General features: G+C 35.9%; 57 protein-coding genes and 5 pseudogenes (1 of these 62 running past the window's edge). 30 read left to right on the top strand and 32 right to left on the bottom strand.

Annotated features, from left to right (window positions below; all coding sequences use genetic code 11):
- Positions 1 to 875, top strand: the 3' portion of a protein-coding gene (locus ACXADT_RS22040) for a peptidoglycan-binding domain-containing protein (protein ID WP_474834885.1). Its footprint begins 412 nt before the window's first position; 875 of the gene's 1,287 nt are visible here — the last part of the coding sequence; its start codon lies off the left edge, out of view; the stop codon is at positions 873 to 875.
- 103 nt (positions 876 to 978) lie between these two features.
- A complete protein-coding gene (locus ACXADT_RS22035; protein WP_474834886.1) occupies positions 979 to 1,164 on the top strand; it encodes a hypothetical protein in 186 nt (61 codons plus the stop codon).
- A gap of 588 nt (positions 1,165 to 1,752) precedes the next feature.
- Here the strand turns inward: ACXADT_RS22035 and ACXADT_RS22030 are convergent.
- Positions 1,753 to 2,493 carry a hypothetical protein gene (locus ACXADT_RS22030; protein ID WP_474834888.1) on the bottom strand — a complete coding sequence of 247 codons (741 nt, stop codon included), beginning with the start codon at positions 2,491 to 2,493 and terminating at the stop codon, positions 1,753 to 1,755.
- A 212-nt stretch (positions 2,494 to 2,705) separates the two neighbouring features.
- Between ACXADT_RS22030 and ACXADT_RS22025 the strand changes: the two genes are divergently transcribed.
- From ACXADT_RS22025 to ACXADT_RS22010, 4 genes are all read left to right on the top strand, one after another.
- Positions 2,706 to 3,068: a hypothetical protein gene (locus ACXADT_RS22025; RefSeq protein WP_474834890.1), complete on the top strand. Its 363-nt coding sequence runs from the start codon at positions 2,706 to 2,708 to the stop codon at positions 3,066 to 3,068.
- 874 nt (positions 3,069 to 3,942) lie between these two features.
- Positions 3,943 to 4,260: a hypothetical protein gene (locus ACXADT_RS22020; protein ID WP_474834892.1), complete on the top strand. Its 318-nt coding sequence runs from the start codon at positions 3,943 to 3,945 to the stop codon at positions 4,258 to 4,260.
- Positions 4,253 to 5,029, top strand: coding sequence for a thermonuclease family protein (locus ACXADT_RS22015; protein WP_474834893.1), 777 nt, complete (start codon positions 4,253 to 4,255; stop codon positions 5,027 to 5,029). Before ACXADT_RS22020 ends, ACXADT_RS22015 begins: the two co-directional genes overlap by 8 nt.
- Positions 5,030 to 5,327: 298 nt before the next feature.
- A complete protein-coding gene (locus ACXADT_RS22010) occupies positions 5,328 to 5,528 on the top strand; it encodes a Spo0E family sporulation regulatory protein-aspartic acid phosphatase (protein ID WP_474834896.1) in 201 nt (66 codons plus the stop codon).
- On the opposite strand, the gene ACXADT_RS22005 is transcribed toward ACXADT_RS22010, so the two are convergent.
- Entirely contained in the window at positions 5,507 to 5,938 is a 432-nt protein-coding gene (locus ACXADT_RS22005) for a helix-turn-helix domain-containing protein (protein WP_474834898.1), read from the bottom strand. The genes ACXADT_RS22010 and ACXADT_RS22005 overlap by 22 nt on opposite strands.
- A 324-nt stretch (positions 5,939 to 6,262) precedes the next feature.
- Here ACXADT_RS22005 and ACXADT_RS22000 point away from each other — a divergent pair, with 324 nt between their 5' ends.
- The 7 genes from ACXADT_RS22000 to ACXADT_RS21970 all read left to right on the top strand — a co-directional run bounded on the left by ACXADT_RS22000 (position 6,263) and on the right by ACXADT_RS21970 (position 11,465).
- Positions 6,263 to 6,472 (top strand): hypothetical protein, encoded by a 210-nt coding sequence (locus ACXADT_RS22000; RefSeq protein ID WP_474834900.1) that lies wholly within the window; start codon positions 6,263 to 6,265, stop codon positions 6,470 to 6,472.
- Positions 6,465 to 6,875 carry a hypothetical protein gene (locus ACXADT_RS21995; RefSeq protein ID WP_474834902.1) on the top strand — a complete coding sequence of 137 codons (411 nt, stop codon included), beginning with the start codon at positions 6,465 to 6,467 and terminating at the stop codon, positions 6,873 to 6,875. The genes ACXADT_RS22000 and ACXADT_RS21995 overlap by 8 nt, the downstream gene beginning before the upstream one ends.
- Positions 6,875 to 7,447 (top strand): hypothetical protein, encoded by a 573-nt coding sequence (locus tag ACXADT_RS21990; RefSeq protein WP_474834904.1) that lies wholly within the window; start codon positions 6,875 to 6,877, stop codon positions 7,445 to 7,447. The genes ACXADT_RS21995 and ACXADT_RS21990 overlap by 1 nt, the downstream gene beginning before the upstream one ends.
- Before the next feature lie 1,961 nt (positions 7,448 to 9,408).
- Entirely contained in the window at positions 9,409 to 9,678 is a 270-nt protein-coding gene (locus ACXADT_RS21985) for a hypothetical protein (protein ID WP_474834906.1), read from the top strand.
- Positions 9,665 to 10,054 carry a hypothetical protein gene (locus ACXADT_RS21980; protein WP_474834908.1) on the top strand — a complete coding sequence of 130 codons (390 nt, stop codon included), beginning with the start codon at positions 9,665 to 9,667 and terminating at the stop codon, positions 10,052 to 10,054. The genes ACXADT_RS21985 and ACXADT_RS21980 overlap by 14 nt, the downstream gene beginning before the upstream one ends.
- A 79-nt stretch (positions 10,055 to 10,133) precedes the next feature.
- A complete protein-coding gene (locus tag ACXADT_RS21975) occupies positions 10,134 to 10,916 on the top strand; it encodes a hypothetical protein (protein WP_474834910.1) in 783 nt (260 codons plus the stop codon).
- Between the two features lie 48 nt (positions 10,917 to 10,964).
- On the top strand, positions 10,965 to 11,465 hold the full coding sequence (locus ACXADT_RS21970; RefSeq protein WP_474834912.1) for a hypothetical protein: 501 nt from the start codon (positions 10,965 to 10,967) through the stop codon (positions 11,463 to 11,465).
- A 36-nt stretch (positions 11,466 to 11,501) separates the two neighbouring features.
- Here the strand turns inward: ACXADT_RS21970 and ACXADT_RS21965 are convergent, their stop codons facing one another.
- Complete coding sequence (locus ACXADT_RS21965; protein WP_474834914.1) at positions 11,502 to 11,918, bottom strand: DUF2538 family protein; 417 nt, start codon at positions 11,916 to 11,918, stop codon at positions 11,502 to 11,504.
- Between the two features lie 363 nt (positions 11,919 to 12,281).
- Here ACXADT_RS21965 and ACXADT_RS21960 point away from each other — a divergent pair, with 363 nt between their 5' ends.
- The 9 genes from ACXADT_RS21960 (at position 12,282) to ACXADT_RS21920 (ending at position 24,962) form a co-directional block, all read left to right on the top strand.
- Positions 12,282 to 12,941 carry a hypothetical protein gene (locus ACXADT_RS21960; RefSeq protein ID WP_474834916.1) on the top strand — a complete coding sequence of 220 codons (660 nt, stop codon included), beginning with the start codon at positions 12,282 to 12,284 and terminating at the stop codon, positions 12,939 to 12,941.
- A 157-nt stretch (positions 12,942 to 13,098) separates the two neighbouring features.
- Positions 13,099 to 13,281 (top strand): hypothetical protein, encoded by a 183-nt coding sequence (locus ACXADT_RS21955; protein WP_474834918.1) that lies wholly within the window; start codon positions 13,099 to 13,101, stop codon positions 13,279 to 13,281.
- A gap of 301 nt (positions 13,282 to 13,582) precedes the next feature.
- A complete protein-coding gene (locus ACXADT_RS21950) occupies positions 13,583 to 14,050 on the top strand; it encodes a hypothetical protein (RefSeq protein WP_474834920.1) in 468 nt (155 codons plus the stop codon).
- Between the two features lie 302 nt (positions 14,051 to 14,352).
- Complete coding sequence (locus tag ACXADT_RS21945) at positions 14,353 to 16,815, top strand: cell wall-binding repeat-containing protein (RefSeq protein ID WP_474834922.1); 2,463 nt, start codon at positions 14,353 to 14,355, stop codon at positions 16,813 to 16,815.
- 231 nt (positions 16,816 to 17,046) lie between these two features.
- Positions 17,047 to 22,182 carry a hypothetical protein gene (locus tag ACXADT_RS21940; RefSeq protein ID WP_474834924.1) on the top strand — a complete coding sequence of 1,712 codons (5,136 nt, stop codon included), beginning with the start codon at positions 17,047 to 17,049 and terminating at the stop codon, positions 22,180 to 22,182.
- A 463-nt stretch (positions 22,183 to 22,645) separates the two neighbouring features.
- A complete protein-coding gene (locus tag ACXADT_RS21935; RefSeq protein ID WP_474834926.1) occupies positions 22,646 to 22,870 on the top strand; it encodes a YolD-like family protein in 225 nt (74 codons plus the stop codon).
- A 19-nt stretch (positions 22,871 to 22,889) separates the two neighbouring features.
- Positions 22,890 to 23,171, top strand: a complete 282-nt coding sequence (locus ACXADT_RS21930) for a hypothetical protein (RefSeq protein ID WP_474834928.1) — start codon at positions 22,890 to 22,892, stop codon at positions 23,169 to 23,171.
- Between the two features lie 469 nt (positions 23,172 to 23,640).
- On the top strand, positions 23,641 to 24,807 hold the full coding sequence (locus ACXADT_RS21925; RefSeq protein ID WP_474834930.1) for a hypothetical protein: 1,167 nt from the start codon (positions 23,641 to 23,643) through the stop codon (positions 24,805 to 24,807).
- The gene (locus tag ACXADT_RS21920; RefSeq protein ID WP_474834932.1) at positions 24,804 to 24,962 is read left to right on the top strand and encodes a hypothetical protein; all 159 of its coding nucleotides are present in this window, start codon (positions 24,804 to 24,806) and stop codon (positions 24,960 to 24,962) included. The genes ACXADT_RS21925 and ACXADT_RS21920 overlap by 4 nt, the downstream gene beginning before the upstream one ends.
- A gap of 12 nt (positions 24,963 to 24,974) precedes the next feature.
- On the opposite strand, the gene ACXADT_RS21915 is transcribed toward ACXADT_RS21920, so the two are convergent.
- Positions 24,975 to 25,130, bottom strand: coding sequence for a hypothetical protein (locus ACXADT_RS21915; protein ID WP_474834933.1), 156 nt, complete (start codon positions 25,128 to 25,130; stop codon positions 24,975 to 24,977).
- A 274-nt stretch (positions 25,131 to 25,404) separates the two neighbouring features.
- On the opposite strand from ACXADT_RS21915, the gene ACXADT_RS21910 reads away from it, so the two are divergent.
- Both ACXADT_RS21910 and ACXADT_RS21905 read left to right on the top strand, forming a co-directional pair.
- Positions 25,405 to 26,289: a tyrosine-type recombinase/integrase gene (locus tag ACXADT_RS21910; RefSeq protein ID WP_474834935.1), complete on the top strand. Its 885-nt coding sequence runs from the start codon at positions 25,405 to 25,407 to the stop codon at positions 26,287 to 26,289.
- On the top strand, positions 26,282 to 26,581 hold the full coding sequence (locus tag ACXADT_RS21905) for a hypothetical protein (RefSeq protein WP_474834937.1): 300 nt from the start codon (positions 26,282 to 26,284) through the stop codon (positions 26,579 to 26,581). The genes ACXADT_RS21910 and ACXADT_RS21905 overlap by 8 nt, the downstream gene beginning before the upstream one ends.
- Positions 26,582 to 27,323: 742 nt before the next feature.
- Here ACXADT_RS21905 and xerS read toward each other — a convergent pair.
- The 17 genes and pseudogenes from xerS to ACXADT_RS21820 form a co-directional block, all read right to left on the bottom strand.
- The gene (xerS, locus tag ACXADT_RS21900) at positions 27,324 to 28,466 is read right to left on the bottom strand and encodes a tyrosine recombinase XerS (protein WP_474834939.1); all 1,143 of its coding nucleotides are present in this window, start codon (positions 28,464 to 28,466) and stop codon (positions 27,324 to 27,326) included.
- A gap of 97 nt (positions 28,467 to 28,563) precedes the next feature.
- Complete coding sequence (gene hepT, locus ACXADT_RS21895; protein ID WP_474834941.1) at positions 28,564 to 28,968, bottom strand: type VII toxin-antitoxin system HepT family RNase toxin; 405 nt, start codon at positions 28,966 to 28,968, stop codon at positions 28,564 to 28,566.
- Positions 28,958 to 29,365, bottom strand: a complete 408-nt coding sequence (mntA, locus tag ACXADT_RS21890) for a type VII toxin-antitoxin system MntA family adenylyltransferase antitoxin (RefSeq protein ID WP_474834943.1) — start codon at positions 29,363 to 29,365, stop codon at positions 28,958 to 28,960. Before mntA ends, hepT begins: the two co-directional genes overlap by 11 nt.
- A 97-nt stretch (positions 29,366 to 29,462) precedes the next feature.
- The gene (locus ACXADT_RS21885; protein WP_474834945.1) at positions 29,463 to 29,711 is read right to left on the bottom strand and encodes a hypothetical protein; all 249 of its coding nucleotides are present in this window, start codon (positions 29,709 to 29,711) and stop codon (positions 29,463 to 29,465) included.
- Positions 29,712 to 29,971: 260 nt separating this feature from the next.
- Positions 29,972 to 30,256 (bottom strand): annotated as a pseudogene (locus ACXADT_RS21880) (P-type ATPase actuator domain-containing protein); the annotation flags it as partial.
- A gap of 258 nt (positions 30,257 to 30,514) precedes the next feature.
- The gene (locus tag ACXADT_RS21875) at positions 30,515 to 30,829 is read right to left on the bottom strand and encodes a hypothetical protein (RefSeq protein ID WP_474834947.1); all 315 of its coding nucleotides are present in this window, start codon (positions 30,827 to 30,829) and stop codon (positions 30,515 to 30,517) included.
- 546 nt (positions 30,830 to 31,375) lie between these two features.
- On the bottom strand, positions 31,376 to 31,678 hold the full coding sequence (qoxD, locus tag ACXADT_RS21870; protein WP_474834949.1) for a cytochrome aa3 quinol oxidase subunit IV: 303 nt from the start codon (positions 31,676 to 31,678) through the stop codon (positions 31,376 to 31,378).
- Complete coding sequence (gene qoxC, locus ACXADT_RS21865; protein WP_474834951.1) at positions 31,678 to 32,292, bottom strand: cytochrome aa3 quinol oxidase subunit III; 615 nt, start codon at positions 32,290 to 32,292, stop codon at positions 31,678 to 31,680. Before qoxC ends, qoxD begins: the two co-directional genes overlap by 1 nt.
- A 3-nt stretch (positions 32,293 to 32,295) precedes the next feature.
- Complete coding sequence (qoxB, locus tag ACXADT_RS21860) at positions 32,296 to 34,251, bottom strand: cytochrome aa3 quinol oxidase subunit I (RefSeq protein WP_474834953.1); 1,956 nt, start codon at positions 34,249 to 34,251, stop codon at positions 32,296 to 32,298.
- Between the two features lie 17 nt (positions 34,252 to 34,268).
- Positions 34,269 to 35,213, bottom strand: coding sequence for a cytochrome aa3 quinol oxidase subunit II (gene qoxA, locus ACXADT_RS21855; RefSeq protein WP_474834955.1), 945 nt, complete (start codon positions 35,211 to 35,213; stop codon positions 34,269 to 34,271).
- A gap of 862 nt (positions 35,214 to 36,075) precedes the next feature.
- Positions 36,076 to 36,664: pseudogene (locus tag ACXADT_RS21850) on the bottom strand (nucleoside recognition domain-containing protein); the annotation flags it as partial.
- 561 nt (positions 36,665 to 37,225) lie between these two features.
- Positions 37,226 to 37,669 (bottom strand): Fur family transcriptional regulator, encoded by a 444-nt coding sequence (locus tag ACXADT_RS21845; RefSeq protein ID WP_474834957.1) that lies wholly within the window; start codon positions 37,667 to 37,669, stop codon positions 37,226 to 37,228.
- Between the two features lie 232 nt (positions 37,670 to 37,901).
- A complete protein-coding gene (locus ACXADT_RS21840) occupies positions 37,902 to 38,306 on the bottom strand; it encodes an NUDIX hydrolase (RefSeq protein WP_474834959.1) in 405 nt (134 codons plus the stop codon).
- A gap of 82 nt (positions 38,307 to 38,388) precedes the next feature.
- Positions 38,389 to 39,267 (bottom strand): cation diffusion facilitator family transporter, encoded by an 879-nt coding sequence (locus tag ACXADT_RS21835; protein ID WP_474834961.1) that lies wholly within the window; start codon positions 39,265 to 39,267, stop codon positions 38,389 to 38,391.
- Between the two features lie 192 nt (positions 39,268 to 39,459).
- Positions 39,460 to 39,609, bottom strand: coding sequence for a hypothetical protein (locus tag ACXADT_RS21830; RefSeq protein WP_474834963.1), 150 nt, complete (start codon positions 39,607 to 39,609; stop codon positions 39,460 to 39,462).
- Between the two features lie 254 nt (positions 39,610 to 39,863).
- Positions 39,864 to 40,190 (bottom strand): ArsR/SmtB family transcription factor, encoded by a 327-nt coding sequence (locus ACXADT_RS21825; RefSeq protein ID WP_474834965.1) that lies wholly within the window; start codon positions 40,188 to 40,190, stop codon positions 39,864 to 39,866.
- Between the two features lie 411 nt (positions 40,191 to 40,601).
- The gene (locus ACXADT_RS21820) at positions 40,602 to 41,840 is read right to left on the bottom strand and encodes a murein hydrolase activator EnvC family protein (RefSeq protein ID WP_474834967.1); all 1,239 of its coding nucleotides are present in this window, start codon (positions 41,838 to 41,840) and stop codon (positions 40,602 to 40,604) included.
- Positions 41,841 to 42,185: 345 nt separating this feature from the next.
- Here ACXADT_RS21820 and ACXADT_RS21815 point away from each other — a divergent pair, with 345 nt between their 5' ends.
- On the top strand, positions 42,186 to 43,229 hold the full coding sequence (locus ACXADT_RS21815; protein WP_474834969.1) for a flavin-containing monooxygenase: 1,044 nt from the start codon (positions 42,186 to 42,188) through the stop codon (positions 43,227 to 43,229).
- Here ACXADT_RS21815 and ACXADT_RS21810 read toward each other — a convergent pair.
- From ACXADT_RS21810 to ACXADT_RS21795, 4 genes and pseudogenes are all read right to left on the bottom strand, one after another.
- Positions 43,226 to 43,336, bottom strand: a pseudogene (locus tag ACXADT_RS21810) (capping complex subunit for YIEGIA); the annotation flags it as partial. The gene ACXADT_RS21815 and the pseudogene ACXADT_RS21810 sit on opposite strands and share 4 nt — an antisense overlap.
- Positions 43,337 to 43,432: 96 nt before the next feature.
- Positions 43,433 to 43,540: a hypothetical protein gene (locus ACXADT_RS21805; protein WP_474835902.1), complete on the bottom strand. Its 108-nt coding sequence runs from the start codon at positions 43,538 to 43,540 to the stop codon at positions 43,433 to 43,435.
- A gap of 70 nt (positions 43,541 to 43,610) precedes the next feature.
- Positions 43,611 to 43,784 (bottom strand): hypothetical protein, encoded by a 174-nt coding sequence (locus ACXADT_RS21800; RefSeq protein ID WP_474834971.1) that lies wholly within the window; start codon positions 43,782 to 43,784, stop codon positions 43,611 to 43,613.
- 114 nt (positions 43,785 to 43,898) lie between these two features.
- Positions 43,899 to 44,123 carry a YIEGIA domain-containing protein gene (locus ACXADT_RS21795; protein ID WP_474834973.1) on the bottom strand — a complete coding sequence of 75 codons (225 nt, stop codon included), beginning with the start codon at positions 44,121 to 44,123 and terminating at the stop codon, positions 43,899 to 43,901.
- Between the two features lie 312 nt (positions 44,124 to 44,435).
- On the opposite strand from ACXADT_RS21795, the pseudogene ACXADT_RS21790 reads away from it, so the two are divergent.
- The 3 genes and pseudogenes from ACXADT_RS21790 to ACXADT_RS21780 all read left to right on the top strand — a co-directional run bounded on the left by ACXADT_RS21790 (position 44,436) and on the right by ACXADT_RS21780 (position 48,875).
- Positions 44,436 to 44,780, top strand: a pseudogene (locus tag ACXADT_RS21790) (ArsR/SmtB family transcription factor).
- Between the two features lie 25 nt (positions 44,781 to 44,805).
- Positions 44,806 to 46,941: a heavy metal translocating P-type ATPase gene (locus ACXADT_RS21785; RefSeq protein WP_474834975.1), complete on the top strand. Its 2,136-nt coding sequence runs from the start codon at positions 44,806 to 44,808 to the stop codon at positions 46,939 to 46,941.
- An 86-nt stretch (positions 46,942 to 47,027) separates the two neighbouring features.
- Positions 47,028 to 48,875 carry an LTA synthase family protein gene (locus ACXADT_RS21780; protein ID WP_474834977.1) on the top strand — a complete coding sequence of 616 codons (1,848 nt, stop codon included), beginning with the start codon at positions 47,028 to 47,030 and terminating at the stop codon, positions 48,873 to 48,875.
- A 187-nt stretch (positions 48,876 to 49,062) separates the two neighbouring features.
- On the opposite strand, the gene ACXADT_RS21775 is transcribed toward ACXADT_RS21780, so the two are convergent.
- From ACXADT_RS21775 to ACXADT_RS21760, 4 genes and pseudogenes are all read right to left on the bottom strand, one after another.
- Complete coding sequence (locus tag ACXADT_RS21775) at positions 49,063 to 50,178, bottom strand: copper resistance D family protein (RefSeq protein WP_474834979.1); 1,116 nt, start codon at positions 50,176 to 50,178, stop codon at positions 49,063 to 49,065.
- A gap of 23 nt (positions 50,179 to 50,201) precedes the next feature.
- A complete protein-coding gene (locus tag ACXADT_RS21770; protein WP_474834981.1) occupies positions 50,202 to 50,783 on the bottom strand; it encodes a copper resistance CopC family protein in 582 nt (193 codons plus the stop codon).
- Between the two features lie 222 nt (positions 50,784 to 51,005).
- A pseudogene (locus tag ACXADT_RS21765) lies at positions 51,006 to 51,260 on the bottom strand (DNA/RNA non-specific endonuclease); the annotation flags it as partial.
- Between the two features lie 45 nt (positions 51,261 to 51,305).
- The gene (locus tag ACXADT_RS21760) at positions 51,306 to 51,521 is read right to left on the bottom strand and encodes a YHYH domain-containing protein (protein WP_474834983.1); all 216 of its coding nucleotides are present in this window, start codon (positions 51,519 to 51,521) and stop codon (positions 51,306 to 51,308) included.
- Positions 51,522 to 51,920: 399 nt separating this feature from the next.
- Between ACXADT_RS21760 and ACXADT_RS21755 the strand changes: the two genes are divergently transcribed.
- Entirely contained in the window at positions 51,921 to 53,144 is a 1,224-nt protein-coding gene (locus tag ACXADT_RS21755; RefSeq protein WP_474834985.1) for a hypothetical protein, read from the top strand.
- Between the two features lie 5 nt (positions 53,145 to 53,149).
- Positions 53,150 to 53,710, top strand: a complete 561-nt coding sequence (locus tag ACXADT_RS21750) for a hypothetical protein (protein WP_474834987.1) — start codon at positions 53,150 to 53,152, stop codon at positions 53,708 to 53,710.
- Between the two features lie 4 nt (positions 53,711 to 53,714).
- Here ACXADT_RS21750 and ACXADT_RS21745 read toward each other — a convergent pair whose 3' ends face one another.
- The 3 genes from ACXADT_RS21745 to ACXADT_RS21735 form a co-directional block, all read right to left on the bottom strand.
- The gene (locus ACXADT_RS21745) at positions 53,715 to 54,335 is read right to left on the bottom strand and encodes a hypothetical protein (RefSeq protein WP_474834989.1); all 621 of its coding nucleotides are present in this window, start codon (positions 54,333 to 54,335) and stop codon (positions 53,715 to 53,717) included.
- 52 nt (positions 54,336 to 54,387) lie between these two features.
- Positions 54,388 to 55,140: a M23 family metallopeptidase gene (locus ACXADT_RS21740; protein WP_474834991.1), complete on the bottom strand. Its 753-nt coding sequence runs from the start codon at positions 55,138 to 55,140 to the stop codon at positions 54,388 to 54,390.
- A 106-nt stretch (positions 55,141 to 55,246) separates the two neighbouring features.
- Positions 55,247 to 57,070: a reverse transcriptase/maturase family protein gene (locus tag ACXADT_RS21735; RefSeq protein ID WP_474831686.1), complete on the bottom strand. Its 1,824-nt coding sequence runs from the start codon at positions 57,068 to 57,070 to the stop codon at positions 55,247 to 55,249.
- Positions 57,071 to 57,671: the final 601 nt, after the last annotated feature.

Below are 57,671 nucleotides of genomic sequence, written 5' to 3'. Positions count from 1 at the left end.
TTAAGAAGATGGATGAACTCTATGAAACAATCATCGTGCAATCAGGAGATGAAGGTGCTCTTGTGCGTCGTATTCAAGAACAACTGAATGAGCAGGATAGTGTAGCTATCTCGATCACCGTAGACGGTGGTTATGGACCCGCAACCATTTCGGCGGTGAAAAAGTTCCAAAACGCAAACGAACAAAAAGTAGATGGGATTGCGGGTCCCGTAACGATGAATGCGCTTGATTTGGAAGCATTACATCCTCTTTCCGGAGATGACTTGGTATCGTTTCTTGAATCAAAAGGGTTCACTGACCAGAGCGTGAGTGAATCGGAAGCTGCTGCGTTTGTCAACGCGCTAGAAAATAGTGCTGGTTACTCAAGTGCAATCTCAGAAAGCAACAAGAGTATCGACAATCCTATTGTTCTTGGTGTTGTTGGTCAGAACAAAGAATTAGCGACCGTAATGGGAGCGCTCGAAAGTAACGAGTATAAAGTGATCTTTAGCACGCTTGATCTAAACACAAAAGAAGTATATTCCATCGGGACATTCGAGCTAGAAGGGGAATCCTACAATGATCGAATTACAGTGAATGTTTATGATGGTGACGGTAATCAAGTTAACCATGTAGAAGATACGTATATTGAATTTATCAATGAAGAAGTCCTTCTCCAACTTACGTTCGCCGAAGGGTTGGAAGAGTCGCGACAAATTCAGGCGATGGATATTGATTTGACTTCGTGTGGTGTATATTCCAGTTTTGCGGCTGGACTTACCAACTACGGCGTGACTCAGACCGCAGCGCTATTAGCAGGAGGGACAGCGCCCGTCTTGGTAACGGTTGCCGGTGGTGTGTTATTGGGGTTAGTATTTTATGAAATCTACTGCTGATGTTCTCTATGATTGATTAAAAAAGGGGCTAATGGCTCCTTTTTCTTTTTTCATGATTCGTACGCCTCCTGATAGGGGAAAAAATCCATAGGGAGGGATTACGATGAACAAAAGACTATTGCTAAAAGCATTGCTTGTTGCGGTTTATGCGTACATTTTAACTTGGATTCTTGAGTTTCTCTTCGATGGCAGCCTTAGTCCTACTTTTAAGTTTTCTATATCTATTTCACTTGCATTTTTTGCATATATACAAATGTATAACAAAGACAAAGACAAGAATAATAGTTGAATCGTAAGCATTATACGAACGGATATGGATTAACAAAAAAAACCGACTCGGTTAAGAGTCGGTTTTTGCGTTACGTAAACACCGGTTGCAGTTCTTAGAATGATTCTTCAATGACGCCTTTTCGAATGAGAGACTTTCTGATTTTGTTCGACTTTGAATTGTTTATCTCAAGCTGCTCTTTGAGCTTAGAGAGTGAAACACCCTCCTTTAAGCCGTCGATGAGGGCAATCTCCCTATCCGTCAGCGGAATGAGTAAGCTCGGAGGCTCGTCGTTTTTCTGAACCTCAAGCTCGATGTATCCGGAAGAAAGGGATTTTTGGAACATCTTTAGGATTTGGATAAACTTCCAGAGCCCTCGTTCGGCTCAGGAGGCGGAACAGGAAACTATATGAACGGATAGGTTTTGAGAAAGAAAGAGAGCAAAAAGACCAATTATTTAGGAACGGTAAATGGCACGGAATTATTTTGATGGCCGTATTTCAACAGAGCTATATTGGCTGATCTTTTGTAATTGGGAGCTTATCTGTTAAAAGATAGACTCCCTCGTTTTTATACAGGACTGTCTAACTCTATTAAATCAATTATTTACTAGTCATTTACAAGTTCTAGTTCAAATAAATCTCTATTCCTACCTCCGGAATTATCCTCTAGGTGGTATATAGAACCGGTTATACTCAACCATAGATTTCCACCTTGAGAATAAAGTTTGAAAAAGAGGTCTGTTGTTTTACCAGACTGATGGTTGACTGTAAAATCTCCCCATACATCAAAATGACAATAGAATCTTGAAGCCTCTTTTTTTTGATCTAGATAAATATATCCTTTGCTATCACGCGTAAAATAAGAATAACCATCGTAATTACATTTTGTCATTCTAATATAATACTGCCCAGGATGGTCTTTAGATTCTTCGAAAACAACAGGGGTGCCAGGATGGGTATCAGTTTGTAACTTAACATAATCCCACTTGGAATGACTTTCATAGGTTAGGGATCGTTTTGTATGTACGAGGTTAACTAGGTATTTCTTATCCTTTTCAATTTCAGTAATAGGCATAGTGTTTACACTCCTTAATTTAGATCGTAGTGTTAAATTATCAGTTGAAAGGGTAGTTGTATTACTTTCTTTTATGGTTGGACTGACATTGTCTAAAGCCTCTGAATCAGAACTTGTATTTGTTGGTAAGTTTAAGAAATAATCTACTACTGATTGTTGCTCTAATACTACTTGAGAAACCATCAGTGTTGATGATGATTTTGGTATTGAGTCTATTTCTGTTTTTTTCGTGTGCCAATTAAATACTTCTATTTGTTTAGTAGTGCTATCCACTTATGCCCCCTTTTGAAAGTAATTTCAAGAATATAATAGCATTTAATTACTGTATTTTGTCATTATTTCAATAAACAGGAAAAACGGTCCGGTCCAATAGTCTTTTATTTATGCAAAGTGATTACCATTATCAAGAGTACGCTATTACTACCGAAGAAGAAACTAAACGATTAATCTTCTTTAATTCTTATATTTAGTGATCTACTATTAAAATGAAGACAGTTGAGGAGGGAAATTTCATTAAGAATAATCATATAAGAGAAAATGGTAAACTCCTTCAAACCAATAAAAAGTTTTCGCAACTGAAAAACACTCAAAAGGAATGGATATCGCTAGAATTGAATAAGCTTTACCATGAAAAGATGAAAGAAAGATATACTACAAGGAAACTACCTGCAGCTGAAAGAGATGCCGTTATTTCGTCCCTCTATGATCAAATTGAAAGTAGGGAAATATGGATTCCATATGCTGAAGTTGAAAATTATACTATAAGCAGAACAAGTAAGATTGTTAAATCATTTAAGAAACAATTTCCCAAGTTGTTTGATGAAATTGAAAGAAAACATAACAGTTGATAGGCTTTACTTTTTGCAAGGCGAATAGTAATTTTAATATATAATGGAATAAATAACTTTAAATGGAAGAAGAGATGACCTTGATTCGTTGCCAATGTGGGAATTTCATAAAACGAGACGATATCGTGATCATGGATTTTATGAATGGTTTAAGCCATTTCACTTGTTTTACACTAGATATAGAGGGACTATATGATATTGGCTATTACGAGACTATAGTAGGTAAATATGAGTTTTTTGAAGAACTACGTAAACTCGATATGTAAGGAAAATAGACCCATGATGATTTGTATCATCATGGGTCTATATTAATCTAATTCTTAAACTCATTATTAAGGATCTTTATCACCAATATTCGATGATAATATATTCAATATCCGCTAATATTCGTAAATAATCATCTTCATAGTGACGGAATATGACAATGGCGTGTTGATATAATAGAGGAAATTAATAATAGGGATGTGAAGACCTATGAGTAAGACATATAAGACCTCAAGCGTAGGCTTTGACTATGAAACCTATAATCATCTAATTGAACTCCAAGCTATTTTCAAGAAAAAATATGGTGGCGTCTCTATATCTAAATCAGAACTTATCCGATTACTTATTAATAAGGAATATAACAATCTAAGCAAATCCTATAAACCTCTCCATGCAAATGACTGGAAGGAGTTTTCAAATTAATGATAGGTAGGGAGGAACTACCTTCTTATCCGAAAGAAGTGAAAAGAACACTTCGAATGTTGAAAAAGTTACCATTTTCTGTGTTATAATTTAAGAAATAAAAATACGACAGGGATATCCCTCAATGAATAACGGTAATTTCCGTTCTATTCGTTGAGGGATTTTTTATTGGGGAGGAGGATTATTAGTGACCTTACAAGAAACCGAAACAGCTGAATTAAGACGAAAACGCGAGAAGAAGGAACTGATATTAAATCACCAGGTGAATGGAGAAGCCTTCATAAGTAGTCCATCCCGCTTATGGAAAAACATTGTCCTAAGTCATTTTAACCGAATAAATCGAGGTGATCTTAGCTTGAATCAGCTTTTGCTTATTATGAAAGATAAAGGGATAACATTCACCCAGCAAGATGCCTTAGTGAAATATCCGGTTATGGAGTGTTTGCAATACATAGCTAAAATTTCGAATACTGATTTTATGTATGAGGAAAGATTGAATGAGTAGCACTCGTAAATTCCTTATAGTCACGATAGTTGTTAGCGGGTTACTGTTCATCGTTTATCAAGCTCTTGCCACACCAGATGGATTGACTAAGCCTGGTTCAAGCAAAGTAAACCAGGTATCCGCAACCACACCTGACTTGTCAAAAGACATGCAGCAGCGGTTGAAAGAAAGAATTGAAGAAAGAGATTGGATAAGTGCAAAAGTGGTGTCAGTGAGAGATGGCGACACGGTCGAATTAGTGAATTTCCAAAGTGCATCTGATAACTCTACTGATAAAACCATTAAATTGGTATCAGAACTAAATCAAGCAGGAAGGATCCCAATGCGTCTGCTGGCAGTCGACACCCCTGAGAGCACAAAGATTATTCAGCAGTGGGGGAACGAAGCTTCTGAATTTACAAAGAGCTTAGTAGAAGGTAAAAGAGTTTATATTGAATTTGACGAGAAGGCTACATACGACAAGTACGGAAGAATTTTGGGGCATTTATTTACTAATGAAGGATCCAGTGTTCAAATGCTGTTGTTGGAGAGAGGATACGCAAGAGTGGCCTATTTATTTGATAAGTACAAGTACGTTGAGGATTATAAGAAAGCGGAGAAAAAGGCAAAACAAAAAAAGATCAACATTCATTCTCTACCAGGTTATGTAACCGATAAGGGCTTTAATATGAATGCTACGGAAGTTAGTACAGACAAGGAAGGTATGGATGAAGCAACCTACAATGACATCTTAAATGCTTTCGAATTATTAGAAGGACTAACAGAATAGGAGACTCGGTAATGATTAAAAAAATGTTTGATTTACCCCATAGGATTTTGTTCATCTTATATGTTTTCTATTATGTCTTCTTTTTAGAAGAAGTGGTGGATTCATATGCGAATTATTATTACTTGAAATATATGCCAAATGTGGTGTATATTTTCATTTGTGAGGTTTTAATAATGATAGCGGTATATTTTGTGTTCGTGCTTATTGCTGTCATGCTTGCTTACTCCCTGAAATGTATTTATTCGCTATTTTTCAGACCTAGTAACGTGTCTCACGAACCAATAAAAGAAGGGAAGCGTTGAAATCGCTAATACAATGTCCTGAAGACCTTGAACTTCTTGAGATGATTGAAGCAAAGAAGAACCTTTTAACAACCAAAGCCTTAGAGTATGGTTTTACACATGAAGAAACATTGGAAGTGAGCCAGCAACTTGATGCTTTGCTAAATAGGTACCAGTTTAATAGGAACTTTCATGATCAATCCATATATTCAATATAGATACAATCTGTGAGTTGTGGAAATTCGAGCGCTGCCCAGATTCGAAAGAAAGAATCTAATCCAGGTGTATATTTATTATTTAATATTTGAGATAGGTTGGTCTTGCTAATGTCCGTTAATTTAACAAGATCGACCTGTTTCATTTTTTTCTCTTTTAAAATATCTTTGAACCTATTTCTGATTTGATAATTCTTGTGTTTTGCATCCATTAAAATACTCATTATTGAGTCAGCCCCGCTAGCCGCTTCAAACATAGAAAGAAATTCCCATATAGCCCCTTTAATAACGTCTTCTTCAGAAGTAACAGGATCTTCATGATTTGAAATCTCCCAATTGAGTGCAGAGACACATTTCTGTATACGTTCATGTGTCTCTTTGCTCACTTCAATCTGATAAACTACTTTATCCATGTATATCCTCCTTTACTCTTGTCAATAATTGATGTAATTACTTCACTCTAGAGCGAGGTGTTACATGTGATTCGTTATAAGCAGTCAAAAACACAAAAACTTAAAACCGCTGTAAAAAACGGCCGTAAATTATAATTTAGAACACTGCAATTCTATATCGAAAGCTGTGGCTATAAGCCTTTCAGCTCCCACAACGGCTCCTACATTAGTAGGAGCTTCTTTATTGTTCATAATATGCAAACAACTAAATGCGTATGAAGTGAATTTTAGATTTCCTGTCCTCATAGCTTAGAACATAAGAAATCTCGAACAGGAGGAAGGATAATGGAAAAGGTAAAAACCATTAAATTTAACCTCGATAAACCTGAAGAAAAGGCATTATTTCAATTTGTGATCGCCAAAGGGAACTTTCAAGCTTACATGAAATCCCTCGTCCATAAAGACATGCATCTTCCACCACAAAACAGCTATACATCTGGATACGATGGAGTCATTCGTATAAATGTAAGTGAGGGGTGTACTACTCATGAGTAACAACTTGAATCCTATGTTCTCAAAGACTTCTATTAAAAATAAGCAATATACAACTGCTAAACCTCCAAAATCTAGGAAGAAAAGGTGCGATGCGAAAAGGGATATAAAAGTATGTGTTTCTTCTATTGAGAAGAAAGAACTTAAAATCAGAGCTTTATCATTAGCACCTAGTATTACGAACTATACTTCTGCGTTGGTTGAAGAAGGCTTGTCTAGAGGATATATCAATTTCTTACCAGAACGAAAATATTCAAATGAAAAGGAATTTGTACATGTGAAATTACCAAAAGAGCAGTACGAAAAATTAATCCTTTTGGCTGCAGAATGGAATTGTAGTATTCGTAGGGCAGCACACCGAATTTTGATCAGCTTGCTGTTGGAAAAGATGGGGAGGGTAGCATAATGGAGAAGGTTTATAGTCGTCTTGATTTAATAGAAGAAGAAATAAGTGGCTATGAGTATACGGGTGTGGTAGACAGTATATTGACGGCTTTTAGTAAAACCAGAAATGTACAACTTTCTTTAAGATTACCTTCACCTTCTATATTACGAGCGAATGTACTTTGTGAGGACGTTACTATCATAGGCGATTTAGAAAAAGCATTTAAACTATCAGACTTAATCTCTTTGCTCTATAAGGAGTTCTTACTTGAAGTAAGAAATGGTGAAGGTCTCGACCAGCTCTATGACAGGGTTATGGTACGGACCTCTTCGCAACCTATCATTCGAACAGCAACACACATATACCAGGAAGTAAACAAGAGGCGATTAGGAACAGTACGGGTAAAATTGGAACGAAGTGATGCTCTACGCGGAGAAGTACTACTAGATGATATGACTGGGCTTTATCCTGACCATGGTTTTACACTAGAAGACCTTTTAGAGCTGATCACTATTGACTATATTCATACCTTACAATTGAAGCCTAATAGAACGAATGTTAGAAAGTTGCTCCAAAAGTTAGACGTTGAATAGGTGAAATTAAGTTCAACATTACGAAACCATCTACACAGAAATGCTAGACCACATTAAAGTCTTATACTTGTAGGAAAAGAAAATACAATTATCAATATCTCTTCTTTAACGTTAAATATCAGCCTTTTCGGTGTATTGCTCACCCTGATATTAATTAACTAAAGCAACTTCGAAATTCACGAAGTTGCTTTTTTGTTGACTATATTTACATACTAAATTTCATTGAAAATAAGCTCTCAAAAATGTTCTGTTTGTTTGCACATAATTTACCAATTTTCAGGAAACAATGTACGTAAAATCGTAAGGGGTTGTTTACATGTACTCAAGATATATACTAATTGATAAAACAATGTGTTCATTCGTAAATAAAGATGACAACCGTATCTTAGGATGTTACTTACCGATCTTCAATGGAAAACAAGATTTTTCTCCCTGGGCATCAATAAATGTCGCAAACATAAATAACCTCTCGTTATCCTTAACCGGAGTATACGTTATTGGACTATGGATACCCTGCTTAAATTCGCTTGCTCCTATATATGTAGGTAGTGGAAAAATAAATCAGAGATTACATTCGTATTATGCTATGTTGCGAGGAAATAAGTTTAAAGAGGGATTAACCCCTAAATACATAAAGAAACTATTACAGGTGATCGATTGTGAATATTGGTGTTTCTCATTCATGCAATGTAGCAAAGTGGACCAAAGAACTATTGAGAATGAAGTATTTCATCAACTCAAGGAAACCCCTTTCTTAATCAATGCTAGGTCACCTATGCGAGATAAAAGGTATCAACATCAATTTCACGAGAAGAAAATAGCTTCCCCTAGAACTGACGCACTCATTGATATCTTCGAATTATATAATTAATACTCAGATTAAAATATATATTCTACACGAGAGAGTCCTAATAGGCTCTCTTCTTTAAAAAAGATTCTCACACCCACTGTATAGCTCACCACAAGGGCACCAATACGCTAATCAAACGCAAACTACACTTATCTTCAGCCTGTAAGTGTCGCTGTCCTCTAAAAAGCTCGATAACCTATGGGTCTAACATTGCGAACTGCACGAGTCCACGATTCGAAAAACCAATCCCTCAAACTACAAACCTTAGACCGGAATTTCTCCTTTTGCCTTCCGTACAGGGGAAAAAGGAGTTGCTAAAAAAGCATGTATGAATACTTTGGTCCTGATTTTGGAGTCAATGGATTTTCGTTTGAAGTAGAATCAATTAAACAATGTTAACCATGATGGATCACAACGAAAGTGAAGGAATAGCAGATAATAAATAGCTATATGTATAAGAAACAATTCTAAGGTTAATATATACTCAATATCGCTAGAAACACTTCCCACGATTACTTCAAGCGATATAACAAAGAGGGGCAAGTCCCTTTTAACTAAAGCTTTGTATTTAAACTATGTGGGATATAAATTCGATTTTTACCGCGTGATACGTATCATCTGAATGAAACATGATCAACTATCAACTATGTGGGATAATAATAAGCAAATGGGCTACTGTCCTTTTGCTTATTATTAATATTTAAATCCTATTTTGTGTGATGGTATCAATTAGTCAAATCTTTTTTGAATATAGGCATTCATGACATTCTCTTTTTTAAAAACATATCTTTGAGTGTTTAAGTAGCAGCCTATTTTTGGATCTTTGCATTTTAATGATACTTAGTAGGAGGATTCTTATACTTATCGCTAAACAAAACCTTTAATAAATCTGGAAACTAATCTATACTTAGAGCGTAACGACTTACATTTATTTCTTTGCAACCACATATGTTGGTTAGCGGTTAAAAAATATTCGATAAGCAGCCTCTGGGCTTGATCACAGACATTTAGGTGTCTTTATCATGCTCAGATGGCTGCTTTTTTTGTTTGCCTAACTGCAGGAGGAATAAATAATAAACTAAAAAGGGTGTTCTAAATGGGTGAATGTAGAATGATTAAATGTGTATTTCCAAGGGTTTTGTCAAATGAAGAGCATGCAAGAATGAAGAAGCTAATCGATAAAGGATTTCTTCCATTTGAAAAAGAAACGGATAGTAATTTAATTGATTGTGGCCTGATTGAGAGGACGACAGACCTTGAATTCGTAGTGCCGAGAGATACTGATAATGGATCTGACTTTTATTACGAACCTGACACTAACATCGTTAACTTCTTCTGGTTAGCTGATAACGAGTGGAGTGAACATGATGAAGAGTTATAAGGGGCGTACAGTCGAGCTAGGAACAGTAGTGGACATTTATAGAAACCTTAATCAAAGCGGTTATTATAGTATCCGCGACGCTAAAAGTGGTCTAGTTTTAGCACATTCTGAATCAGTTTGTGTAAAACAAGGCGTCTTTAAGGTTTCGGAAGCAGGTAGAAAAAAGACATTAGAAATGAAGAGAAAACGCGTCCATGCTTATATAAGAGGGATACTTCATTCCGTCGACCAAACGGTCCCGGATGGATTAGAGACTGTATATTACAACCCTTATGAGACAAAGAAGTTCTTAAATACTGAGCAGGATTGTTTTATCGATTTTGCGGAGGAAGTACATTGTGCTGGTAAGTTTGCTTATGTGAGAAATTCTTTATAATGGCAAGAAACTTAATATTAATAGGAAATGTAGCGCACCTAGTGAGCGCTGCATTTTCTTTATATCGGGAGGACTTAATATGTCTGAAGCGCAGATGATATTAGATTGGTCAGAGGTTGAAGAAATCAAGACATACGGACCGTGGATAGTTACTACTAAAAGTGATCAGGCAGTCCGTCAGCTATGTGACCGGCATTATAGTCGAGTAACGGTCGGTGCCACTCAATTCACAAGACCAGGAGAGAACATCGTTCTTCGAAATGCTGATTGTTCAGCAATCTTTATTGCATGGAGGACGAGGTACGAAAGAATGGATGGATACGATTGTATTGAAAATACAGCATTTCGAAATGAGTCTTCTCAACAAAGTAGTGACCTTATCAAGATGGCGGTATATGCTATCGCGGATATATGGGGTGGGCTAGAGAAAGATGGCATGCTCACATATGTTGATCCGTCATCTGTAGAGTCTCAAAACCCAGGTTATTGCTATGAGAAAGCTGGATTTATACGACAAAAAACAAGAAGTAAGCGTGGGTTTATTCCGTACTTAATTAATGAGCAATCCTTGGACATGGTTCTAAAAGAAATGGGGGCTGTTCACCTCTTAAATGCCTGTCAGAGAAATATCGTTAACGCTCTATATTCAGGAGAGTATATGGAGGCATACGAGTTTCAAGCTCTTGCCGAAGAACAGGTGGAGAAGTTGAAGACGCTCAAGACAAGAATGAAACAATCAAAAATCAAAGCTTGGAGTTCATACGTGTTACCATTTACGAAGCTTGATTTGGATCTTGTTACCGACCCATATAATCATTGGATGTTGGACAAGACCTATTTTAAAACAAAGGATTGTCTTTAACCATGTAAAAATGATGTTACGTATTATATATTAACGGAGGTTTTATAATTGGAGAGAGAAAGTAATAGTCTTTATACAAAGACTGGATTTTCGAAACAGGGTTTCAGCTGCTGTTCAAGATTTGCATCCTGCAAAATGGGAAAAGAAGACTGCTTATATGAAGGAATAGATGATGAGGTTAAGGAACATTGTAGTTGTTATCAAAGAAACCATAAAACGGAAAGACCCCCTAGTAAGGAGAATACAAAATTTCAACATAGAGTAGAAGAGTACTTTTTTAAACAGAACGAAAAGGTACTGGTAATAGCTTGTTTTAACGCAGAGCGTGTCCAGATGGGTCGTAAATACCTGTTAGCTGAAAAGACTGTTTATAAGAGTACTAGACAAGCTTATGTATATAACACTAAAGATGAATTTTTAGGAGTCTATAATATTAAGGATTTTCACATAGTTAAGAAAGAGGTTAAGAGTAGCCTCGGAGGTTTGTCAGATGAGCTTCAAAATGAGAAGAATATAGAATGTGGTGTGGAACAATTAAGTCTATTTTAAAAAGACGACGTGACCGACTTTCGGTCCGTCGTCTTATTATACAGATAGTCTTCCTTTTCTAATATCAATTGCTTGAATTAGAGCATCGTAATTTTCTTGGTCCAAAGAGCCAATGCAGTTCATCAAATTGAAGTGTTGGTAGCCGTTCCACATGTTTAAGGAGAACTTCCCAAGTTGAACCATAGAACTTGTTAAATCGTAAGGAATTTCGAAATCCTCTTCTTCACTTAGTTCTTTATCAGTAAGTTTGCTCAGCGTATACTTCCATTCCCATCTCCATATCCAATCGACAGGGTTTTGAAATTCAAATAATCTGTTACCCACTTTCTCAAAAATCATTGGGATAGCGAGTATGTAACATGGAGCAAGGTATTCTGTATTCTTTTTCGCATTAGGCCATTTCATTAATACGGTCTGAAAATTCGACTCATGTTCATGATCTATAAAATACATATAATCACCTCGATATTATTTATCTATATTCTTAATTAACATTCTACATCATTAACCGCATTTCCCTTCAATATAACAATGCTTCTATTTAAAACATTTCATACAGTAATTGCCACTGTTACCATCAATAGCTATAATAATCTTATAAACCTTTTCATTTACTATTTTTATGCGACTTTACTAAAGGTCTGCGGTTAATTTAACTACATTTAGGCTCTATGGAGCACTGATTAAGTCAAGTATGTAGATTTTCTACATCCTTAGGCTTCTTTATCAGTCCTCCATAGGGCCTTTTTTGTATGCAAAAAATTCACCTGCAGCAGGAGAGAACGGTTTATAAATCACTATTGGGAGGCAATTATTATGATCGTAACTGAACTAAGAAACAAAGAGATGAAAGCTAAGGAGATATTTAGTAATTATACTGACCACGAGATAATCTTATCGTGGCTTACTGAGGAAGTTGTTAATCCTTATAACAGTGAAACTGATGGAGCGTATGAAGCATTTTACATTAATGAAATGGGACAGATGGATGAGCAGGATAAGTTGGACATGGTAAGAAGCATCCTTTCTGATTGTACGGATGCACTATCATGGTCACAGGAGCAGTTGTCACCATACTTAGGCGAGAAAGTAGACACTAAGCAATCTACTATTTTCATTAATCAGTTTTCCTTCGAGAAATCAATCATAAACTTATTTAAGGACGCTGGATTGAAGGATGAATTTCTATCAATTGGACAGAAGCATACTTACTTAGGTTGTATTTTTACATGGTTGATAACTTCTTCAAAAAATCGTCTTTGTGAGCTAGATACAGTTACTCACTTTGGGTTTTCAGAGTATTTCAACATGGATATGTGGAATCTAATCTATTGCAACCAAGAAAGAGTTTATTCCATTATGCAGCTTGTCTTAGCAAACGACATTGAATCACTAGAATATCTAATCTATGAAATCAATAAACTGCGTAAAGATTTCTTAACATTCGAACGAAGAGGTAAAAGCACTACTACTTAACTAAAACGGAACATTAAAATTAGATATCTAAACATTTAAAGAGCTTAGGGAATATAATTCCTGGGCTCTTTTTGTTTGGTTAAAAGGAACTTTACCTTTAATACCGAATAAGATTTTAGTAGACACATAAGGCTCTATCAAAAGGATGTGATGCTTAATGGTTAGCTATCATGATGTAATGGAAATGAATGATAAAGAGGCAGATAAAATCATATCAGAGTTTAAAAAAGCGGGGATTATATTTGAGAAAGGGAAGCGTATCCCTAAGAATGGTCGTTACACGGGGGTTATTGGGAAAAGTAATAAAATCTTAAAGCTGAACATTGATGGAGAACTCTAACCTTTCACCCATTGAACAGAGTAATCAAATCATGGTTTGATTACTACTTTCTAAACCAGTATAATCCAATTATAAGCAAGTCCCCCTTGTACACATTTAAATACTATTAGAGACCACCTCATAACGAAGAAAAGGCAATCGAGCCCTTTCTTTGTTTTGAGGTGGTCTTTTTATGTTAAAGGAGCTGAATAGCCAGCGTATTTCAAATACTAGGACTTAAAAGATGGTGTGTAGCTTAGGTCTTAATCTGAGAACTTATAAGCTTATAAGCATTAAATAATTACTGAAAGGAAGACGTGTAATGAAGAAGAATTTCTTGATGAGCGGTATGGTCTTTTTACTACTTATATTGAGCGCTTGCGGAGAAGCACCAAAAGGGCAAGAGATCGAACCGGAAGCAATTAGTAAATATCAAACAAAGATTAAAAATGCTGTCGATATATCAAACAATCTTTTAGCAACTTACAATAAGGGGTTAGACCAGCTTTATACTAATTCAATTTCTAATGAACAATTTGGAGACTTAATGAACTCCAACATTGAAACTTCTAACGAAATGGTCAGAGGGATTGATGAATACACACCTGACCCAATGTTTTTCGAAATTCATCAATCAGTCATCACACACCTAAATAATCAGCATCAGATGTTCCTTGATGCTGTTGAGATGGCTAACCAAGAAGATATCGCTAAAGAGCAACTACGAGAAAAATATCTAGAAATAAAGACCGAGCAGAAACAACTTATTAACTCAATAAGAACTCTATAAAACTCACATCTGAGTCTAGCAATTATTGACCCGCTTCGATATAATTATGGAGACATGATTTATATTTCATAATTATTTGCAACCTTTCAAAGGTTAGCGGGTTTAATATTACATAACTAACGGTCTTTGGACTGATTCTTGTGCTTGAATTAGATGTATCTCCTAATTCAAGTATATATGAGTCGGTTCAAAGGCCGTTTTTTTGTAGTTATTAAACCTTTTTGGAATCAATCCGATAAAGAAAAAGAGGATAGATTTCCCAGAAATGAAATCATGATCTAACAAATTTAGGAGGCTTCAAAATGAAGAAAATAATGAGTAGTGTACTTGCAGCTGGGATGATCCTCTCAAGTTTTCCTACAACAGGTGTTTATGCCCTAGAAAAGAACGACACGATTGTAAAAGAGAAGGAACCAAACAATAATCAAGAGTCTGCACAGCTATTAACGATTCAAGGTTCAGAGAGCGTAGCAACACAAATTACAAATGTAGTCGATGGAGATTTTTCTAACTCCAGTGATGAAGATTGGTATAAAGTAGTGTTGTCGGAACCGGGTGTAATTGAAGTAGATTTCTTTACGGATGAAGAAAAGCATTTGATGAGTACAATACCAAAAGACCAATACCCAGATGTAGATGTTTTTTCGACTCGTTACGATGGCACTTTCGGGTTTGTTGGTTATCCAGATGATGCCTCTCAAAGAGCTAGGGATTCGATGGACGGTAACCTTTACTGGTGGTACTCACACAAGAAAGATAATGAGGTCTTCATTAGGGTTAAAAATAACTCCTCTTCAGCAAGTTCTTATAACATGGGTATCAGTTATGGGGTAAATGCGAGTAATAACAACGATCCTCATGAACCGAATACCGTTTTTGATTCAGAATGGGGTTTGTATGAAGATGCCGAAATTAAAGAAGGTGTATGGACAGCTACTAAATGGAATAATCGTTACGATGTGGCTGATCAATTCTCTATTCAAGGAGGTAAAAAAGGTAAATTAACATACTCTGTAAGATTTAGTGAAGAGGAATACAATTGGTGGAATGATAATAAGAAAGATTACTATAAATCATACAATGTATATGCGGAACTTAATGATGGCAGTTATGAGCCACTAGACGGAGAAGCAGTTATTGGTATTCCAAATCAAATATTTTCTCGGTCAGTTGACTTCGACAATGATAATTACACTGGAAAGTTCGTTCTATCTCTTGATTATGGGTTCTTATACGATCCCAATTACGAAATAAAAATGGACTTTGAAGGAGAACTAGAGCCCATTGTAGATACGACTGCACCAGAAGAAATTAGTGGACTTCAAGTACAAGAACTAACACATAGTAATGTTGAATTTAATTTCAATCTACCAAGTGACTCTGACTTTGAAAAAGTTATTGTGTATCGAGATGGAGGTAAGGTTTTGGAGTTAAACAAAGGAGTATTCTCCGAATCGGGTTTAGAAGCAGCTAATAGTTATACCTATAAGTTTGTAACTGTCGATTCAAATGGAAACTCTAGCAAAGGTATTTCTAAAACAATTACTACACCGAAAAAACCTGTTGAAGAAGACACGACTCCACCAAATGAAATTGATGGATTAATCGTGAAAGAGTTGTCACATGATGGAGTGACATTCAACTACAGACTCCCTTCAGATACTGACTTTGAAAAGATCTTAATTTATCGTGATGGAAGTAAGATTTCTGAAACTAAAACGAACGTATTTAAGGACAGTTCATTGGCAGCAAATAAATCCTATACGTATAAATTTGTAACTGTAGATGCTACAGGGAATACGAGTAATGGAGTGACTCAATCTATTACGACTAAATCCGTCAGTCCAGAACCTGAAAATCAAGAATTATCGTTTAAGAGAATAGCAGGAGACGATCGCTATGCTACATCCAAAGCTTTCTCACAAGAAATTCCTGCCAATTCTTTAGATACAGTCCTTCTATCTTCAGGTAAGGATTTTCCTGACGCATTAGCCGGTGGAGTTTTGAACAATACGCTAAATGGGGTTGTTCTTCTTGTTAGAGACAATACGACAGTAATAAATGAACAGTTGAAAGAAGCTAAACGTGTATTAAAAGATGATGGGAAAATCATTATTCTTGGAGGAAAGTCAGCTGTTTCAAAAAATGTTGAAGAGGCATTCGAAAAAGAGTTTCCAGTTGAACGAATTGGAGGTCTTAACCGATTTGAAACAGCCATCAACATTGCTGAGAAAGTAAACAATAAACCTGATGAAATAGTATTAACATATGGATTGAATTTTGCAGACGCATTGAGCATCGTTCCATACGCTACAGTAAATGAAGTACCGATTCTCCTTCATTCTAATGGGGATTCACTTCAAAAAGATGTATTAAGTTATATTAAGAATAAAAGCTCTATAAAAAAGGTTACAATTATCGGTGGAACAGGTGTGGTGAATAATTCAATTGAAGGTGAACTTGAAGACATAGGCATTCAGACCGTCACTCGTATATCTGGTAAAGACCGTTATATGACATCATTGGAAATCGCTAAAAAACTTTATCCTAATAGTGAGAAAGTGGCGTTAACCAACGCTTACAGCTTTGCTGATGCATTGAGTGGTTCTCGTTTTGCTTTTGATCAACGTATTCCTGTTATTTTAACAAGTAAGGATGAGTTGAAAGATGAAGTTTCTTCCTACTATAAAGGCAAGCTAAAGTCCGTTTATTTATTTGGAGGAAAAAGTGTAGTATCAGATTCTTTAAAAAAAGGGTTTGAATAAGCATTTTTACGTAGCTCTCTTCATTTAGAGGGCTACTTTTTATGTGAACAATAATTCCACAAAATTCATAATTATGGTATACTACTTTTGATAAATAAAATAACAAAATATAAAAATAGGGAAGTCCCCTAAACAATTACACTAGAATGCTAGTGTAGTAGTTTAGGGGGCTTTTTGTCGTTGGGGGGGGTGACTCTTTGATATGGAGTTATGGAAAAGCAGGTGTGATTAATGAATAAAAATAAGTTATCAATCTATTTTCTTCTCATTGTAAGTTTCAACTTAATCTTTATTCAGTTTGCGGAGAACGTACACGCTGAACGGGTGTATGGTAATGGCGCTGTAAATCCTGGAGCTGATTACTATCGGACTTCCAATTACCCTGATAAGACAGTAAAAGTGCCTTTAGGTCTATCATGGGAATATGATTACATTTACAATGTACCAATGGAAAAAGGACTATCCTTAACAAACTATCGTGTTTATTTTGGTGATGGCAACGATATTGTAGGAATTAATGACCAAACAGGAAAGGACTTTGTCTCTGATTCCTATAAAGTAGGAAATCCATTTTATAAGAGTTTTTCTTCTTCATATGGTTCGGTTACAACCGCTCTTGAAGGATCAAGAGACAATTCCACACCCTCTGGGAATTCCTTGTTCTTTGGGACTTCGGGGGGAAGGATAGGTAAGCTAAACGGCTATGGTTTAAATGATAATAAAAATGCCCAAACATTAAAGTTTAGTGGAGTTATGAATAGTGAACCCATTAACTATTTTGGCTATGTTAGTAGTGGGGATTATATAGCTGCTGCTTCCGAATCGTTGATCCGTATGGTTAAGACCAGTGATCTCTCTTTAAAATGGACAGGTGGCATTCCAAGTGGAGGTAAAATCTCTGGGATGACTAGTTTGGCAAGTAGTGATCTGATCGTAACGACTGACCACGGTTTAAACAAGGGATACGGTTATATATACAACTCTGCAGTTCGAAACAGCGGTTATGGAGTCAAGCCTTCTGAAACGATCAATTACTTTGCTGGTATTCCTAGAGCTCCCACTTTTGATAAAGAGGATAACTTAATCTACTCAGTCGATAAAGAAGGAAGAATCTATCAACATGACAAAGCAGGGGATCTTGTTAACATGGCTTATGTTGGTGATGCTTCAAACAGGGGGTATGAGACATACGGTGGTCTAGCAATTGATAATAATTATGTCTATGCAAGCACCACTGGCTCTTCTGTTTCTTCCACAAGGGGGACTATCAGTAGGCACAGCAAAAACAATATCGATTCAAAAGTGGAATATGTTCATAGCGCGAAAATTACTACTACGCCAATTTTACTAAGTGGATTACTTTACTTTGGAGATTCAAATGGTAGAGTATATGCCCTTAACCCTTCTACGATGAATCGAGTTTCATGGTATTTGGACGAGACTCTCATGACCCCAAGGGATTATTATGATATTGGTGGCATCGTGAGGACATTGATAGGTGCAGATAACCATCTTGTAGCGGGAAACGTCGATAGAATAGTAGGATTTAAAGGAAGACCAGATTATTATGTAGCAGAACAAAACGTTAATGGTAGCAGAGCTGATGGTGCTAGAATAAATTTTTACTCCAACAGCATGCCAAGTATCAACGTAAACAGTAGAATCGGTAATAAAGGTACTTTTGATTACGATATTTATACCGATTTTAATGGAAGCAACTCACAAAAGACAGAATTCGATATAAGGAATATAGATTCATACGAATCTGTAGTTCTTTTTTCTCCATCCTATACTAACAACGTACCCAGCAAACATAATGATGAAGACTACCCATCTAATAATACCTATTTTCAAATCCCTGTGAACGGTTCCTACACGATAAGCAATACATTTAAGCCTGATTCAGAGGGGCGATTTAGCTTTACTACAGTTGCTGATGAAACAGGACAGCAAAAAGAATTTGATAATTATGGTTCTAACGATGTAACGTCCTACTTTGATGTAGTAGATATGAGAAATCCATCTGCTAATGCCAGAAGCAATGTTTTAAATCGTGGTGATACAAATATCTTCGACCTTTCAATCACACAGGAATATAGTCAACGTTCTTATGTGTTTGAAGTACGCTATCCAAATGGATCGAATGCATTGTATAAAAGTGGAAACGGTACACCACCATCTTCAATTAGTTTGTCTATTGCCAGCAATGCGCCACGAGGGTCTTATGATTATCGCTTAAGAATAAAAAATAAATTTAATGAATGGTTGTATAGCTCTTGGAAGAGTTTTGACGTCGTTAATATCCCGCCCAATGCTGGCTTTAACACCAACAGAATGTCATTTGTTCGCGGGGAAAATGTCTTTATTTCAAGCACTGCATCCGATCCAGACGGTGATTCTCTTTCACACGACTATCTTATAACGTCACCTAGCGGTATCAAGACTTATTCAAGTAGCGCAAACCCTACTTTTAAAGCAACTGAATTAGGGACATACTCGATTTCTCAAACCGTTCATGATGGAGCTGGAGGTTCAGATTCCTATTCAAACAGCATTCAAGTAGTGAATAGAGGACCAAATGCTGATTTTGATACGGATAAATCAAGTTATTACAATGATGAGAGAATATATATTACCAGTAAAGCGACAGACCCGGACGGAGATACTCTAACTCATTCTTATAAAGTGACTCGACCTGATGGTAGTGTATATTACAACTCTCAAGCGAATCCGTTTATATCTTCTTTACAAAAAGGTACTTACACGATAAGGCAGACCGTGACTGATGGGAATGGTGGAAGCGATTCTATAACAAAGACGGTAACTGTTCAAAATCGGGGACCAAATGCAGGCTTCACCACGAACAAAAGTAATTATTTAGATAACGAGAAAATTTATGTTACGAGTACAGCTACGGACCCTGACGGTGACCCCTTGACTCATTCTTATAAGGTAACACGTCCAAACGGGAGTACTTTTACTACCACAAGTAAGAATCCGAACTTTGGTTCATTGACACCAGGGAATTACCGAATTGATCAAACCGTAACTGATCCATCTGGAGCAAAAGATAGTTTCTCCAGAACAGTTAGTGTCAAATCAGCGAATCGACCGCCAAGTGCTGGATTCAATTTTAATAAATCTAAGTATTACAAGGGTGAAGCCGTCAGTATTACCTCAACAGCTACAGACCCTGACGGTGACTCTCTATCTCACTCTTACGAGATCACCCGACCAAGTGGCAGCAGGTTCACCGTTAACCAAACGAACCCGAGCTTTACAGCCAATGAAACAGGCACTTATGTTGTGAAGCAAACTGTCAGCGATCCATTGGGATTAACTGATACTGTAACGAAGTCTCAGTGGGTGCAAACTAAACCAACTCCAGGCTTTTCAACCAATAAGACGTCCTTTTATAGAGGGGAGACGGTACGGGTTACGACAAGTGCGTTTGATGAAGACGGAGGAAACGTAAGCCATCTATATGAAGTGACTGCTCCTAACGGACAGAAATCGACTTATACTTCAGCTAATCCCGCTTTTTCAGTTAATAGACTTGGTAATTATACGATAAAGCAAACAGTTACCGATGATGAAGGGGACAAGGCTAGTATTACTAGACAAATAACGGTAAATAACCGTGGTCCAGTGGCTGGTTTTAACTTAAACAAGTCAAAGTATTATAAAGGTGAAACCATCTCAATAAATAATTCAGCTTATGATGCTGATGGTGACCCTTTAAATTACGTATACGAAATTACAAGACCAAATGGACAAAAAAGTACATCTAGCTTACCGAACCCATCATTCATCGCGAGTATGCCTGGAACTTACACCATTAAGCAAACTGTCTCTGATCCTTACGGAGGAAGCGACTCTGTAACAAAAACACAGTGGGTTCAAACGCTCCCTACGCCAGGATTTAATACAGACAAATCTTCATATGTAAGAGGAGAAACGATGCACATCTCCTCAACAGCATTCGATGAAGACGGTGGCGGGTTAAGTTACGTATATGACGTGACTGCTCCAGATGGTTCAAAGCGGACGTCTACCGTAGCCGATCCTTCTTTTTCTGTAACTCAGCTTGGAGATTATACAATCAAGCAAACGATTACGGATAATGAAGGCGATGTAGCTTCTATTACGAAGAAAGTAAATGTTCGTAACCGGCCACCGAGTGCAGGGTTTACGCTTGATAAGGTTAAGTATTATAAGGGTGAATCGATCAGAGTAACTCCAACAGCTACAGATCCCGATGGTGACGCTCTTACTTACCGCTACGACGTTACGCGCCCTGACGGAAGTAAGTTCTCGTCAACAACAGCAAATCCTAGCTTTAAAGCAACTGAAACGGGTACCTATACAATTAAACAAACGATTGCTGACCCATACGGAGCTTCAGATAGCACAACGAAAACTCAGTGGGTACAGACTCTTCCCACACCTGGTTTCATTACGGACAAAGGGATCTATGTGAGAGGAGAGACCGTTGACATAACTAATAAAGCATTTGATGAAGATGGCGGTTCTGTAACTGTTTCCTACGAAGTTGAAGCACCTGATGGTCAGAAGAAAACGTACAACAAGCCTAACCCACAATTTAATGTTGAACATAACGGCGATTACACCATCACTCAAACTGTGACGGACGATGAAGGGGACAAAGCGACAGTTACCAAAAAGGTGAATGTCGTCAATCAACCTCCAGAAGCAGGTTTTGATACGGATGCTGCGGAATACTTTATAGGTGATATTGTTCAGGTAACGAGTAACGCTAGTGACCCGGACAATGACCCGCTTACTTACGAGTACATTGTTACGAAGCCAAATGGATCAACGTTTTCCAAAACAACGAAAGACTTTACATTTAAAACTGATCAACTAGGTGAGTACACAATTAAACAAACTGTAAAAGATACGTTTGATGAAACAGATACGATATCGAAGAAAGTATTAATAAAAGATCTTGTCATTACGGGTACAGTAAAGCACACAGCGAAGTGGCAAGAGAAACATACGGCTCTAGGAAATGCACCAAATCAGTTTTATTCCGGAGAAACATTTGTACTTGAAGCGGATATTACTAATTACCCAGCAAATTACGTCAATGTAGAATTTAATGGGAAGCAGGTGAGTGGCCAAAACATGAGGTTATTCACTTCTCTATCAAAACAGTCCGGAACACGTTATACTGGTGAGCTGTATGACCCTGAAATGTCTGAAGCAGACACCATGTTAGCAAGTGGCATCGTAAACTTTGACTTTGAAGTTCAATTTTCAAATGGAACTATCAGACGAGCAACCGTGCCAGTAAGAATAATAGGTTCTGCCTATGAAGCATTCCAGATGCATCAAAGTCATTAGTAGATGCCAATTTAGACAAACATGAATTGTCACAGATTTTGAATATTAGGTCTCAAAACCAATGATGGTAGAAGTGTTGCCATCATTGGTTTTTTATTATTATTAGCAAAAGATTCTTCCTAAAATAAAGATTAATTATGGGGGATTGAAATAGTGAAAACTAAAACCAATATTACATATAGTTTGGTGAATATCGGTAGTTTCTGATCAAATGAATATAGTAAGCATAATGAAAAACAAGAGCACAGAGAACGCTCTTGTTTTTTATATCGTTGTGATGACTTTGGAGGAGGTCTCTCTCACGATATTTATCCATATACTTTCCATATTCTTTACAATTTAATCCCTATAAAAATTGCACCATCAAACTACATTCCATCTAATTTTTAAAAAGATACTTGTTTAAGGAACATATGTTCTGTATCTTAGAATTATGAATGATAACAGAAAAGGACGGTTGAAGATGATTAAAAGTGTTAAATCAGAACATAATGTGTTGCCTCAAATCTATTCAGCGATGGAAACAGTAGAGGTGTTGAACATCTCATATAAGACAGGTACGGGTAACCTGACTACTGTAGTGGGAACTGTACATTTTATCGATTTCTCCAACAAAGAAATTCGTTTAGTGGACTATGAATATAAAGTTCATTATATAAAATGGGTTAACATAAAAAAGATCGATTAAAAGTAAGGAGGCAATAGCGTTGGAAAAAGTGGAAGTGATAAGAGAACCTGGAGCTTTCTGTGATTACTGTTTAAAGGTTGTAGGTAAACATATAGATGCAGTGGGGAAGTTGTACCAGTGGGACGACATGCACAAAGAAAAACGACCTTACTTATTTTGTAGGGAGCATTATATACCTTCTAAAAAGGAAATGGAAAAAAGCATACGTGCCTATTTAGATTGCTATAAATCTTCCGAAAGTAGGAATCGATTACCAAAGGATTCGTTAGAACTCTATAATTACTTAATCACTAAATACTGATCTGTTGCTTTTCTTATTATGAATTTAATTCTAAAGCATACAATGATTTCTAAAAAACCTCTAAATAAGGATAGACAGTCTAATAATAGGATTGGGTAGCAAAGGAGATACTTTTTTAGTTACTCTAAGTTATCAAATTCTAACCTAATTAACGAAGAGTACATTTTATACCGTTATATGTAGCCAACTTACAAAGAAATTGCTTTCATATGTACCAAATTAGGATAAAAAGAGATACAATTAAGTTGTATCTTTTTTATTTTTATTTTATTTATGCAATCTCGTATAGAGATTAGCTGAATATTTATCAAACTAGCGATCTTTGGATCGACGATACCCTTACTTTATTCAAGTATGGTTAAAATTCGTCTCCAGGATCGTTTTTTGTTTGTAAACGTTAGGAGGGAGTGTACCGGGTACTTAAAAAACAAGTTAATTGAGAGACGATTAAAACCGGAGGTGTACGTAATTGGCTCAAGAGGATAAGTATTATCACAGTAGACTGCTTGCTATTAGCTATGTGTTTGATCGACCGATAGAGCAACTTAAAAATAGCTATATCGACGAGAAATATTCAAATTGGATTATTTGGTTATTACTAAGTCCGATTAGAGACATACCTAAAATTAAATCAGTAAGCAATGGAGTGAAAGGTTTATTTAATTTATCACTGGTTCCTATTTTAAGTGCAGCAACGGTGCCTATCTATCTCAATATCCCTGGATTCAATACATCCTTGGATATTGTGATCGGTTACTTACTGGGGTATTTATTTACTCTATTCTTCTATTATAGAAAAATTCTTCAGTTTGATAGTGGGCATTTCCATACTGGTGCTTATAGGAAATTTAGAAATCAAGAGTATCAACTGTTCAGAGCTGCCTTTCTTGATGATAAGAACGATTTTTATTTTAAAGGCCTTTACGATTATCTCGATACAATTTTGAAAAGAGGGGAGAATTTCGATTCTCTTATTACGACTGTAGATACGCGATTGGACAATTATCTCCAAAATGAGAGAGTAGATTACAAGAAACAGGTTGCTATTTTAGAGGATAAATTAAGTCAAACTGAACAATCAGTTAGAGAACTGACAAATGATTATGATGCAATGATTGATGAATTAATTAAAGATAGGGAGCAATTAATGGAGGGTGCGGTTTATGTAATACAGTTGATTAAAGATATCAACATCATACTCTACCGCATCAAAAATAAGCTGTTCTCTACTAAGGATTTGAACCTGGTATCGGGATTTACGTTATATGAAAAGGATGGGGAAATCATGCGACGGATAGAAGATGTCGGTACTACAGGTATTTCTCCAGAAAAGATTCCTTTAGATTCGAACAAATATAGTGAGTGGGGTGTACTTAAGGTTATAAATGATGACCTAAAAACTCCTTTTGTAAATAATCCTTATTCAAACCATTCAATCGTATCCTATCAAATGAAAATGGACTATGGAAAACGATGGGTTTTCAACTTCCATTTTGACAAGAGTGATTTGAAAAGCTATCATCTATTAATAAACGATGATATAATTGAGTCAAGAGAGGTATACAGATTGATTCATGCTCTCTGTTTACTATCACAAGATAGTCAATTATTTCCAAAGGAGGCGGCTAATAAATGAGTGAAAAGAATGGAATAATCGTATTTAAGACTCAATCAGAGATTAATGCCGACCGACGACGGAAGACTGATGAGAAGTTAAAAGCTTTAAGATCACGCGTTGAGGACATTAAACGAGACATCCATAATAATACTAAAGAAAAGTCACCGGTCTAACTGGTGGCTTTTTTAGTCTCTTTTTAAACTATCTAGCAAATCCTTACTTTGTTTCTTTAGCTTTTCTGCCCGGTTTTTAATATCCTTCGTACGCTTTGCTAATCGTTCATCTCTACCATCTAGTTTTAATGATCTTCCCTTTGAGTTTATGTTTATTATGTCACCCATCAGTTATCCCTCCCATTAAATCCATTCATGCCCACTTTTAAATATAAAAACACATATTTATTAAATAAATACTATGAGCAGAAGAAAATAATGTTACAAAATTACTTTGAAAGAAGTTTTATAAAATGTAGCTGATAAATTGGAGAAGCTCGCTAGATATAGAAAGGAAGAACATGAGACCGATTCAGAAGGGAAAGAGTTTCTTGTTAGATGAAGATGAGTGAAAAATGTTGGTGTATAATGAAATTAAGCAAATTTTAACAGGAGGGCAGAAATGGACACTTACTCCAAAGATGATAATGAAGAATTACCATCGTTACTATTAGAGTTTGAAAAATGGATGATTGCAGAGAATAAGTCAGTTAGCACAATCATTTCTTATAAAAGTGTTATAAATCTATTTATTAGGTTTTTACATTCAATAAATGCTCTTGAGAAGGATGTTTCAGAAGAAATAGTTGACGAGTACATAGCACATCAACAGGTTGCGGGACATAGAAAAAGCACTATTGGAAAACATCTTAATGCAATTAATTTGTTCACTGAATTTCGTGGCACTCCGTTGAGAATTAGGCAAAAAGATAAACTTAGTAATCTAGAACAACCAATAGAAGAAAAGGAGGTTACTGTAGTAAGTAATTCCTCACAAAATGAGTTATACAAGTATACTGCGACAAGATGGAATAGGCGTAATTCAACAATAATGTTATTAATACTGGAAACTGGGCTCAAAACTTCTGAAATCATTTCGTTAAATAAAGAAGATATTAAAGTCTCAGAGGAATCCATTTATATTCAAGTTGGGTCAGATGTAAAAAGAAGTTTACCTATCTCATCGAAATTATATACTCACATCCAACACACATTTAAATCTAGGTTTGATTCAAATAGTGCTTTATTTGTAAGTCGAGATGGAGGAAGGATCAACGTTAGATCGATTCAATACCATTGCCAAAAACACTTTGTCTCTCCACAAATACTAAGAGATACATATATTTTCAACCTTATAGAGAATGATACAGATACCTATGTAATCTCACAGTTAGCTGGAACTAGAACTATAGATCATTTGGTTCAAAAGTTTTATAGTGATCAATATCAAATAATTAATCTAGATTTGCAGCCTAGTCTTCGGAAAAAGGAAAAAGCCTATGAATGAACAAAATGATAATAATAAGATATTTAATCACTTTTATGATTCCATAATGTCGTTAGAAGAAGTTAATAAATCTCTAACCGATGATCACAAATCAGTTGAGAAAGTGAGAAAGATCCAACGAGAACTACTCAATTTAGTGATAGAAACTTTAGATCCCGATAATAAATCATTATCTAGTGTCACTCCAACGCTAATGGGTTTGGGTTGCTCTTTCCAGCCGCGTAAACAAATATATAGCACAACTGGATCACGGTTGCCTATAACTGAGCAAAGAGGTAAAAAGTATAGATAGGCCCGGGCTTTGAAGTTTGCATTATAGTATTGGGGAAGGGGAGATTTTGTTGTTTCACATAAAAGTCTAAAATCAAGTTTGTACTTTTATGACAGTCGACGATTTCTCCCATATAAAAAATAACTATTTCAGAACCTTAAATAACTTCATAAAATATGAATTTAGTGAACTTTATTCCACTTTTAATTAGTGTTAAAATCAATTACATACTTGTACTGTTAGCCCAGTGTCCAGCGTGGTAGGTTCAATTCCTGACGGCTTAATGATTGCAATTACGTTATTACTGACAGCAATCCTACTGGAGGTGGTTAACATGACAAATAAAAACATAGTTAACAATGCGATATGCACTGTGATGACCGGCATCTTAGTAAATCTTACAACAGATAAACTAAAAGCGGTGGCTCCAGCGCTGGGCTATCAGTACAACTAAAGTAAGCAAAAGCTCCCTTAAAAGGGAGCTTTTGCTTACTTTAAACATCTCATGTTACTGTTCAATTAGCTGTACAAAGTACAAATGGAACATACACAGCGGGATTTAAATACAACTGATGTTACTGTTAACCGGATGAAAGCAATCATGCTATTGCTACCATACTGCAGTTTAAATACAATTAATGTTACTGTATAACACAAAGAATAGTGGTAAAAAGTATTTTACCATTAAATTATTTTTCTTATACGTTATCTAGAAAATTATCAATTTCTACAGTTGAATTCAAACAAATAAACTGTAAGTCACCTAACTAAGTTCTTCTGATGAATTTTTATCTTTATTCTTTTGAAGGATTCTTCTATTGCCTAAAGCTTTTGCAGCGTTCTTAGCTTTCTCCTGTGTAGAGTGCACATATAATACTGAAGTAGATGTAGAGGAGTGGCCAAGTTGCTCCATTACTAATGACAAGTCTTTACTTTGATCCATAAGATTGGTTGCATATGTGTGACGTAGTTTATGTGGAGACATTTCTGTATGATATGCCTTAGTATATTTCCTCACCAAATCTTGAATAGTACGAACAGATAAGGGGCTAGTTTCTTTTTTATACCTAGTTAAAAATAAATACTCATGGGCCTCATCTGTACCGCCATAACGAGCGGTTCGAACTGCAAGATACTCCTCAAGATCCCCAAATACTTGTGGTACAACATGAACACTATCCATTTTATTACCCTTACGAATTACTGAAATGCTACCATTTTTGTAATGCAAATCCCTTAGCCGAATATCAGCAAGTTCGTTTACTCGAATACCGCTCCCCAAAAATAAAGATAGTATAGCAAAATCACGTTCTTTATCTCTCAAAAAATAAGCTTTTTTTCTATCACTTAATGTGTTTTCATACATGTGTCGAACAAACTCAAGAAAATGAACGTCATCGTCTTCATGGAAAGTAACATCAGCTAGTTTTCTACTCCGCTCTCCGAGCGTTTCTTTAGGCTTAATTACGGATATCTTCTGCATAACGTTCCGATGGAACAGAGGTTCACCATCTGCAGTCTCTGTTTGAGTAGTTAAATACTTGAACAGGGAACGAAGAGCGGATTTTTTTCTGTTAACAGATGTGCGTTCACGCTTTTTAGATTCGTATTTAGATATCTTTATTTCTTCATTAGCAATTTGATTAAAATAAGCACGAACAGCATCTAAGGGAAGGGTGGCTAAAACGTCATGAGGTATGTTTTTAACAGCTCCTTCTTGCGCTAATCCTTGTTGTTGTAACCATTCCAAGAAGTTTTTTATATCAATTACATAGTTCAATATAGTTGATGAAGATCTTTCGTTCTCTTCCAGAGAAAGAATGTAATCTCTTACGTATTCAGGGAGGGAGGGGAGGATTGCTTCGTATTTTCTTTTATGATTGATGTGTTGTCTAGAAGTTGCCATTTTTTATGTTCCTCCAATCATCCTATTGTCGATTTTTGTCGAATTTCGTGTATAATACAATTTATACCCATAATTAACATAATATTATTATTATAAATTAATACAATAAAACAGTCTTCGTATACTCCATAAAATCAATTAGATGATCCTCGAGAATCTTCTGCAAGATAACTACGTTTACTTCCTGATAATCATGAACAGCAATGTTTCTGAACCCTACCATTGCTTTCATTTTTTGGCTAAGAGACGAGGAGAGGACCTCTTCATTTTCAAGAAAGGTAAAGGCGTCACGGCTATTTTGAGGAAGTCCTAGCTTTCTTTCAGCAACAATATGCATAGCTAAATCGATACTAGCTTCACAAGCCCTTTGAAGATTAAGGATAATTGAATCTTGTTTCGTAAAGTTGCTCAGATTAGCTGGATTATCAGCATATTCTTCTTTAACTCTACGCACACAACGTTCAATAATACTAATTTTGTTTAAAATAATGTCATTCTTCATTAAATACCGTCCCACTTTCCTCGATGTCATCGATGATCAGTTTCCGTTCTTCACCTAGTTTTGCATACATTTTTAATACCCTCATCTCATAATTCATGCGGGCCTGCTCATCTGTACAATAGATGATTTTCCCAGTGGCTACGATTTGCCCTTGAAAGACGGTCGATGCTTTTCTCAAATCGACCAAGTCTATATCTCGATTTAGTTTTGTAGCCAGTTGTTGGGCAATCATAAAAACTTCATATTCATCTAAATTGGCACTTGTGAGAAATGCTATATCTAAATCACTTTTCGCATGAGCAGTTCCTTTAGCAGTTGACCCGAAGAGATATATTAATTGAGGCGATACAGTATCTCTTAACAATTTCACGGTTTCTGTTAACAATTTTTTCTCCAATGGAAATACCTCCATTAATTGGTTAAGTATATTATAGCAAACATTTGTTTTGTTTTCTATAATTATTCATAAAACAGATATTATACACGAAGTTAGTTTAGGGAGTATTTTCCTCTACTCTTTTTCTGAACAAGAAAATATCCTTCACTGAGTCTTTTTTACCACCTGCTACTACTGCTGCAGCTATTGGATGGTCACTCAACTTTTCTACAGCTACTGCAACGGTAAGAAGTTTTTCAGTAATTGTGTTTCCAAAAGGGACTACTTCCGTTAGTGTTGGATCTCCTTTCGATAAAGTCCCAGTTTTATCAAAAGCATCGGTAGTAAGTTCCCATAAGTTTTCCAAAGGACTTCCTCCTTTTATTAAAACCCCTGCCCGTGCACTCTTGCTATGCCACTTAATACAGCACTTGGAGTAGAAATTGCGAGAGCACATGGACTTGCAGTAACCAAAACTGCCATAGCTCTTAAAAACTATTGCAAAAATTTTCATCTATTACCAATAAAGCAAAGATTAATAGCACTACTAGAGGCAAAACAGAGGGCACAAAATACTCCTCAAACCGGTCAGTAAAATGTTGGATTGGAGACTTTTGTTTCTCTGTTTCATTCACTAACTTGATCAAACGAGCTAATGTAGAAATTTTGGTTTTTTATCACTTTTACTTCCAGCACACCAGTGCCATTAATTATAAGAAAATACTCTATTTTCCAATGATGGTAGGCTTTCCCCTTTATGGAAATTAGAACACTCTCACCAGTTATTGGAGACTGATTTACGCTACTAGTCCCCATTACTCCGTCAGCTAAAATTTTACTGTTGGGCTTGACAATGATAATATCGCCTAGTTTCAATTCTACAACAGCAAAATCTTGTAATTCATAATCTTTCGTACAGTTGCAATCTTTGGAGCAATATCAGCAAAAATTTTGAAGCGTTGTCTGCCTATACGGTCGTTGGGAAACAAAACTCCCACTTGGCAATTAGTTTATGAATTTAAATATTGCATACAGAAATTCAAATTCTTCTAATAGAAGTATAAAAGTAACAATTGAAAGTCCAATAATAACTAAGTCCATTAACTAAACAATCCTTTGGGTATAGCATTTTGTATTAAGCAAAAAAGAAAGAGAATGAGTACACTTCACTCATTCTCTTTCTTTTGGAGCCATCTTTTCAATTGTTGGTTCCTTAAACCCATACCAAGAATATTCAACACCGTATATGCCACCTTTTTGCACAAGATTCCATGTCGTCTTGTCCTTCATTAACAGCTTTTTTGCTTCCTCTTTACCTTTGGGCTGAACAAACACATAGAATTTATTATCGATATTTTCCTTTTTTATTACTTCACCTCGCTCAATACTTTCTTCATATATATACGAGTATCTACCGATTGCTAAAACACAAATAAGAACCAGGATACTTACTAATACGATATTAAACAGTTTCTTTTTACTCATAGTCCCTCCAGTAAGTTATTTGCAGTTTATTTATAATTTATCATACACCTAATCCCAATCAGATTATTCTAGAATTACTCTAAAACAAAAGCCAACAACTATATGACGAAATAAAAACTAAAAGCCCTCTCCAACCCTATCCTTATTATTTGTATACCTTAATTTATGCTTACGAAAGTACATAAACTAGAGTCTACAAAACATTAATCAGATTAGGTCAAAAATCAAAGAGTGTTTGGGATAGGTAGTGTAACATTTTAATAGCAATCATTGCGACTATATATTACTACTTCAATTTACAACCTCTCTAAAATAGTTTATAAGATGCAAGCTTGAATCTTATTAGCTCACAAATAGTGAAGTAGTGATTATTGAAGAGATTAAGAAAATAAAGGGATGCTCGGAGGCATCCCTTTATTGCAAGTTAATTACCACTTATCATAAATTATCTTCAATCAATGAAGAGAATATATTTATAATATTGGTACGTTGAGTTTCCACGACGCATATTTTTCCGCTAGTAACATCCTTAAATATAAATAGTCTTTAATGCATACCGTTTAACACCCAAACAGTACCAATAACAATGACTATTGCAATAAAGGCAGCAGAAAGCATTTTGCCAACTTGCCAGATACCATTCTCACCTTCAGCAACATGCATAAACATAAATAATTGAATACCTGCTTGAATAAACGCTAGTCCAAATACAAGAATAATAACCGTATTTAACGCTAGATTTGTATAAAGTCCTAACCCAACTGCCAAAAAGGTTAAAGCAATAGACATAACGAAACCAATTACATGTGACCACGGAAAGTGTTTATGATCTACAGTTTTATTTGCCATTATTCCACCAACCCTAATAAGTAAACACCTGTAAAAACAAAAATCCATACAAAGTCTAAAAAGTGCCAGTATAAACTGGAAATGAAAACTTTCTTAGCAGTGTCAGGTGTTAAACCTCTTCTCAATACTTGAATAATAATTAGTGTCATCCATCCAATACCAAGTGTTACATGAAGTCCGTGTGTACCAGTCAAAACAAAGAAGGATGACCAAAATGCATTTGTTCCAAGATTGGCTCCTTCATTAACTAAGTGAATAAATTCATTGACCTCCATGTATAAAAAACCTAAGCCAAATAGTAAAGTGATGACCAACCACACAATCATTGATTTAACATTGTTTCTTCTCATTTCATGAATCGCCAATCCACAAGTGAAACTACTTGTTAACAATATGAGTGTCATAGTCATTGTGCCTTTTATATCAAAAACTTCACTAGGGAGTGGACCTCCCCCCGTACTATCGACAAGAGCAAAGTATGCTGCAAATATTGTTGCGAACAATGCCATTTCTGCGCCCAAGAAAATCCAGAATCCAAATATATTCAACCTACCTGTTTCAGACTGATATTCCAGGGGCGTGTCAGGACTTGCATCATTGTTTACATGAGCCATTACTCACGCCTCCTCATGGAACGACTGTTCCGTTTTTTTTATTTCTTCTACAGTTACATGGAACCCTTCATCCTCTTTATGTGAACGAAGTGAGCGAAATACCATACATGCAATTATACCTAAACCACCTAGTATAGCCATCCACCAAAGGTCAAAAACTAATCCAAAGCCCGCCACGAACATTAGGGCTGACATTATAAAAGGTGTCCCAGCGTTACTTGGCATATGAATTTCTTTATATTGAACCTTTTCTTTTTTATCGGTTTCTTGTTTAGAGAACCAAAATGTATCAAGGCTTTTAACCTCAGGAATAACCGCGAAGTTATAATGAGGCGGTATTGCAGTTGTAGTTGCCCATTCTAATGTACGACCGTCCCATGAATCTCCCGTTGTTTCTCTTTTAGCGTAACGGAAGCTGAAGTATATGTTATATACAATAAACACAAAACCAATACCCATACCTAGAGCACCGATGGAAGATATGACATTTAATACAGTCCAACCATCTTCTGGAACATAGGTATAGACCCGTCTAGGCATACCTGAAAAGCCTAATAAGAACTGCGGCAAGAAGCAGACATTAAAACCAACAGCAAAAAACCAGAAAGCCCACTTCCCAAGTCGTTCGTTCAATTTATGACCAAACATTTTCGGATACCAGTATACAAGGCCAGAGAAGCAAGCAAACACAACCCCTGCAATTAACGTATAGTGGAAATGAGCAACTAAAAAGTACGAGTTATGATATTGGAAGTCGGCTGCTGCCATACCAAGCATAACACCTGTTACTCCTCCAATTACAAATGTTGGGATAAATGCTACTGCCCACAGCATTGCTGTGGTATATTGAATTCTACTCTTGTAAAGAGTACCAAGCCAGTTAAAGATTTTTATCCCTGTTGGAATGGCAATTGCCATCGTTGTAATTGAAAATATGTTATTAATGGCTGCACTTCCTCCCATTGTAAAGAAATGGTGCACCCAAACAAGAAAACTTAAGAGTGAAATGCCTACGAGTGAAATGATCATAGATTTATAGCCAAACAGTGTTTTTCTTGCAAACGTTGAAATAACTTCAGAGAATATACCGAATGCGGGTAAAACGACGATATAGACTTCAGGGTGGCCCCACATCCAGAATAAGTTTGACCAAAGCATAGTATTACCGCCACCCGTTAACGTAAAGAAGTGCGTTCCAAATGAACGGTCAAAAGTCATTAACGCTAGCGTGACAGTAAGAATTGGAAACGCAAATACAATTATAAAAGCAGTAACAAGGGTCGTCCAGGTGAACATTGGCATTCGCAGTAGTGTCATACCTGGAGCTCGCATTTTTATAATTGTTACAATTAGATTAATACCCGTTAGAAGAGTACCAATACCTGAGATTTGTAAACCAAGCAAATAATAGTTTATGCCTGGTCCAGGGCTCCCTTCAATAGCTAAAGGCGCATAATTTGTCCAACCTGCATCTGGTGAACCTCCAAATACAAACGATATGTTAAATAAAATAGCTCCAAACATAAATGACCAAAAACTTAGTGAGTTTAAGTATGGAAATGCAACATCCCTTGCACCTATTTGTAATGGAACAACCACATTCATTAATCCTATTAAGAACGGCATTGCCATGAATATAATCATGATTGTACCGTGTGTAGTGAAAATTTCATTATATTTATCTGAGGTCAAGAACGCATTATTGGGCACTGTTAATTGTGCTCTCATTAGTAAAGCATCCACGCCGCCTCGAAAAAGCATTACCAAGGCAGCAAGTATATACATGATCCCTATTTTTTTGTGATCAACAGTAGTAATCCATTCAGACCACAGCCATTTCCATTTTTTAAAGTAAGTAAGAACAAAAACAATTCCTATTACCGTTAATAGAATAGAAATGTTGGCTCCAAGAATCAATGGATCATCAAGGATTAAATTATCTTTTATAAAATCAATCATTCAGTGTTCCTCCCTTCTTAATGGTTAGAGTGACTTTCATTAGAATCTGTCTCATCAATTTTTCCATCTTCGTTTCCTTCTGATTTTTCTCTAATCCCGTATTTTTCACGAATTTCCATTGCGTATGCAGGATTTTTTCCATGATCTACGATATTTAAGTGCGTTGACGAAAATGTCATTTTATCAACGGTTTCAGGCAACATTAATTTCTCATATGTGTCTTTAGTTAATTTAGGTTCATTTTCTTGTGTTTCTTCCACCCAATTTCGATAGTCTTCTTCTTCTAAAGCAACAAAATCAAACTCCTGATGTGCCATGCCTTCCCCGGTAAAGTTGGAGTTTCTTCCTTCATATACTCCTGGCTCATCCGCTTGTAAATATAAATCATTAACCATTCCAGGCATACCGTATATCTGACCACCTATTTGCGGAACCCAAAAGGAAGCCATAGAATCTGCAGCAGTTACTTTAAAAAGAATGGGGTGATCTTCTGGAACGTTGACGTAGTTGACTGTTTCAATATTTTCCTCTGGATAACTAAAAATCCACTTCCAATCTACAGCAGTAGCCTGGATGACAATAGGCTCTTTATCAGCAGTTGACTCGGGTTGTTCTTTCAGTTCATAGAGCGCTATCGCATTTGGAACTGCTAAGGCAACTACGATAATTACAGGAATAATCGTCCAAATAATTTCCAACTTCACGCTACCATGCATATCAGGTTTGTAATCTTTATCATTAAATCCCTTGCGATCACGGTATTTTACAAGAATAAATGTAAAAACGACGAAAACAACGACAACGATACCCAGCATAAAGTAAATTGAAAGCATAATAAGATCACGTTGTGTTGCAGCAACTGGTCCTTTAGGATCTAATACAATAAGATCACTACATCCACTTAATACAAGTAAAAATAACCCTGCAACTATTGGCAGGAATGGTTTAATTTTTTTGAACATTTTTGTTCACCTTCCTTTCTTAACATAGCAATCTGAATAGTAAGTTAAAACTAATCATGAGCTAAATAACTCCTTACCATATACTATCAAAATCCACCAAAAACAAAACAATATTAATCTAGAAACCATCGCTAATTTGCATGTTTTCGAAAAATAGACGAATTTCCATCACATTTTAGTAACAAAATTGGGCAATATTTATTATTCTGGTAAAATCAAATATTCAATATTGCGACTGTGATTTTCAAACATCATTTCAAAACCATTTTAGAAAAGAACGATTATTTAAATTAGGAGTGTATATTAATAGTTCATTAAAATAAAATCGATGTAATTAAAAGAAAATTCTGTTGGTTTACCACTACCATTTCTGAGAGTATTACTCAGTAAATAATATTTCAAAGTTTAGTAGAGGAGTATGAATTATGAAAACAGTTACTACGCATTTGTTGCATTGTTTTTCAATTTTTGTTGAATTTATGAATTAAGCAGAAAATGTGTTCAATTATACAATATCTGGACAAGGATGGACTTGGGGCAAAAGAATCTCCCAAAAAAATACCCAAATCCATTTTGGTTTTAATTTTAAACACCTGACCATGTAAAACGGCATCCCCGCACTTGGAAGAAAATGGGGTATTATAAACTTACTGAAGAATGATGGGATCGGCATTACTTGCAAAGAAAATAGCAGACTTATAATCACCCTTTATTTCCATTGGTTTTTCATCTTTCACTCAGTATTTAAAAAAGACCCATTCTCATTGACTATGTTTTTCCAATCAAAAAATGAATCAAGAGGGTCATCCTCTTGATTCATTAATAGAAACATTTCCCTAACCGGAGCCAGTTTCTTGCTTTCTATCCCCCCCATTGCTCTAGCCAATTGTGCTATTCCATAGGTTACTCCGAGTGCGATCATTGTCGGAATGATGAAAGCGATGAATGTCCATTTGTAACTTTTTGTTTCCTTATAGATAATATTAATGAGCGTTGTGCTACATGGATAATGAAGAAGAGAGAACAACATCATGTTTAATGTCATTAACCAGGTCCAGCCTTGATCAAGGAAAATGTTTTTAAGTCATTAAAATTTTAAACTTCGAGCATTGATCCTGTTGATAAATATCCCATTAAGAGAATTGGAAGTTAATTCCAGAATAAAGGCTAGTAGGATATAGCCATCCATCCCAATTTGTTATGCGAATGGATCAAGAAAATTCACTCCATGAGCAAAAATACTCGTATCCCAGATATAAATATTCGAAAACACCCATATTAAAATTCCAGCCGGCGCTGCAATCTTAACCGCCCTCACAAGAACTGCATAGGATTTATTGAGTGAAGAGCGAATCACCGTAGCGAGAAATTTAGGGCGACGGTAAGGTGGTAATTCTAAAGTATAGTAAGTAGGAACACCTATTAACATTTTTGGGAAAAACCCATGAAACGACGAAAATATCCCAAATGAATGTCAATGCTTTCTTTTGAAAAGCACCACGATTCGATAAAGTAAACTTTTCAACAAAGGTTTTGCTTTATCCTCCTAAGATGGTTAGTTGTACCATCGGACCTTTAGGTAGGATGTATTAGACCTTTGAGTGAATGAAGGTAGTGTTATGATGTAGAAAAAAACGGTACCTGCCTCTAAGTGTGATTACATGGTATCACGCCAGGGTCAGGCACCGTTATTGTTCAATTTGTGCATGGTGAATATACAAAAATTTTATATGTAATCCATATTTCGAAAATGTTTAGAATTCTTCTAAGCATTTTTTGTAGGAATTTGAAAGTTGTCCATCAAAGAGATTCATAATGAAACCGAGCTGATTCTTATGACAAATACAATGCAAGGTGTTCCTTATTTTCTGTTGTATCTGCACCGGTGAAAAGACTATTGATCGATTACCTGACAGTGTATTAGCAAAGGAAGGGAACGAAGAAAGAACACGGCAGGTTAACTAGTTTTGAATGACTGAATTATGAAACTTGGTCTTGGAATTTCCAAATATTTATATGATTTTCTTATCTTGGCAATCTGCACAGACACCTTGTATCTTCATACTAACACTTAAAGAAGTAAAGCCTGCAATTATATTGGAAAAATGAGTGTTTATATCAGTTCCTTCTTCGTTTAAGTCTAAAGCCAACCCACATTTAATGCAGATTAATTCATAACTATAAACAGGCAAAGTTAATATTTCATATTTGGGGTATTTATTGTTAAGTTTTATCTTTTTAATAAGTCTAAGTTTATTTAACATTTCTAAATTATTTTCTATTGTTGTTTTGGTTATATTAGGGAAATCAGATTTGATCTTTCGAAATAGTTCATCTGCACTAATCGGTGCGTCTATACTTAAAAAGCACTTTAAAATTGCGGTCCGTTGAGGTGTTATTTTTATCTTGTTATTTATTAACTTGTCTGCATAAAATAATAGCTCATTATCATTCATTTTATTTCCACTCCTGAAATTAATCCAACTTAAATTATTTAAATTTTCCTTTGTAGTGTGTACATAATAATATTATATATTTTATGTATTTACATAACCAAGATTAAAGACTCAGTCTATATAATAATTATGGTTTTGGGGTGGGAATCCTGTGTGAAATTTTGGATGGAAATGAACAAAGCCAACAACATTATTAAACAAAAATTAAAGAGGGTTTTTAAAAGTAGAACATTTAAAACCTAATATAATAAAGAGGGCAAACACGCAATAAATGGGAATGTACCGTTTTATGGTTGGGGTTAATATTTTCAGGGAGGTGTTCAACTGAATAAAACTTCACTTCTGAGACTTCATCTTGATCTAAATTGAAATTTTCAGCCTCGTGTGTTGCCGAATAGACTGCTATGACGCTATATACCTCATCTCCGTTTGGATACTGGTAATAGAATTCTGCTCCAGAAAAAAGGGATATAAAAGAAATAGATTCTAGCGTCATGCCCAATTCCTCAAAGGTCTCTCGATGTACAGTTTCTTCAAAGGTTTCACCCGGCTCCATAAACCCTCCTGTTAACCCCCATAATCCGTTATCTACACGTTTTTGAAGGAGAAGATTGTCTTTCTTTTCATCAAAAAGCAAGACTGCCACACCGGTAAGAATAATTGGGCGCGGTCCAACTAGTGCTCTTATTTCTTTTATATAATCCCTAGTTACCCCCTAATTAACAATCGTCCATTATACAAGGCTCGTCATGATAATCAACTTGAATAGTTAAATGTTCTAAATTTAACTCATCCACTAGATCTTGTATTTGTCTCTTAATGTTGATTATTTCTCTCTTATCAAGTGATTCTTCAACAACGATATGTGTACTTAATGCATGTTGTTCACCATCAAGTGACCAGATATGTGTATGATGTGTAGAAACAATACCAGGAAGAGACTCAATTTTCTGCTTCACTTCTTCAAAGTCCACTCCTTCAGGTACAGCCTCTAGAAAAATCATTAACGTTTTCTTTAAGTTCTTTATTACATTATAAAGCACGTAGACCGTGATCATGATAGAAAGAATAGGATCTAGTATAGGAATATCTTTGAACATAAGAACGATACTCACGATAAATACCGCTACCCATCCAAGTACATCCTCAAGTAGATGCCATGTAACAACCTTTTCGTTCATAGACTTTCCCTGCCGAAGTTTGAAAACAGCTGCACCATTCACAGCAATTCCTAGTATAGCAAGAAGCAACATGCCACCCGCCTCAACTGGTTCAGGATCCAGTAGACGCGGGACTGCTTGCGTCAATATAAAAAGCGATCCTGCTATTAAAATAACACTATTGATCAGAGCTCCGAGTAATGAGAACCTTCTATACCCAAAGCTAAATGTTTGATTACTACCTTTATTATTCGACTTCTTTTGTAAGTACCATGATATTCCAAGCGAAAGTGAATCCCCTAAATCATGAAGTGCATCTGATAAGATCGCCATACTATTTGTGAGAAGTCCACCAATTATCTCAATAATTGTGAAACCAAAATTTAGGAAAAAGGCAGTTTTGATATTTTTTACTGAATGATGATGGTGATGTCCCATCTTATCCCTCGATTCATTAAGATTCGACGTATTTCTAGTCTTTGTAATTATACCTTAGTAGGAGTTTTTTATAACATAAAAAAAGCCTCTTCTCTTGAAAAGACTTTTCATACTTTACCAAATGCCCAGATCCAGTAGGCCACTCCCGAAACTGCACCTATTATTAGTAATATGATAAGTAGTCGAATGTTTTTACTTCTCACGTTCAGGCATCTCCTTTTGATTCTTTCGTTCGGCTTTTTTTTCTTTTCGTTTCAACATATAAAGAAAGAAGCCAAACAATCCAAAAACCACAAAGAAGAGAACCGTCGACATGACAACTAGAATTGAGCCAATGTCCATAGCCTCTCCACCTTCCTGCATAGTAATCTTATCTAACTATACGACAAATAAATAGAAAATGCCCCAAGTACTACCATCGTTATAAAGGGCAGAATAAAAGCAAAGAAAATAACAGCAGACTCTGTTTTGTGCTGTCTAATTTTATTTAACATCATTATTCCCCTCTCGAACATACTAATCACATTATAACTGTGCTCATATGTGCTCGATGCGCGATTTATTGAACGTTTCCTTACTATTTTAACATCTTCTATTTAATCATGGCAGGCATGATTAATCGCTTGACTCAAGAGCGCCATTACGTGTTTATCATCTGGAGAATAATAAATACTTGTGCCTTCTCTACGAAATTTCACAAGCCTTAAATTCTTCAAAAACCTCAATTGGTGCGAAACGGTAGATTGAGACAAATGTAAGCCTTCTGCTATTTCACTAACAGAGCATTCATGATCTGCAAGAAGGTTCAATATCCGAATTCTCGTGGGATCTCCTAGAGCCTTAAATGTTTGAGAAACGATAAATAACGTCTCCTCATCGAGGTCTCCATTCTCAACCATCGTATCCCGTTCATAATTGTCCATATATTCTCCTCCAAACCTTTATATGAATATACGTTCATATAACATCCTTTAGTTATTTTATGTGATACGTAATTCTTCTGTCAAATGGAAGTAAGTCTGTCACGGTTCCTTCACACATTCTTTCTACCTCATGTTGTACTTCGTCGTCTTTCTCTCTTTCTCTGCGTGCCCATATAAATATCATCAAAATAGAATCTATATAAGATTTTATTCACGTTCTCCTTCCCCTCTACTTTCTCATATATTTATTGTCAGTACATAAGTAAATTCAGCCAATAATGCCCCCTATAAAAATGCGCATCCAAGCTATTAACAAGGATGCGCAAAGATATACATGCTGATGTGTTATTATGTTGTTTTTAAAACTTTCTTTGTTTCTAGTATGGTTTTATTTTTAACAAACAAACTTATTTAAGGTAAATATGAAAGGGGATTTACAGCATTTGATTTCTCAGAATTCCACGCCCCCTTATGAAGCTCAAAATGAAGATGTTGACCAAATGAACGACCGGTATTCCCCATATTTCCTAATTTTTTCCCTTTGGAAACTTCTTCCCCCGTTTTAACCGTTCGGTTTCTCATATGAGCATAAACTGTAGTATAGGTTTGACCATTTTGCTTGTGTGTTAAAAATACGACATTTCCATAGGTTGATGAATAATATGATTTAAGCACAGTCCCTGAAGCAGCAGCTTTAATTGGAACAACCCCTCCTTTAGCTATATCTAATCCCTCATGATATCCGCTTGAACGATTACCAAATGAGGATGTCACAGTGGCAGACGCTGGCCAACTGAAACCACTAGAAGTACTAGACTTATTCATTTTATCTTTAGGATTGAGAGATTCTTTTTTTGCATGTTTGGATTCTTTCTCTTTTTGTTCCTCAGCTTTTCGTTTTATTTCTTTTTTAATCGCAATTTTTTGTGCTTCCAATAAATCGTTTGATTCTTCTATATCTTTCAGACTTGTCTCTAACTGTCCTTCTTTTTCTTTGTACTTACTCATTACTTTTCGTTTTTCTTCTTTTTTATCTTCAAGTTCACCTTTTAAAGCTTTAAGTTTATTTAAATCGTCCTCTAACGTTGAAAGAGCTTGTTCAAGAGAATCTGATTTTTTTTCAACCATGAGTTTATCCTTTTTTTGTTCATTCAACAGTTCTGTATCTTTTTCAATGATTGTATTCAGCGCACTAACTCTTTGAATAAAATCAGCAAAACTCTTAGATCCGACCATTACTTCCAGATATTCTACACTTCCTCCACTTTGTTGAATAGACCGAACTCGTTCTTTCAATATTTCATCTCTTTCTTCTATACGTTTTTTTATTTGTTCGATTTCCCCTTTTAATTCATTGATTTTTTCTTGAGTACTTGCTACTTCCTCTTTTATTTTAGTAGTTTTTTGGCTATTTTCTAAAATGGTCCTATCCAGTGCTTCAATTTCGTTTTCAATTTCGTTTTGCTTAGCTGTTAATTTCTCTTTTTCTTTCTCCACTTTCTTTTTTTTACTTAAATTTTCAGATTCTTCTTTTTCAATGTTGTCAACTTTTTTTTCTAACGAATTGGCTAGTGAAGTATTTGGAAAAGAGTATGTAAAAATCAGACTCGTAGTTAAAATTAACAAACACCATGCAGAATATTTTTTCAAGTTTTTTCCTCCTAAATGAATATATGAACATGTAATCATCTATCGAAAAGCAATTGCCTTAATACATTCCACAGTATAACAAGAAACTTTTCGACAAATAAACCTAATTTTCTTTACAAATCTGTTTCAATTAAATTACACCCTGACACAAATTAAGATATGTAAGATGTTCAAAGTTTTGTCATGAATGTTTACGTTTATATATGATAATGTGTTCATATATTCCTTTTTAAGTTTAAGATATTGAGGATCCCTATCATAATGTTTGAGTAAAGTTAATATAATACCTTCCTTTTAGCTAAAAAAGGCAAGCATAACCAAGAAATAGATATAAGGAGGATTTTTGTGTATTATGATGCCCTTGTAATAGGTGGAGGTCAAGCAGGGTTAGCGATGGGGTACTGGCTAAAACAAAGTACCCTTTCTTATTTAATTGTAGATAAACAAGAAAACGTTGGAGATACCTGGGCGAATCGTTACGATTCATTAGTGCTCTTTACACCAAGACAATATAATCAGTTGCCTGGCTTATCATTTCCCGGACAACAAAAGTTCTACCCTTCAAAAGATGATGTAGCGTCTTATTTACAACAATATGCACGTACCTTTGATCTCCCCATCCAGAATCAAACTTGTGTTCAAAACGTATCGAAAATAGATGGTATTTTTTTCGTTGAAACGGACCAAGGTCTCTTTTCATGTCAGAATCTTATCATCGCAACCGGGCCTTTCCAGAAACCGAAAATTCCAGAATTCTCGAATTCTATTTCGAACAATATAGTTCAACTCCATTCTTCTGAGTACAAAAATAGAACTCAACTGCAAGATGGAAATGTACTAGTTGTTGGTGGCGGCAATTCAGGAGCCCAAATTACTAGTGAGATAGCTAGAGAAAGCACCGTTCACTTATCAATAAGTGAGGGACTAAATTTTTTGCCATTGTCAGTAGGAAAAAAGAGTATTTTTTGGTGGCTTGATAAAATAGGCATTCTAAAGGCAACCAAAAATTCATGCGTAGGAAAATTTCTTCAAGAAAGAGAGGATCCTATTTTTGGCTATACTCTTAAAGATTATATACGGAATGAAATTGTTAAAATTCATCCAAGATTAATAAAAGTATCTCAAAATCAATGCTTTTTCGAGGATAAATCAACTTTGTTTGCAAAAAACATCATATGGGCAACAGGTTTTAGGACTGACTATTCTTGGATAAATATAAAAAGTGCCTTTGATAAAAATGGTTTTCCCATTCATAATAGGGGCATTTCACCGGTTAAAGGACTATACTTTTTGGGTTTGCCCTGGCAATACAGACGCGGCTCCTCCCTATTACAAGGTGTCGGAGCGGATGCAAACTTTCTCTTTGAGCATCTAAAGAAAAATTCTTAGATTCTTATCACCATGTAATCTCCATTTGTTAATTTAACAACGTCAGCCTTTAGACCTTTCGCGATATCTCGCATCATTACGGTTAGTTCTTTTTCGTTTTCAGAATAAAGGCAGAGATTTCCTCATGAAAGAATTCGTTCTTTAATAGTAGAGAGGTAAGCTAATGTTTCATAGGATGGCTTCATAGATGATTCGCGTCCCATTTATACATCCCCTTTCAGTTTACTTTTCATTACTGTATGCGATTTTTTGGCACTTTCTAAGAGGGGGCACTTTTCCACTGGTTCTATGAAAGCCTTAATATCAGGTATTAAAGGAACTAATGCGATAATAACTCTCCCCTTCTCATAATCTTTACGAGTAAAATGATACCGTAAATACCTAATGCTCTTGTAGCTTCGAATAACGCAGCTCTTCGTTGGCCGAAATTATCGAGCAAATTCGAAAGTGTTCTTCATTCGGATGAATGACAACAGCTATACATTCATTTTTTACAAGGGTTTCAGCGTTCTCTGTTCCTAACAAGTTGCTGACATAAATGCCATCAACAAACAATTCTGACCCCCTTTACTTCGACATTACCTGGCTTTACAGAAGCGATGTCACCAATGGTCTTCCCTTTTGAAAATCGAATGAGCAAATACAGCACGGAAAATCTCTCAATCATGCTTATACAGAAAGCGTTAGGAAGGTAACTGCTACATAGTTTTTACTTAGAAGGGCTAGTAAAGCGACTGCTCCAAGAGCTGAAGCAATGAATCCCGTTACAAGATGAATCATATACTCATTCGGATAACTAGGGTACTGTCGGTAGTCTTCTTTTAATGTCACAAACCGGGAAACAAAGCCAGTTAAGATCGCTACAAGAATAACTGTCAGATCACTTAAATTCAACAAACTTCCACCATTTATGAAACGGATCACTTCCTGTACTACTTAGGCATTCTTCTAGGTTCAGATGAGAAATGGAATGGCTTCCTTCTTGGCACAGTTGTTGGTTCATTTAGTTTTGTAGCACTGTATGAAATATTATGGAAAGTAAAAGGAAGAATCGCTACGGGAGATTTTCTCTTTTATACTAGTGTAGGTTTTGTTATTATTGAATACTTGCTTTTGTTTGGATTTCTTTGACATCCTGGGTAAATATCCTGTAGAATTATACATAATATATGAACACATGTTCATATATTATGTATAATAAACGAAATGAAGTTGAACGTATTGGTAAACGATGAACACCTTAATAGTACTACAATAGAAGACGACCTTGATGAAGAAACATTATTTATTGTTTCTCAGACATTCAAAGCTTTATCCGATCCCACACGGATTCGGATTCTCCATTTATTATCGCGAAAAGAATGCTCAGTAAGCGAAATAGCAGAAGAATTATCACTGTTACAATCAACAGCTTCGCATCAATTGCGATTTTAAAAAAACCTACGTTTGGTCAAATCTCGCAGAGCAGGAGCATCAATTTATTATTCCCCTGAAGATCAACATGTTTTTTCTTTACTAAAACAATCCATTGATCATGCGCTACATGATTAAGAAGTAGAAAAAGGAGTGGACATTAATGAAAGAATATCGCATAAAAGGACTTTCATGTCCGAACTGTTCCCTGGAATTGGAACAACAAATTAAACAACTAGAAAACGGTGATTCAGCTTCAATCAGCTACAATTCTGGCAAACTGAAAGTTGATGAAAAGGTTAATATAGAACAAGTGGAAAATATTCTTGCATCTGATAACGCCTCTATTATGAAAGAAAGTCACGGTCACGATCACGGCCATGATCATGATCATGATCACGGAAACCAGAAAACTTTGATTCTATTACTTTCTATCTCATCAGCCATTTTCTTAGTTACTCTCTTTATGGAAAATCAAGTGAACACTTCTCTTGTAATCTTCTATCTATTAGCGATGGCATTAAGTGGTTACCAAACATTTCTAAAAGGACTCAAAAATCTATTCCGTTTAAAATTTAACATCGAAACATTAATGACAATTGCATTGATCGGGGCAGTTTCGATTGGAGAATGGAAAGAAGGAACTCTTGTCGCCATCTTGTTCGGGTTAAATGAACTACTTGAAGGTTATGGAATGGAAAAAGCAAGAAAATCAATGGAAAAATTATTGGATATCGCACCAAAAGAAGCCACTATTATTCAGGATGGAATGGAACAAGTCGTTTCGATCCAAAGCCTAAAGGTGAACGATATTGTTTTAGTCAGATCGGGTGAAAAAATACCGTCAGATGGAATGATTGTATCTGGTAATAGCTCCGTAAATGAATCGGCCATTACCGGTGAATCTATGCCTGTTGAAAAGTCATCTGGTGAAGAGGTTTTTGGTGGTAGTATTAACAATGAAGGTGTCTTAAAAGTACAAATCACGAAAGCCTATGAAGATTCTTCACTAGCAAAAATTCTCCACCTTGTGGAAGAAGCTCAAGATACCAAAACTCCTACTGAGCTCTTCATCAATCGATTTTCAAAATATTACACACCTTCCATCATGATTATTTCAGGTATTGTAATGGTTGTGCCCCCATTATTATCTGGAGGAAGTTGGGGAGAGTGGTTCTATCAGGGGTTAGCTGTTCTCATCGTAGGCTGTCCATGTGCCCTGATTCTTTCTTCTCCCATTGCAAATATTTCAGGAATCACATCAAATGCACGGAACGGTATCCTGGTAAAAGGGTCTGTGTTTCTAGAGCAATTAGGTAAAATTGATACCCTGGCTTTTGATAAAACAGGAACACTCACCAAAGGCCAACCTTATGTTCAGGAGTACGAAGCGTTTGATCAGAAAAGCTTTTTCACAGTAGCTGCAGCCATTGAGAAGTCCTCTTCTCACCCACTAGCAAAAGCCGTTATGAAAAAAATTGAAGAATATTCAATTGATCATAAAGAAGCAGATGAAATTGAAACAGTCTCAGGGCAAGGCATTATTGCTCAAGTGGATGGTCAAAAGTACTGGGTTGGCAATGAAAAAAATATAGAACACCTTACAATACCAGTCCAAATTCAACACAAAATAATCTCAATGAAAAAAGAGGGATTGACGCTGGTAATAGTAGCTAGTCAAAATCAAATACTAGGAATTTTCGGTATAGCCGATCAGATCAGGGGAGAAAGTCACTCTGTTGTTAAAGCTCTTCATGAAACGGGAATTAAAAACACGGTGATGTTAACAGGAGATCATGAAAAAACAGCTGAGAAAGTCGCAAAACAAGTAGGAGTTAAACGTTATTATGGCAATCTCCTTCCTGAAGAAAAAGTTGAGATGATTAAAGCCCTAACCAAGCAAGGAAAAGTAGCCATGATTGGGGATGGTATTAACGATGCACCAGCCCTCGCCTCTGCCGACTTAGGAATAGCGATGGGAAAAGGAACAGACAGTGCCATAGAAACTGCTGATATTGTACTGATGCAAGATCACCTTGAAAAACTTCCAGATGCAATTTCAATCGCCAAACGTGTGAACCGAACGATCAAACTAAATATTTCATTAGCACTTGGGCTTAAATTAATTGCATTATTATTGACAGTGCCTGGACTGTTGACCCTCTGGATTGCTATTCTCGCCGACATGGGAGCGACAATCCTTGTTACCCTTATAAGTTTAACAATCCTCTGGCAAGGGAAAAAGAATAAAGGTTACAGTTCAGAAGACGATGTAGAAAGTAACATGCAAACATCTTAATTACAAAGTAACCCGGTTATGTTTTTAATAACCGGGTTTATTAATTGAGATGCACATGATCAGTTTTATAGATTTGGAGGATTCATATGTTTGCCCAGAAAAAACGAACAATCCTGTTATTGATTTTTGGAGTTGCGATATGGTTAAAGACATATATTGTTTATAAGTCTTCTTTTGATTTACCGATGGAGAACCTTCTACAGGAGATCATACTCATATTAAACCCAATAAGTTCTATTCTATTATTAATCACAGTTAGTACGATCTTTAAAGGTAAAATACAAAAGTACGGTTTACTAATTATCGATTTGGTAGCCACCCTTATCTTATACGCCAATGTGGTTTATTATCGGTTTTTCTCCGATTTCATCACGATCCCAGTTCTTTTCCAGACAAACAATATGGGAGATTTAGGTGGAAGTATTTTTGAATTAATTCAATGGCAAGATATCTTTTTATTTATTGACATTCCAATACTAGCTTATATAGTAAGTACAAAAATTACTAATAAACTGATTGTGAGTAAGAAAGAAGCGATGCTAATTTTCGCCAGTTCACTTGTTATGTTTGCTATTAATATTGGACTAGCTGAAATGGAACGACCGCAGTTATTAACTCGGACGTTTGACAGAGAAATGTTAGTGAAAAACATTGGCACGTTTAATTATCATTTATATGATTCGGTAATGCAAACCAAAACAAGAGCAAAAAGAGCCTTCGCAGATAGCAGTGAAATAACCGAGGTAGAAAATTACATTCGGGGTAACAATGTCCCAGTAAATCCTAATTTTACGGCAAAAGCGAAAGGGAAAAATGTATTTGTTATATCGTTGGAGTCGACACAGAATTTTGTCATTAATAACAAAGTGGATGGAAAAGAAATCACCCCTTTCCTAAATGACCTTATTGATCAGAAAGGCACCTATTATTTCAATAATTTTTACCATCAAACAGGACAAGGAAAAACTTCGGATTCGGAGTTTATCGTTGATAACTCAATGTATGGATTACCTAGTGGGGCTGCTTTCTTTACCCATGCACAGAATGAATACAATGCAACTCCTGAAATAATTAAGGAAAAAGACGACTATTCTTCCTATGTGTTCCATGCGAACAACAAAAGTTTTTGGAACCGTGATATTATGTATCAAACATTAGGTTACGATAAATATTATTCCTTAAAATATTTCACCACAAATAATGAAAATTCAATTGGCTGGGGATTAAAGGATGACCAATTTTACGCGCAATCTATGAAATATCTAACAGCTTTACCTGAGCCTTTTTATGCTAAGTTCATTACCTTAACCAATCATTTTCCATTCACATTAAACCAGGAAGATGAAATGATTCCCGAATGGACTTCTGATGATGGCACAGTTAATAGATACTTTACAACGGTTCGATATGAAGATGAAGCGTTGAAAAAATTCTTTAACATGCTTAAGGAGAAAGGCATGTATAAAGATTCGATGTTCGTAATTTACGGTGACCACTATGGTATTTCTGAAAACCACAATAAAGCAATGGGTAAATATCTAGGAAAAGAAGTCACGCCTATGGTGTCTGCTCAATTGCAAAAAGTTCCGTTTATCGTCCACATTCCAGGAGATGAAGGCAATAAAACGATTAATACCGTTTCTGGTCAAGTGGACGTTCAACCAACCCTCTTAAATCTACTAGGAATCAAATCAAATAATCTGCAATTTGGGAATGACATGTTCTCAAAACAAAAGAAAGACTTTGCTGTTTTTCGAGATGGGAGTGTCATAACCGATCAGTACATTTATTCTGAAGGTAAGTGTTATCAATCTAAAAATGGCACTGAAGCTCCCAAAGAAAAATGTGCTCCTTATGTTGAAAAAGGGAAGAAAGATCTAATGTATTCAGATAAAATTATTTATGGGGATTTATTGCGGTTCTACAAAAACTAATCCAGAAATTAAAAGAGGCTGACTAACGACACAATACATGGTGGTTAGGTTCAGCCTCTTTCTTTATTTGATTCAGTTTATTGTCTTTTAAAACGTTTTGATAGTTTCTTTGTTATCTTTGCATTAAGTTAAAAAAACGAAAGGAACATGCATATATAACCTACTCAAGTTGCTATTTCGCCATAAACTATCGAACCCCAAGCATAATCCCCAAATACATACAAATTGGAACTACGGTTCCTACAATAATTACTAAATACGATGGAAAACGTTTAATTGACGCGAAAATATTTAATATCAAGAATAAAAAAGCAAAAGTGAAAAAAATTAAGCTGTCACCGGTGAGTTCCCAGTTTACTTGAATAGTAGGATCAATCGCATTTTGGTAAAATAATTCAAACAACGGTGATACACCATCAGATTGAATAAGCTTATCAACCTGATGCGGAGGGTATTGTTGTCCCATAAATGCCGTTATTCCAAAAACAATCAGTGCATAGATCCCCTCTATTCGTAAGAACCTAGCGATATTTACATTTGAATGTTTTGCCAAACATTTTTTAAGTACCACCCCATTTAAAAAAGCAAATAACAAAATGGGAATGAAAAAAAGATGCTTAAGTAAAAGAGCCTGTCCATAATTGACGACTAATCCATTTGCATATTCTGTTAGAATAAATGCGTTTTGATCGTTGTAGGATTGAATATCGATTTCCATTAAAAAATAACCCGCAATAAACGTTATTGATACACATACAATCGAAAGTGGCGTGAACCACTTAAGAAATGAAGGCCAATTCGTAAAATGTTTTGACCTAAAACCAATCACGAGAAGTATACCAATCCAGATTATAACGGCTAAAAAGTGAACCGAATGGGCAATAAACCCTGTCCAAGGGGTAATGGATGCCGCATGGCCTGCTTTTCCAACACCAAATGCTAAAAAAACAATGAAAACAAGTGCAACTTTAATTAAAGGTTCCTTTGGATCGAGTTTAATGATGGCTAATAATAAAAATAATAGAACTGCCAAAATCAGGGTGAAAAGCCACGCTTGACCAATTTCAAATGTAAACAAGACATTGCGAAAGCTAACCCACATTCCTACATTGTTAGATAAAATTAAACTAACACGTAATAACGGTCCAATAGATAGGATAGGTATCAAAGCTGTACAAATCAATAATACAGGTTTTGATACAATAACCTCTGGTCTATACTTTTTCGGAACCACTAATACCAGTAAAGATCCAATCAAAACGGAAAAACTTAAATACAATAACAATTCTGTTATAACTATCATATCAATCGCATCCTTCAAAATTCCTATGATTTATTTCGAATAATCCTGTAAAAAAGATAAACAGCAAACAATCCTAATATAACAACAAGCCATAAGGTGATATTAGAAAGAGGTAAAGATAGCGCAGTTGTATTCTTCTCTTTATCATCGTTAATGGTTACCGTATTATCTTCTTCAGTTGATTGTTTGGCATCAGCATCATGCTGATCATTTTTTTTTGCTTCATTAACATCTTTTTCATTAGACTGAGTGTTCTCTCCACTTACTTTAAAAGAGTAGCTTTCTTTGACTAGATGCCCGTCAGCACCAATAATTTCAATGTCGACTGAGTAAGAACCATTTAACAACGGTTGGTTAAAGGTACCAATCATTTTACTCTCCTCTATTTGAAGGCGGTCAGGTTTCATTTGATCCCCAAGTTCATTAGTTAGGGTGATATTACTTCCGTTTTCTACTTTTGTATTAAAATCTAACTCAACCTTCGTCAGTGGTTCGTATATTACTTCACCCTCCTGAGGATTAGATGCTTCTAAAACAGAATGAGCATTAGTAACTGGACTGTATATAAAATATAGTATAAGGGCTAAAAATATTGTTTTTTTCAATGGGCATCTCTCCTTTTCCTCTATCTTATCAATTAAAGAACATTTTTCCCCTTCTGTTCACACAATTTATAAATATTTAGAGCTTTATTATTTGATTTCCTTTCTGTTATCTAACTCGTAATGTGTGGAGCTCGCTGATTGTACATCTAAGAAATAAGTCAGACCTAATTATGCTAATTCATCGGCTTACTTTGACAGGTAGAGTAAGAAAGCAGTATACAATTACTCCCCTACCATACCGTCCTTATCCGCATCGTGCATATAGGGGTATAACCAATGATCACTTTTTATTGGCATACTGAAACCTGCTGCTTTTGCTTCTTTTATCGTCACCTGGCCATTACCATTCGTATCAACACTAGAAATATTACCGTTTGTGTTTGAACTGGTTGAATCAGAAGACTCACTTCCTGTTAGACCGAGTGATGAATTTACTTCATCAGGGTTTACATTGTCAAAAGTATCAACGCTCTCGTTATAAGTACCAGTTTGAGAGACCACTCATGCATGTCTGTTTCATAATTAGCATACTGGAATGCAAAAGGGTACACAAAAGATTACGATCCTGAGTCTTGAGGAAGAAGAATTGCTTCCGCTGTTATGGGAATGGTATCCAGTACATAGGCCCTTTGATTGTGATTTAGGCGAACAATTATGTCCCCCACTACTATCAGTGCGTCCGGAGTGTACGCTGGCGATTCGGATATGTGATAATTGCTTCAAAATTAGTAGCTCCACCTGCGCTACGGATTCTGTCTTCCAAATAAGCTATTCTGGACTCTGTTTTAAATGTTAGTAAGTACAATCAAAACGATTTTTCCACAGTTTACCCCAATCTTAGCTTCCTTCTTTGTATTCTCATTGCGAATCAATAAATTGGTGGTATGAAGCTTTGCATCTATAACCCTTCATTTCCGCCTATACAAGGATCTGTATTTTGTATTGCGGAAAATTTCTGACTCATTACTAACTATAAAACAATCCTGAAAATTCATACGGAAAATTTTAAATTAGGTGCAAATACCTTCCTTTTCACTATACAGCTCAATTGAAAATTTGCATAAATAATTATTGCTTACAGAGAAATTCATACTATTCTGTGGTATAATTGTTATATAAAAAGAAGGCGGTGAGGTAATGAACACACTATTGCACATTGCAGATTCAGCTATTATGTATCGAAGAGGAAAACAAACTGGTTTGGCAGGGTTAATAGGGATTATTCTTACATTAGTAATAGCGTCTAACTGGGATAAGGTGCTCCCTGTTCTCGAGTTCTTACATATCGTTTCATTGTTAGATTCAATGGGCTTAATCGTGGAAGGAGCACCAGAAATGACCTTCCTCCGCATTGTCATGGCAGCCTATTCTCTTTCAATCTCTGCTATGGTATTTGGCACGATATTAATAGCAATCATTTTTACGTTCGTAATTTTCACTCACAGTGAAGTATTTACTAAACTCATCATCGGAATAGCATTCATTGCCTTTTTTCCGTTTGTATTACTCTACTGGACTGGGTTACTTATTCAATTCACTATAGATAGAAAGGAAAAAAGAAAAGATCCGGAAGGATATGCCGAAAGAAAAAGGTTAGAAATTAATAAAGACGTTATAGAGTATTTTATTAATGCTGGAGTTGATGAGGAAAAAAAGAGGTTAGAAAAAGAAAGAGATAAGCAATTCTATCGAGTTATTAGAGGTAAAGAGCCAGACGAAAACATGCCAGACATGGACGAGAAATTTCAGGTTAAGAATAATGTCCTCACCTTTGATGAAGCTTACAATAGACTCAACAGATTGCCTACTCTAGGAGATTACTTCTTTATCTTAGGGGTAACCTATGAAAGAGAACTTTGCATCCTTATTCCTAAGCCAGTAGCGCCAAGATGTTTAGCATATGGAGAGGAACCAAATTGCTTTGTTGGAGAAAAAATTAAACTCACCGGTTCTTTTGTTGAGGGAAAGTTTCTCTTGGACAAAAAGAAAGAGTACGTTAGAGAGGTTGAATATCCAGATACCTCCTTCACGAATAATCGTCCATTTATTCCAGATCTTCATGAATTTACTTATTTTAAGTACGATAAAATTGAGATGTTTATAGACCTATCTCGCGCTAAGCAACTTCATCCGAAACTTAAGTTCTATCGTGATTATAAGCACTACCAACATTTTGTAGAAAGACAACAGAGCGATTATTTTTCAGGTAAAAATCATTTAAAGCAAGCACTCATGGATGCACCGAATGAAACCGAATTTGATCACCATCTATCGGAAATAAAGAAGTACAATGCAAGCAACGAAGGTGCCGTTCAATACATCTGGGAACAAGAACAACAAGCTAAGTTAGCTGAAGGATGAATGAAATGGAAAGAAGAGACAATGAGCTTTTAGAATTACTTAAGCAACATTCGCACGCTATAACTACAGTTCGTAATTGGGACCTTTATGCAAGTGAAAATTATCTTCCCAAATCAATTACGTTGATCAAACGATTTGGATCGTGGAATAAGTTAAAGGACTTGCTTCTGTTGCCTAATAAGCGACAGCGGGAGAGATTTACAAGAGAAGAACTAATAGAGATAGGAAAACAACACAAAGCAGAGTTTTCTACAAAGCGAGGATGGGAATCTTTTGCTAAAAAGAACCACTTACCCTCACCACAAACCTATATAAATGAGTTCAAAACTTGGAACTGTACCCGAGAGGCGATCGGTTTACCGGCTGCTTCAAAGGTTAGGAAAAAAATTTATACCAAAGAAGATATAATTGAAAAATTAGAAGCGAATATTGAACATTTTACTAGCCGGAATAAATGGGATGATTTTGCGAGGAATAACAATGTTCCTTCATACAGCACAATCTCAAAACATTTAACTGCAGAAGAAATAAATCATTATAAAAAAAGAAAGCGCCCCAAGCAATGAAAGCTTAGTGCGCTTTTTCTATATTGTTTATCATGTCCCAAGCTGATGTCTTTACTGAATAGATTTCGTCATCATCTGAATGTGCTGTGCCACCTTTTACGAAACTAAGCATCATACTTACTTTTCGACCATCCTCATAATACAGAGTCACCTTTGACTCATCTTCTTCAGTTCCGAATGCTCCAGTTAACGGAGTATATTTGACCTCACTTAAAGTATCGTCTCTAGATATTCGGGACATTAAACGTTTGGCCACTAATTCTTTATTAGGTTCATCATCTTTAAACAGATCTTTAGAAATGGTTTCTGTATCAAAGGCTTGCACGAATAGTTCGGTGTTTTCCATTAATACTGTGGCAAACAAGAATTCAACGACGCCTTTTTTTTCTTTATATCTTGCCAAAACCTCTTCATTGGGATGCTCTACAAAATTCCCTTCAATGTCCTCAGCGTTAACCCATTTATTAATAGTGGCTTCTTGTGCTTCTATATTTTCTATTTCTTTCATAATGTCATTCTGCGTGGATTTATCAATCGACAGAAGTTCCTCTGACTCGTATACTAGTATTAAACCAATAACAAGGATGAGAAGTCCTGAACAACCAATTATGATATATTTTTTCATACTTCCCCCTCTTAACAAACTTTACCTTTTAAGGGTTTTATTGTAAATTTCATCAAAATGGCACTACCAATACTGGGTTTAAAGATGCAGATTTTGAAGCGTTCCATGCGGGTTGGTGAACCTCAAAATGCAAATGCTTTCCTTTTGAACCTCCAGTGTTTCCCATATCACCGATATAGGATCCTTTTTCTACACTTTGTCCCAAAAATACAGCTCGATGTGTCATATGCGCATACAAGGTTTGATATTGCTTTCCGTTAACGTTATGTTCTATAATTACACATTCACCATAGGAATTTGAATAGTATGAACGAACCACCTTCCCACTTGCAGATGCGACGATTGGGACTTTTCCAGTTCTGCCCCCGCCACCTATGTCTACTCCAGCGTGTAAACTCCCCCACCGGGGTCCATAGCCAGAGGTTATCCTCCCAGTTGTGGGACGCATGAATGCACCACTGGTTGCAGGAGGTAAATTTCCTTCACTTGGAACATAAGTAGCCTGGGATTTAAACTTGTTGGCATTCCTCATAACTTTATCAACGTACCATGAAGCATGGTTATAAGAGTATATGGATTTTCGTGCATCTTTTGAATAGCCACTTGCAGAAAGATAATAGGCTGCTGAATGAATCGCATCCTCTATATCCCAGGGATCAGCCTTACCGTCTCCATTAGCATCACGACCATACCCATTATATTTTTTTATCATGGCGGGATCGGTTTTAATACTGTCGGGTATAGAGGCATTACCTAGCCCACCTACACACCCAGAATACCCCCATCCTAACCAAGTACATTTCATAAAGTAGAGTAAGAACCCAGCGCCTTATCATGTCTCCATGACAGGTTTCCGTGAACTCCTCCCCGAACCGTACGTACACCTCTCGATGTATACGGCTCTCCACTTATCAATCTAGTTTACCGTTATGCAAATCGACGTGGCAGGTCGTGCATAATGCCATGGTTTTGCGGTTTCTTTCAATCATTCGCTTTTCCCATCGCTTCCTGCCTTTTAGGTCTTTTAGCTTTTTTATGTGATGTATTTCGAGAGGGATATTTTTGGTACCGCACCACTCACATTCACTTGCTAATAACCTTTCGATTAGACTCGTCCTGCTGTAAATATTATTTCGTTCCGTAGGGATGATATCAATTTCACTCCGCTTATTGAGGGAATGGCTTTTCTTGAAACCATCTTTGTAGAAAAATGATACTTTAGAACCTTTAGAGGTGTTGTACCTTACTCCAAAATGACCATTTACCTTGTATTTTCGCAATATCTTTCTAACGCTAGATTTATATTTGTTAGCGAAAGTTTTGTACATGCTATATTCCATGATGTTTTTAAAACCATCGAGTTTGTAGACGTTATTTGCTAACTTGTAATAATTATATAAACCTCTTATTTCTGCGTTGTATGTTGTTAAAATTTCAAGGTCATCATTTTGGAGAAGATGAGCGCGGTGCGTCGATTTCCATTCTCCGGTATGTGGGTCTATTTTTAACGCCTTGTAGTCTAATAGTTTGTTACGCCAAACATCATGCGGTAGAAGAAGCTCACAGCTCATCGTTCTAGTTCTTTGCTTATGTCCACTAGCCGTAACTTTTGTAGTTAAATCATCATGACTGATTTTAACATCATATCCGAGAAACCTAGCTCGGTCTCCTGAGTGAGTAATTAATGTCTTTTCTTGAGATAACTCGATTTTTAATTCACTCATTAGAAAATCCGTCAAATCATCTTTAACCTGTCTACAATCTTCTTTACTACCGATAATTCCAATCAAAAAATCATCCGCATATCTTGTGTATTGTATCCTTTTATAGGATTCATCCATCGGGTCCTTGTATGGAAGTTCCATCATGTGTTTCTTAAGGGATTTTATTTCTTCCCTGGCTTCGTTCTTTTCCCTTACAGTCATCTCAGTCCATTTTTCTTTGTACCTCTTTTTGGCTTTATAGAGTCTATTTTCCCTTGCTCTGTACTCCTTATTTCTGTGTCGAGACTCTCCTTTATCAAAATGTTTTTTGTATTTTAATACATAGTTGTCAAATTCATTAAGATAAATATTGGAAAGAATAGGACTGATGATGCCTCCCTGTGGTGTACCACTAAAAGTTGTATGATACTTCCAATCTTCCATATAGCCAGCTTTTAAAAATTTCCACATGAGATTAATAAAAGCTTCATCCTCAATTTTACGCTTCAAAATATTGATTAGTATATGATGGTCTATATTATCGAAGAAACCTTTAATGTCACCTTCAATAAACCATTTAGCACCTGTGAAGCGTTCTTTGATTTGAAAAAGGGCTGTATGACAACTTTTTTGAGGTCGAAAACCATGGGACACATTGGAAAATGTGTTCTCATAAATTCCTTCAAGGATGAGCCTTACAACTTCCTGTAAGAGTTTATCTTCAAATGATGGAATCCCTAACGGACGTTTTTTTCCATTTTTCTTAGGGATATAGACCCTTTTTGATGGTTGCGGTTGATAGCTTTGATCTTTCAGACGTTCTATTAAATTTTCAATACGTTTTAGACTCATACCATCTATGGTTTTACCGTCAACACCCTGTGTCATATTGCCTTCCTTGGCATATATTTTTGAGTATGCTAGAAGGTAAAATTCTACATTATACAGGTTTCTATAGATTCTACGGAATTTATAGTCTTGACGAGTTGTCTGTTTCGCTAGATTGTCTAACACTATTTTTGGACTTCTCATAGAGCCTCACGCTCCTTTCCAATTTGATGTCAGACGAGATAAGCTGTTCTCCTTCGCCATGTGGCAAGCTTTCCTTACCTCGGACTACTACGAGAACTCCGTTACCTTATTGGATATTCAAGCACCTCGTGCTATAGCTTTATAGCTTTCCAACTTAGGTAATCACCATTTAGTTACATATAAGAACTGGCATGTTGTAATGTCGGATACGACTTTCGTCCTTTTTCCCTTATTGGGAACGGTCAGCCTTTAGACCACCTGAATACTATCTACCAATTATATAGTACTCAATAAGAATAAGTATGCAATTACCTTACCCTCTTTAGCTGTATAGCGTTAATAATTACCTTCCGCTATAGATGGGCCATTAATCCCCTTGGACTATCGTTCAAGCAGTTTAGCTTTTATCCTTATTTACAACTATTCACCTTGCCATTCAGTCGTATCGCGGTAATTCGATAACTTATGGCTTTCTCAACATGCTACACTCCCCGATATTGGTTTCCCTCACGGATAAGTTGAGTGGTGACAAGCGATTGTGGTCTGGCTTGCTCCCTTGCCAAAGAGAGATTTCTTATATGACCTTATGGTCGCACCTGCA

This window comes from Anaerobacillus sp. ABR4_321, assembly GCF_056158505.1.
Note: the sequence above shows the minus strand (reverse complement) of the source record. Positions and strands in the feature narration are given on the sequence as shown.

Coding starts and splice junctions, on each gene's coding strand:
- ACXADT_RS21780 (WP_474834977.1), top strand. CDS start 47,028: ATGTTTGCCCAGAAAAAACGAACAATCCTGTTATTGATTTTTGGAGTT.
- ACXADT_RS21960 (WP_474834916.1), top strand. CDS start 12,282: ATGATCGTAACTGAACTAAGAAACAAAGAGATGAAAGCTAAGGAGATA.
- ACXADT_RS21830 (WP_474834963.1), bottom strand. CDS start 39,609: ATGGACATTGGCTCAATTCTAGTTGTCATGTCGACGGTTCTCTTCTTT.
- ACXADT_RS21965 (WP_474834914.1), bottom strand. CDS start 11,918: ATGTATTTTATAGATCATGAACATGAGTCGAATTTTCAGACCGTATTA.
- ACXADT_RS21745 (WP_474834989.1), bottom strand. CDS start 54,335: ATGAAAAAATATATCATAATTGGTTGTTCAGGACTTCTCATCCTTGTT.
- ACXADT_RS22000 (WP_474834900.1), top strand. CDS start 6,263: ATGGAAAAGGTAAAAACCATTAAATTTAACCTCGATAAACCTGAAGAA.
- ACXADT_RS21915 (WP_474834933.1), bottom strand. CDS start 25,130: ATGGGTGACATAATAAACATAAACTCAAAGGGAAGATCATTAAAACTA.
- ACXADT_RS21985 (WP_474834906.1), top strand. CDS start 9,409: ATGATTAAATGTGTATTTCCAAGGGTTTTGTCAAATGAAGAGCATGCA.
- ACXADT_RS21785 (WP_474834975.1), top strand. CDS start 44,806: ATGAAAGAATATCGCATAAAAGGACTTTCATGTCCGAACTGTTCCCTG.
- ACXADT_RS21910 (WP_474834935.1), top strand. CDS start 25,405: ATGGACACTTACTCCAAAGATGATAATGAAGAATTACCATCGTTACTA.
- ACXADT_RS21735 (WP_474831686.1), bottom strand. CDS start 57,070: ATGAGAAGTCCAAAAATAGTGTTAGACAATCTAGCGAAACAGACAACT.
- ACXADT_RS21940 (WP_474834924.1), top strand. CDS start 17,047: ATGAATAAAAATAAGTTATCAATCTATTTTCTTCTCATTGTAAGTTTC.
- qoxC (WP_474834951.1), bottom strand. CDS start 32,292: ATGGCTCATGTAAACAATGATGCAAGTCCTGACACGCCCCTGGAATAT.
- ACXADT_RS21875 (WP_474834947.1), bottom strand. CDS start 30,829: ATGAGTAAAAAGAAACTGTTTAATATCGTATTAGTAAGTATCCTGGTT.
- qoxA (WP_474834955.1), bottom strand. CDS start 35,213: ATGTTCAAAAAAATTAAACCATTCCTGCCAATAGTTGCAGGGTTATTT.
- qoxD (WP_474834949.1), bottom strand. CDS start 31,678: ATGGCAAATAAAACTGTAGATCATAAACACTTTCCGTGGTCACATGTA.
- ACXADT_RS21845 (WP_474834957.1), bottom strand. CDS start 37,669: ATGAATGATAATGAGCTATTATTTTATGCAGACAAGTTAATAAATAAC.
- qoxB (WP_474834953.1), bottom strand. CDS start 34,251: ATGATTGATTTTATAAAAGATAATTTAATCCTTGATGATCCATTGATT.
- ACXADT_RS22015 (WP_474834893.1), top strand. CDS start 4,253: ATGAGTAGCACTCGTAAATTCCTTATAGTCACGATAGTTGTTAGCGGG.
- ACXADT_RS22005 (WP_474834898.1), bottom strand. CDS start 5,938: ATGGATAAAGTAGTTTATCAGATTGAAGTGAGCAAAGAGACACATGAA.
- ACXADT_RS21755 (WP_474834985.1), top strand. CDS start 51,921: ATGAACACACTATTGCACATTGCAGATTCAGCTATTATGTATCGAAGA.
- ACXADT_RS21995 (WP_474834902.1), top strand. CDS start 6,465: ATGAGTAACAACTTGAATCCTATGTTCTCAAAGACTTCTATTAAAAAT.
- ACXADT_RS21945 (WP_474834922.1), top strand. CDS start 14,353: ATGAAGAAAATAATGAGTAGTGTACTTGCAGCTGGGATGATCCTCTCA.
- ACXADT_RS21980 (WP_474834908.1), top strand. CDS start 9,665: ATGAAGAGTTATAAGGGGCGTACAGTCGAGCTAGGAACAGTAGTGGAC.
- ACXADT_RS21825 (WP_474834965.1), bottom strand. CDS start 40,190: ATGGACAATTATGAACGGGATACGATGGTTGAGAATGGAGACCTCGAT.
- ACXADT_RS22035 (WP_474834886.1), top strand. CDS start 979: ATGAACAAAAGACTATTGCTAAAAGCATTGCTTGTTGCGGTTTATGCG.
- ACXADT_RS21955 (WP_474834918.1), top strand. CDS start 13,099: ATGGTTAGCTATCATGATGTAATGGAAATGAATGATAAAGAGGCAGAT.
- ACXADT_RS21990 (WP_474834904.1), top strand. CDS start 6,875: ATGGAGAAGGTTTATAGTCGTCTTGATTTAATAGAAGAAGAAATAAGT.
- ACXADT_RS21750 (WP_474834987.1), top strand. CDS start 53,150: ATGGAAAGAAGAGACAATGAGCTTTTAGAATTACTTAAGCAACATTCG.
- ACXADT_RS21920 (WP_474834932.1), top strand. CDS start 24,804: ATGAGTGAAAAGAATGGAATAATCGTATTTAAGACTCAATCAGAGATT.
- ACXADT_RS21740 (WP_474834991.1), bottom strand. CDS start 55,140: ATGAAATGTACTTGGTTAGGATGGGGGTATTCTGGGTGTGTAGGTGGG.
- ACXADT_RS21905 (WP_474834937.1), top strand. CDS start 26,282: ATGAATGAACAAAATGATAATAATAAGATATTTAATCACTTTTATGAT.
- ACXADT_RS22025 (WP_474834890.1), top strand. CDS start 2,706: ATGAAGACAGTTGAGGAGGGAAATTTCATTAAGAATAATCATATAAGA.
- ACXADT_RS21935 (WP_474834926.1), top strand. CDS start 22,646: ATGATTAAAAGTGTTAAATCAGAACATAATGTGTTGCCTCAAATCTAT.
- ACXADT_RS21950 (WP_474834920.1), top strand. CDS start 13,583: ATGAAGAAGAATTTCTTGATGAGCGGTATGGTCTTTTTACTACTTATA.
- ACXADT_RS21835 (WP_474834961.1), bottom strand. CDS start 39,267: ATGGGACATCACCATCATCATTCAGTAAAAAATATCAAAACTGCCTTT.
- hepT (WP_474834941.1), bottom strand. CDS start 28,968: ATGAAGAATGACATTATTTTAAACAAAATTAGTATTATTGAACGTTGT.
- ACXADT_RS21775 (WP_474834979.1), bottom strand. CDS start 50,178: ATGATAGTTATAACAGAATTGTTATTGTATTTAAGTTTTTCCGTTTTG.
- xerS (WP_474834939.1), bottom strand. CDS start 28,466: ATGGCAACTTCTAGACAACACATCAATCATAAAAGAAAATACGAAGCA.
- ACXADT_RS21975 (WP_474834910.1), top strand. CDS start 10,134: ATGTCTGAAGCGCAGATGATATTAGATTGGTCAGAGGTTGAAGAAATC.